The organism is Austwickia chelonae NBRC 105200 (assembly GCF_000298175.1).
Lineage (GTDB): Bacteria > Actinomycetota > Actinomycetes > Actinomycetales > Dermatophilaceae > Austwickia > Austwickia chelonae.
Genome location: NZ_BAGZ01000008.1, coordinates 343,929 through 399,828, shown reverse-complemented (window position 1 = coordinate 399,828; position 55,900 = coordinate 343,929). Strand labels below are relative to the sequence as shown.

The 55,900-nt window shown below is 61.5% G+C and carries 61 protein-coding genes and 4 tRNA genes (2 of these 65 only partly in view); 8 read left to right on the top strand and 57 right to left on the bottom strand.

The window, feature by feature from the left end:
* From rplO to rpsJ, 21 genes are all read right to left on the bottom strand, one after another.
* Window positions 1-318, bottom strand: the 5' portion of a protein-coding gene (gene rplO, locus AUCHE_RS08490; protein ID WP_006502873.1) for a 50S ribosomal protein L15. Its footprint begins 165 nt before the window's first position; the window shows 318 of its 483 coding nt (coding positions 1-318); it begins with the start codon at window positions 316-318; its stop codon lies beyond the left edge, outside the window.
* A gap of 2 nt (window positions 319-320) precedes the next feature.
* Window positions 321-503, bottom strand: coding sequence for a 50S ribosomal protein L30 (gene rpmD / locus AUCHE_RS08485; RefSeq protein WP_040321845.1), 183 nt, complete (start codon window positions 501-503; stop codon window positions 321-323).
* Entirely contained in the window at window positions 503-1,156 is a 654-nt protein-coding gene (rpsE, locus tag AUCHE_RS08480; RefSeq protein WP_006502871.1) for a 30S ribosomal protein S5, read from the bottom strand. The genes rpmD and rpsE overlap by 1 nt, the downstream gene beginning before the upstream one ends.
* Before the next feature lie 40 nt (window positions 1,157-1,196).
* The gene (rplR, locus tag AUCHE_RS08475; protein ID WP_006502870.1) at window positions 1,197-1,571 is read right to left on the bottom strand and encodes a 50S ribosomal protein L18; all 375 of its coding nucleotides are present in this window, start codon (window positions 1,569-1,571) and stop codon (window positions 1,197-1,199) included.
* Between the two features lie 3 nt (window positions 1,572-1,574).
* Window positions 1,575-2,114, bottom strand: a complete 540-nt coding sequence (gene rplF / locus AUCHE_RS08470; RefSeq protein WP_006502869.1) for a 50S ribosomal protein L6 — start codon at window positions 2,112-2,114, stop codon at window positions 1,575-1,577.
* A gap of 22 nt (window positions 2,115-2,136) precedes the next feature.
* Window positions 2,137-2,535 (bottom strand): 30S ribosomal protein S8, encoded by a 399-nt coding sequence (gene rpsH / locus AUCHE_RS08465; protein ID WP_006502868.1) that lies wholly within the window; start codon window positions 2,533-2,535, stop codon window positions 2,137-2,139.
* 85 nt (window positions 2,536-2,620) lie between these two features.
* Complete coding sequence (locus AUCHE_RS08460) at window positions 2,621-2,806, bottom strand: type Z 30S ribosomal protein S14 (protein ID WP_006502867.1); 186 nt, start codon at window positions 2,804-2,806, stop codon at window positions 2,621-2,623.
* A gap of 2 nt (window positions 2,807-2,808) precedes the next feature.
* Window positions 2,809-3,378: a 50S ribosomal protein L5 gene (gene rplE, locus AUCHE_RS08455; protein ID WP_006502866.1), complete on the bottom strand. Its 570-nt coding sequence runs from the start codon at window positions 3,376-3,378 to the stop codon at window positions 2,809-2,811.
* Entirely contained in the window at window positions 3,378-3,743 is a 366-nt protein-coding gene (gene rplX, locus AUCHE_RS08450) for a 50S ribosomal protein L24 (protein WP_006502865.1), read from the bottom strand. The genes rplE and rplX overlap by 1 nt, the downstream gene beginning before the upstream one ends.
* Window positions 3,744-3,747: 4 nt before the next feature.
* On the bottom strand, window positions 3,748-4,116 hold the full coding sequence (rplN, locus tag AUCHE_RS08445) for a 50S ribosomal protein L14 (RefSeq protein WP_006502864.1): 369 nt from the start codon (window positions 4,114-4,116) through the stop codon (window positions 3,748-3,750).
* A gap of 118 nt (window positions 4,117-4,234) precedes the next feature.
* A complete protein-coding gene (gene rpsQ, locus AUCHE_RS08440) occupies window positions 4,235-4,522 on the bottom strand; it encodes a 30S ribosomal protein S17 (protein ID WP_006502863.1) in 288 nt (95 codons plus the stop codon).
* Window positions 4,522-4,749, bottom strand: a complete 228-nt coding sequence (gene rpmC, locus AUCHE_RS08435) for a 50S ribosomal protein L29 (RefSeq protein WP_006502862.1) — start codon at window positions 4,747-4,749, stop codon at window positions 4,522-4,524. Before rpmC ends, rpsQ begins: the two co-directional genes overlap by 1 nt.
* Complete coding sequence (rplP, locus tag AUCHE_RS08430) at window positions 4,749-5,168, bottom strand: 50S ribosomal protein L16 (RefSeq protein ID WP_006502861.1); 420 nt, start codon at window positions 5,166-5,168, stop codon at window positions 4,749-4,751. The genes rpmC and rplP overlap by 1 nt, the downstream gene beginning before the upstream one ends.
* On the bottom strand, window positions 5,168-5,998 hold the full coding sequence (gene rpsC, locus AUCHE_RS08425; RefSeq protein ID WP_006502860.1) for a 30S ribosomal protein S3: 831 nt from the start codon (window positions 5,996-5,998) through the stop codon (window positions 5,168-5,170). Before rpsC ends, rplP begins: the two co-directional genes overlap by 1 nt.
* Window positions 5,998-6,366: a 50S ribosomal protein L22 gene (gene rplV, locus AUCHE_RS08420; protein ID WP_006502859.1), complete on the bottom strand. Its 369-nt coding sequence runs from the start codon at window positions 6,364-6,366 to the stop codon at window positions 5,998-6,000. The genes rpsC and rplV overlap by 1 nt, the downstream gene beginning before the upstream one ends.
* 26 nt (window positions 6,367-6,392) lie before the next feature.
* Window positions 6,393-6,674 (bottom strand): 30S ribosomal protein S19, encoded by a 282-nt coding sequence (gene rpsS / locus AUCHE_RS08415; RefSeq protein WP_006502858.1) that lies wholly within the window; start codon window positions 6,672-6,674, stop codon window positions 6,393-6,395.
* 15 nt (window positions 6,675-6,689) lie between these two features.
* Window positions 6,690-7,526 carry a 50S ribosomal protein L2 gene (gene rplB / locus AUCHE_RS16180; RefSeq protein WP_006502857.1) on the bottom strand — a complete coding sequence of 279 codons (837 nt, stop codon included), beginning with the start codon at window positions 7,524-7,526 and terminating at the stop codon, window positions 6,690-6,692.
* A gap of 24 nt (window positions 7,527-7,550) precedes the next feature.
* Window positions 7,551-7,853 (bottom strand): 50S ribosomal protein L23, encoded by a 303-nt coding sequence (gene rplW / locus AUCHE_RS08410; protein ID WP_006502856.1) that lies wholly within the window; start codon window positions 7,851-7,853, stop codon window positions 7,551-7,553.
* Window positions 7,850-8,506 (bottom strand): 50S ribosomal protein L4, encoded by a 657-nt coding sequence (rplD, locus tag AUCHE_RS08405; protein WP_006502855.1) that lies wholly within the window; start codon window positions 8,504-8,506, stop codon window positions 7,850-7,852. Before rplD ends, rplW begins: the two co-directional genes overlap by 4 nt.
* Before the next feature lie 4 nt (window positions 8,507-8,510).
* Window positions 8,511-9,167: a 50S ribosomal protein L3 gene (gene rplC / locus AUCHE_RS08400; RefSeq protein ID WP_006502854.1), complete on the bottom strand. Its 657-nt coding sequence runs from the start codon at window positions 9,165-9,167 to the stop codon at window positions 8,511-8,513.
* 11 nt (window positions 9,168-9,178) lie between these two features.
* The gene (rpsJ, locus tag AUCHE_RS08395) at window positions 9,179-9,487 is read right to left on the bottom strand and encodes a 30S ribosomal protein S10 (RefSeq protein ID WP_006502853.1); all 309 of its coding nucleotides are present in this window, start codon (window positions 9,485-9,487) and stop codon (window positions 9,179-9,181) included.
* A gap of 379 nt (window positions 9,488-9,866) precedes the next feature.
* Here rpsJ and AUCHE_RS16175 point away from each other — a divergent pair, with 379 nt between their 5' ends.
* A complete protein-coding gene (locus AUCHE_RS16175; protein ID WP_006502852.1) occupies window positions 9,867-11,111 on the top strand; it encodes a glycosyltransferase family 4 protein in 1,245 nt (414 codons plus the stop codon).
* 107 nt (window positions 11,112-11,218) lie between these two features.
* Here AUCHE_RS16175 and tuf read toward each other — a convergent pair whose 3' ends face one another.
* The 22 genes from tuf to AUCHE_RS08285 all read right to left on the bottom strand — a co-directional run bounded on the left by tuf (window position 11,219) and on the right by AUCHE_RS08285 (window position 32,847).
* Window positions 11,219-12,412, bottom strand: a complete 1,194-nt coding sequence (tuf, locus tag AUCHE_RS08390) for an elongation factor Tu (protein WP_006502851.1) — start codon at window positions 12,410-12,412, stop codon at window positions 11,219-11,221.
* Between the two features lie 125 nt (window positions 12,413-12,537).
* Window positions 12,538-14,640: an elongation factor G gene (gene fusA, locus AUCHE_RS08385; RefSeq protein WP_006502850.1), complete on the bottom strand. Its 2,103-nt coding sequence runs from the start codon at window positions 14,638-14,640 to the stop codon at window positions 12,538-12,540.
* A gap of 117 nt (window positions 14,641-14,757) precedes the next feature.
* On the bottom strand, window positions 14,758-15,228 hold the full coding sequence (gene rpsG, locus AUCHE_RS08380; protein WP_006502849.1) for a 30S ribosomal protein S7: 471 nt from the start codon (window positions 15,226-15,228) through the stop codon (window positions 14,758-14,760).
* Entirely contained in the window at window positions 15,228-15,602 is a 375-nt protein-coding gene (gene rpsL, locus AUCHE_RS08375) for a 30S ribosomal protein S12 (RefSeq protein WP_006502848.1), read from the bottom strand. Before rpsL ends, rpsG begins: the two co-directional genes overlap by 1 nt.
* Window positions 15,603-16,003: 401 nt before the next feature.
* Window positions 16,004-19,894 (bottom strand): DNA-directed RNA polymerase subunit beta', encoded by a 3,891-nt coding sequence (locus AUCHE_RS08370; RefSeq protein WP_006502847.1) that lies wholly within the window; start codon window positions 19,892-19,894, stop codon window positions 16,004-16,006.
* A gap of 176 nt (window positions 19,895-20,070) precedes the next feature.
* A complete protein-coding gene (gene rpoB / locus AUCHE_RS08365) occupies window positions 20,071-23,556 on the bottom strand; it encodes a DNA-directed RNA polymerase subunit beta (RefSeq protein ID WP_006502846.1) in 3,486 nt (1,161 codons plus the stop codon).
* Window positions 23,557-24,008: 452 nt separating this feature from the next.
* Complete coding sequence (gene rplL / locus AUCHE_RS08360) at window positions 24,009-24,398, bottom strand: 50S ribosomal protein L7/L12 (RefSeq protein ID WP_006502845.1); 390 nt, start codon at window positions 24,396-24,398, stop codon at window positions 24,009-24,011.
* A gap of 66 nt (window positions 24,399-24,464) precedes the next feature.
* Entirely contained in the window at window positions 24,465-25,079 is a 615-nt protein-coding gene (gene rplJ / locus AUCHE_RS08355) for a 50S ribosomal protein L10 (RefSeq protein ID WP_006502844.1), read from the bottom strand.
* Between the two features lie 330 nt (window positions 25,080-25,409).
* Complete coding sequence (gene rplA / locus AUCHE_RS08350) at window positions 25,410-26,129, bottom strand: 50S ribosomal protein L1 (protein WP_006502843.1); 720 nt, start codon at window positions 26,127-26,129, stop codon at window positions 25,410-25,412.
* A 187-nt stretch (window positions 26,130-26,316) separates the two neighbouring features.
* Window positions 26,317-26,745 carry a 50S ribosomal protein L11 gene (gene rplK / locus AUCHE_RS08345; protein WP_006502842.1) on the bottom strand — a complete coding sequence of 143 codons (429 nt, stop codon included), beginning with the start codon at window positions 26,743-26,745 and terminating at the stop codon, window positions 26,317-26,319.
* A 97-nt stretch (window positions 26,746-26,842) separates the two neighbouring features.
* A complete protein-coding gene (gene nusG / locus AUCHE_RS08340; RefSeq protein WP_006502841.1) occupies window positions 26,843-27,610 on the bottom strand; it encodes a transcription termination/antitermination protein NusG in 768 nt (255 codons plus the stop codon).
* Between the two features lie 68 nt (window positions 27,611-27,678).
* Entirely contained in the window at window positions 27,679-27,957 is a 279-nt protein-coding gene (secE, locus tag AUCHE_RS08335) for a preprotein translocase subunit SecE (RefSeq protein WP_006502840.1), read from the bottom strand.
* Window positions 27,958-28,088: 131 nt separating this feature from the next.
* A tRNA-Trp gene (locus tag AUCHE_RS08330) sits at window positions 28,089-28,161 on the bottom strand.
* A gap of 156 nt (window positions 28,162-28,317) precedes the next feature.
* Window positions 28,318-29,385: a UDP-N-acetylmuramate dehydrogenase gene (locus AUCHE_RS08325; RefSeq protein WP_006502839.1), complete on the bottom strand. Its 1,068-nt coding sequence runs from the start codon at window positions 29,383-29,385 to the stop codon at window positions 28,318-28,320.
* Window positions 29,385-29,822, bottom strand: a complete 438-nt coding sequence (locus AUCHE_RS08320) for a MaoC/PaaZ C-terminal domain-containing protein (RefSeq protein WP_006502838.1) — start codon at window positions 29,820-29,822, stop codon at window positions 29,385-29,387. Before AUCHE_RS08320 ends, AUCHE_RS08325 begins: the two co-directional genes overlap by 1 nt.
* The gene (locus AUCHE_RS08315) at window positions 29,819-30,268 is read right to left on the bottom strand and encodes an FAS1-like dehydratase domain-containing protein (protein WP_006502837.1); all 450 of its coding nucleotides are present in this window, start codon (window positions 30,266-30,268) and stop codon (window positions 29,819-29,821) included. The genes AUCHE_RS08320 and AUCHE_RS08315 overlap by 4 nt, the downstream gene beginning before the upstream one ends.
* Window positions 30,269-30,353: 85 nt before the next feature.
* Window positions 30,354-30,524 carry a 50S ribosomal protein L33 gene (gene rpmG / locus AUCHE_RS08310; protein WP_006502836.1) on the bottom strand — a complete coding sequence of 57 codons (171 nt, stop codon included), beginning with the start codon at window positions 30,522-30,524 and terminating at the stop codon, window positions 30,354-30,356.
* 110 nt (window positions 30,525-30,634) lie between these two features.
* A tRNA-Met gene (locus tag AUCHE_RS08305) sits at window positions 30,635-30,708 on the bottom strand.
* 52 nt (window positions 30,709-30,760) lie between these two features.
* A tRNA-Thr gene (locus AUCHE_RS08300) sits at window positions 30,761-30,833 on the bottom strand.
* Between the two features lie 85 nt (window positions 30,834-30,918).
* Window positions 30,919-31,518, bottom strand: a complete 600-nt coding sequence (locus AUCHE_RS08295) for an energy-coupling factor transporter transmembrane component T family protein (protein WP_006502835.1) — start codon at window positions 31,516-31,518, stop codon at window positions 30,919-30,921.
* On the bottom strand, window positions 31,512-32,198 hold the full coding sequence (locus tag AUCHE_RS08290; protein WP_040322010.1) for an energy-coupling factor ABC transporter ATP-binding protein: 687 nt from the start codon (window positions 32,196-32,198) through the stop codon (window positions 31,512-31,514). Before AUCHE_RS08290 ends, AUCHE_RS08295 begins: the two co-directional genes overlap by 7 nt.
* A 16-nt stretch (window positions 32,199-32,214) precedes the next feature.
* The gene (locus tag AUCHE_RS08285; protein ID WP_006502833.1) at window positions 32,215-32,847 is read right to left on the bottom strand and encodes a biotin transporter BioY; all 633 of its coding nucleotides are present in this window, start codon (window positions 32,845-32,847) and stop codon (window positions 32,215-32,217) included.
* A gap of 313 nt (window positions 32,848-33,160) precedes the next feature.
* Between AUCHE_RS08285 and AUCHE_RS08280 the strand changes: the two genes are divergently transcribed.
* Entirely contained in the window at window positions 33,161-34,702 is a 1,542-nt protein-coding gene (locus tag AUCHE_RS08280; protein WP_006502832.1) for a Re/Si-specific NAD(P)(+) transhydrogenase subunit alpha, read from the top strand.
* Window positions 34,703-34,708: 6 nt separating this feature from the next.
* Window positions 34,709-36,196 carry a Re/Si-specific NAD(P)(+) transhydrogenase subunit beta gene (gene pntB, locus AUCHE_RS08275; protein WP_006502831.1) on the top strand — a complete coding sequence of 496 codons (1,488 nt, stop codon included), beginning with the start codon at window positions 34,709-34,711 and terminating at the stop codon, window positions 36,194-36,196.
* A gap of 85 nt (window positions 36,197-36,281) precedes the next feature.
* On the opposite strand, the gene aroQ is transcribed toward pntB, so the two are convergent.
* The 5 genes from aroQ to AUCHE_RS08250 form a co-directional block, all read right to left on the bottom strand.
* Window positions 36,282-36,740, bottom strand: a complete 459-nt coding sequence (gene aroQ, locus AUCHE_RS08270; protein ID WP_006502830.1) for a type II 3-dehydroquinate dehydratase — start codon at window positions 36,738-36,740, stop codon at window positions 36,282-36,284.
* A complete protein-coding gene (locus AUCHE_RS08265; RefSeq protein ID WP_006502829.1) occupies window positions 36,737-38,536 on the bottom strand; it encodes an NAD-dependent malic enzyme in 1,800 nt (599 codons plus the stop codon). The genes aroQ and AUCHE_RS08265 overlap by 4 nt, the downstream gene beginning before the upstream one ends.
* Before the next feature lie 84 nt (window positions 38,537-38,620).
* Window positions 38,621-39,424 (bottom strand): enoyl-CoA hydratase, encoded by an 804-nt coding sequence (locus tag AUCHE_RS08260; protein WP_006502828.1) that lies wholly within the window; start codon window positions 39,422-39,424, stop codon window positions 38,621-38,623.
* Between the two features lie 50 nt (window positions 39,425-39,474).
* Entirely contained in the window at window positions 39,475-40,269 is a 795-nt protein-coding gene (locus AUCHE_RS08255) for a helical backbone metal receptor (protein WP_006502827.1), read from the bottom strand.
* Window positions 40,270-40,336: 67 nt separating this feature from the next.
* A tRNA-Tyr gene (locus AUCHE_RS08250) sits at window positions 40,337-40,420 on the bottom strand.
* 171 nt (window positions 40,421-40,591) lie between these two features.
* Here AUCHE_RS08250 and AUCHE_RS08245 point away from each other — a divergent pair.
* The 3 genes from AUCHE_RS08245 (at window position 40,592) to AUCHE_RS08235 (ending at window position 43,744) form a co-directional block, all read left to right on the top strand.
* A complete protein-coding gene (locus AUCHE_RS08245; RefSeq protein WP_006502826.1) occupies window positions 40,592-41,089 on the top strand; it encodes a YajQ family cyclic di-GMP-binding protein in 498 nt (165 codons plus the stop codon).
* 79 nt (window positions 41,090-41,168) lie between these two features.
* Window positions 41,169-42,671, top strand: coding sequence for an amino acid permease (locus AUCHE_RS08240; protein ID WP_006502825.1), 1,503 nt, complete (start codon window positions 41,169-41,171; stop codon window positions 42,669-42,671).
* Between the two features lie 53 nt (window positions 42,672-42,724).
* Window positions 42,725-43,744 carry an asparaginase gene (locus AUCHE_RS08235; RefSeq protein ID WP_006502824.1) on the top strand — a complete coding sequence of 340 codons (1,020 nt, stop codon included), beginning with the start codon at window positions 42,725-42,727 and terminating at the stop codon, window positions 43,742-43,744.
* A gap of 49 nt (window positions 43,745-43,793) precedes the next feature.
* Here the strand turns inward: AUCHE_RS08235 and pepN are convergent, their stop codons facing one another.
* The 5 genes from pepN to AUCHE_RS08210 all read right to left on the bottom strand — a co-directional run bounded on the left by pepN (window position 43,794) and on the right by AUCHE_RS08210 (window position 48,640).
* Window positions 43,794-46,292, bottom strand: coding sequence for an aminopeptidase N (pepN, locus tag AUCHE_RS08230; RefSeq protein WP_006502823.1), 2,499 nt, complete (start codon window positions 46,290-46,292; stop codon window positions 43,794-43,796).
* Window positions 46,293-46,386: 94 nt separating this feature from the next.
* Window positions 46,387-47,241, bottom strand: a complete 855-nt coding sequence (htpX, locus tag AUCHE_RS08225; RefSeq protein WP_006502822.1) for a zinc metalloprotease HtpX — start codon at window positions 47,239-47,241, stop codon at window positions 46,387-46,389.
* A 57-nt stretch (window positions 47,242-47,298) separates the two neighbouring features.
* On the bottom strand, window positions 47,299-47,742 hold the full coding sequence (locus tag AUCHE_RS08220) for a 4Fe-4S binding protein (protein WP_006502821.1): 444 nt from the start codon (window positions 47,740-47,742) through the stop codon (window positions 47,299-47,301).
* Complete coding sequence (locus AUCHE_RS08215) at window positions 47,739-48,239, bottom strand: NADH-quinone oxidoreductase subunit C (protein ID WP_006502820.1); 501 nt, start codon at window positions 48,237-48,239, stop codon at window positions 47,739-47,741. Before AUCHE_RS08215 ends, AUCHE_RS08220 begins: the two co-directional genes overlap by 4 nt.
* A complete protein-coding gene (locus tag AUCHE_RS08210; protein WP_052024843.1) occupies window positions 48,236-48,640 on the bottom strand; it encodes an NADH-quinone oxidoreductase subunit B in 405 nt (134 codons plus the stop codon). The genes AUCHE_RS08215 and AUCHE_RS08210 overlap by 4 nt, the downstream gene beginning before the upstream one ends.
* 203 nt (window positions 48,641-48,843) lie before the next feature.
* On the opposite strand from AUCHE_RS08210, the gene AUCHE_RS08205 reads away from it, so the two are divergent.
* Both AUCHE_RS08205 and AUCHE_RS08200 read left to right on the top strand, forming a co-directional pair.
* Window positions 48,844-50,757, top strand: a complete 1,914-nt coding sequence (locus AUCHE_RS08205) for a 2-oxoacid:acceptor oxidoreductase subunit alpha (RefSeq protein WP_040321999.1) — start codon at window positions 48,844-48,846, stop codon at window positions 50,755-50,757.
* Window position 50,758: 1 nt separating this feature from the next.
* Window positions 50,759-51,826 (top strand): 2-oxoacid:ferredoxin oxidoreductase subunit beta, encoded by a 1,068-nt coding sequence (locus tag AUCHE_RS08200; protein ID WP_006502817.1) that lies wholly within the window; start codon window positions 50,759-50,761, stop codon window positions 51,824-51,826.
* Between the two features lie 64 nt (window positions 51,827-51,890).
* Here the strand turns inward: AUCHE_RS08200 and AUCHE_RS08195 are convergent, their stop codons facing one another.
* The 4 genes from AUCHE_RS08195 to AUCHE_RS08180 all read right to left on the bottom strand — a co-directional run.
* Window positions 51,891-52,526, bottom strand: coding sequence for a TetR/AcrR family transcriptional regulator (locus AUCHE_RS08195; RefSeq protein WP_006502816.1), 636 nt, complete (start codon window positions 52,524-52,526; stop codon window positions 51,891-51,893).
* A gap of 411 nt (window positions 52,527-52,937) precedes the next feature.
* A complete protein-coding gene (locus AUCHE_RS08190; protein ID WP_006502815.1) occupies window positions 52,938-53,939 on the bottom strand; it encodes a polyprenyl synthetase family protein in 1,002 nt (333 codons plus the stop codon).
* Window positions 53,936-55,516 carry an NADH-quinone oxidoreductase subunit NuoN gene (gene nuoN, locus AUCHE_RS08185; RefSeq protein WP_006502814.1) on the bottom strand — a complete coding sequence of 527 codons (1,581 nt, stop codon included), beginning with the start codon at window positions 55,514-55,516 and terminating at the stop codon, window positions 53,936-53,938. Before nuoN ends, AUCHE_RS08190 begins: the two co-directional genes overlap by 4 nt.
* Window positions 55,513-55,900 carry the 3' portion of an NADH-quinone oxidoreductase subunit M gene (locus tag AUCHE_RS08180; RefSeq protein ID WP_006502813.1) on the bottom strand. 1,202 nt of this gene lie beyond the right edge of the window, so the window shows 388 of its 1,590 coding nt (coding positions 1,203-1,590); its start codon lies beyond the right edge, outside the window — the gene reads right to left on this strand; its stop codon occupies window positions 55,513-55,515. The genes nuoN and AUCHE_RS08180 overlap by 4 nt, the downstream gene beginning before the upstream one ends.

Here is a 55,900-nt window from a genome sequence, read left to right as displayed (position 1 = left end):
GATCTCTCCGCCTTCGGGGAAGAGCGCAGAGATACGGTCCAGGTTCACTACCTGATACTCGGTACGGAAAGGGTTCTTAAATCCTCGGAGCTTCGGCAAGCGCATATGAAGGGGCATCTGACCACCTTCGAAGCGCTCAGGTACCTGGTAGCGAGCCTTCGTACCCTTGGTTCCTCGGCCAGCAGTCTTACCCTTGCTTCCTTCACCGCGGCCGACGCGAGTCTTAGCGGTCTTGGCTCCAGGGGCAGGGCGGAGATGGTGAACTTTGAGCGCGTGCCCGGTCACCTTCTCCTCGGCAGATTTGTCATGAGCTGCCACGGTCAGTCAACCTCCTCGACGGTCACTAGATGCATGACCGTACGGACCATCCCGCGGATTTCAGGACGGTCCTCTTTGACGACGCAATCTCCGATGCGCTTCAGTCCCAGAGTACGCAAGGTCTCACGCTGGTTCTGTTTGCCACCGATCTCAGAACGGATCTGAGTCACCTTCAAACGAGCCATCACGCACCAGCTCCAGCAGCTCGTGCTCGGAGCAATGCTGCAGGGGCCACGTCCTCAAGCGGCAGGCCTCGGCGAGCAGCGACGCTCTCAGGCCGTTCAAGACCCTTCAGAGCTTCCACAGTCGCGTGGACAATATTGATCGCGTTGTCCGAACCGAGAGACTTAGACAACACATCACTGATCCCTGCACATTCCAGTACCGCTCGCACAGGACCGCCAGCAATCACACCGGTACCCGGCGCTGCGGGGCGCAGCAAGACAACACCAGCGGCAGCTTCACCCTGAACAGGGTGAGGAATGGTGCCTTGGATACGAGGAACCTTGAAGAAAGCCTTTTTTGCTTCCTCGACACCCTTAGCAATTGCTGCAGGTACTTCCTTCGCCTTGCCGTAGCCGACACCAACGGTTCCTTCGCCATCCCCCACTACGACAAGTGCAGTGAAGCTGAAACGACGGCCACCTTTGACGACCTTCGAGACACGGTTGATCGTGACGACTCGCTCAACATACTGATTACGGGCGTCGTCCTGCCCGCCACGGCGGTTGTCACGGTCGCGGCCACGACGGTCGCCTCGCTCGTTGCGGTCGCCGCCGGCACGGTCGGAGCCACCGGCGGCACCGGCGCCAGTGCCTCGGCGCTGGGGTCCAGCCATCAGTCGATCCTCTTCTCGTAGTTCATAGTCATGACAGCCATCACAACGCTAGGCCGCCCTCGCGTGCACCGTCAGCAATAGCTGCGATACGTCCGTGGTACTTGTTACCGCCACGGTCGAAGACCACTGACGAGATCCCAGCGTCCTTCGCACGCTGGGCAAGCAACTCGCCGACCTTCTTAGCCTTAGCGGTTTTGTCGCCCTCCATGCCGCGCAGGTCCGCTTCCATCGTCGAAGCCGATGCAAGTGTCTTACCGACAACGTCATCGACGATCTGAACGAAGACGTGGCGCGATGAACGAGTCACTACCATACGCGGCTGCTGAGCAGTACCGGATATTTTCTTCCGGAGGCGGAAGTGGCGCCGAGTACGTGCCGCAGCCTTGCTCTTTCCGCGTTTGACGATCATGGCCATGACTTACTTACCAGCCTTTCCGACCTTGCGGCGGACAACTTCGCCGGCGTAACGCACGCCCTTGCCCTTGTAGGGGTCAGGCTTACGCAGCTTGCGAATGTTAGCCGCAGTTTCACCCACAAGTTGCTTGTCAATGCCCGCAACGCTGAACTTAGTCGGACCTTCAACAGCAAAGGTGATGCCAGCCGGCGGCTCGACAACGATAGAGTGGCTGTACCCCAGGGCAAACTCGAGGTTTGAGCCTTTAGCCAATACGCGATAACCAGTGCCCTGGATCTCCAGTTTCTTTTCATAACCGCTCGTCACGCCGATAATCATGTTATTAATCAGCGTGCGAGTCAGCCCATGCAAAGAACGTGACATCCGCTCGTCGTTAGGACGTGAGACCTGTACGGACCCATCGTCACACCGCGCCACCGTAATCGGCTCGCGCACATGAATGCTGAGCTCGCCCTTGGGCCCCTTGACGCGTACGTCCTGGCCTTCGATGGTCACTTCGACGCCGGATGGCACGGAGACAGGGAGTCGTCCGATTCGGGACATGTCTTCTCCTCCTTGGTTTCCGTCACCAGACGTAGGCGAGGACTTCCCCGCCAACGCCCTTAGCCGCCGCCTGCTTGTCCGTCAGAAGGCCTGAGGACGTGGAAATGATCGCCACGCCGAGGCCACCGAGAACCTTGGGCAGATTCGTCGACTTCGCGTACACCCGAAGCCCTGGTTTGCTCACGCGGCGGACACCAGCGATTGAGCGTTCCCGGTTCGGGCCGTACTTAAGGTCGATGATGAGCGTCTTGCCCACCGTCGCCTCTTCCACACGCCAACTTGCGATGTATCCCTCTTTCTGAAGGATTTCCGCAATGTTGGACTTCAACTTTGAAAACGGCATCGACACTGTGTCATGGTGTGCCGAATTGGCGTTCCGGACGCGCGTCAGCATGTCCGCAATCGGGTCGGTCATGGTCATTGGGCTTCTCCGCCCTTCCTCACCGGGGTTTCACCTTCCGCGTCAGGCGCGGGGCGACCTACGGTGTAGAAGCTTGTTGTCTCGATTACCAGCTGCTCTTGGTGACGCCGGGCAGCTCACCACGGTGTGCCATCTCCCGAAGGCAGACACGGCACAAGCCGAACTTCCGGTACACCGAGTGGGGTCGTCCACACTTCTGGCATCGGGTGTAGGCGCGTACCTTGAACTTGGGCTTGGCGTTCGCTTTGTTGATCAGCGCAGTCTTAGCCACGATCAGTTCTCCTTGAACGGGAAGCCGAGGTGGCGAAGCAACGCACGGCCCTCGTCGTCATTCGTTGCGGTTGTGACAATGGTGATATCCATACCACGCACGCGGTCGATTCGATCCTGGTCGATCTCATAGAACATTGACTGTTCGTTAAGGCCGAACGTGTAGTTTCCACGACCGTCGAATTGTTTCGGTGACAAGCCGCGGAAATCACGGATCCGCGGCAGGGCCACGGTCACAAGCCGGTCCAGAAATTCCCACATACGGTCGCCACGCAATGTCGCATGGCAGCCAATAGGCATTCCTTCGCGCAGTTTGAACTGTGCAATTGATTTACGGGCCTTAGTAACCACAGGCTTTTGTCCCGTGATCACAGTCAGGTCCCGGACCGCGCCCTCAATAAGCTTGCTGTCACGAGCTGCTTCGCCGACACCCATGTTGACGACGACTTTGGTCACCCCGGGAACCTGCATGACGTTGCCGTAGGCAAATTCCTGCTGAAGCGCAGAACGGATGTCCTCACGGTAGCGCAGCTTAAGACGAGCCTGAGGAACAGAAACCGTACTCTCAGTCATCACAGGTCCTTCCCAGAACGTACTGACACGCGCACGCGCTGCGTCTTAGTACGCCCGTTGCGATCAACCGTCTCGATGCGCGTCTTGATCCGCGTCGGAGATTTTGTCTCCGGGTCTACGATCGCGACGTTGCTGACGTGAATCGGCGCTTCTGCGTGAATGATTCCACCAGTGCGCGAACCGCTCGCGGTGGCGCCTGGTTTCACATGCTTGGTCGCTCGGTTAATTCCCTCGACCAACACTCGGTTGCTCTCAGGGAAAACCTCAATAACCTTGCCTTGCTTTCCGCGGTCTCCGCCTTTGTCCTGCTTGCGACCTGTAATGACCTGGACCAGGTCGCCCTTCTTAATCTTCATCTTGGCCATAGCCTCAGAGCACCTCCGGGGCGAGCGAGATGATCTTCATGAATTTCTTCTCACGCAGCTCACGCCCCACGGGGCCAAAGATGCGAGTACCTCGCGGGTCGCCATCGTTCTTGAGAATAACGGCAGCATTCTCATCGAATTTAATGTAGGAACCATCAGGCCGACGACGTTCTTTCTTCGTCCGAACGATAACGGCCTTCACCACGTCACCTTTTTTGACGTTTCCACCCGGGATGGCATCCTTCACCGTTGCAACGATGACGTCTCCCACGCCGGCATACCGCCGACCAGAGCCTCCGAGAACACGGATGCAGAGAATCTCCTTCGCACCCGTGTTGTCGGCGACACGCAGTCGCGACTCCTGCTGAATCACTTCTCACTCCTGTCGTCGCGCTGGTTCTCTCCGCCTTAATACGGTCGAGCCTTGCGGAACGGATCTTGTGGTTCGTGGTGGGGCCAGAAAAATTCGTTCTAGCCCCACCACGGGAGGCTTACTTAGCGCGCTCGAGAATCTCCACGACCCGCCACCTCTTGGTAGCAGACAGCGGCCGAGTCTCCATCAACAGCACGCGGTCGCCGACGCCACACTCGTTCTGGGCATCGTGCGCCTTCAGCTTGCTGGTCCGACGCATGACCTTGCCGTAGAGAGGATGCTTCACGCGGTCTTCAACTTCGACGACAACAGTCTTGTCCATCTTGTCGCTGACCACATAGCCCTGGGCCGTCTTACGAGCGCTACGCTCCAAGGCCTCCACGGTGCTCTCCTTGTTCTCAGCCATCACTCGGCCCCTCCGATGTTCAGCTCACGCTCACGCATGATCGTGTAGATCCGTGCGATATCGCGCCGCACCGCACGCAGCCGACCGTGGCTTTCCAGCTGCCCTGTCGCCGACTGGAACCGAAGGTTGAAGAGCTCTTCTTTGGCTTTGCGAAGTTCATCGACGAGCTTCTCGTCAGAGAGCTCACGCAGGGTCTCAGGAGCAAGGTCCTTGGAACCAATCGCCATCAGTTGTCACCACCCTCACGCCGAACGAAACGGCACTTCATCGGGAGTTTGTGCATTGCGAGACGCATAGCTTCGCGCGCAACCTCCTCGGACACGCCAGAAAGCTCGAACATGACTCGGCCTGGCTTCACATTCGCCACCCACCACTCAGGAGATCCCTTACCGGAACCCATCCGAGTTTCTGCAGGTTTTTTCGTCAGCGGACGGTCCGGGTAGATATTAATCCACACCTTTCCACCACGCTTGATGTATCGCGTCATAGCGATACGGGCAGACTCGATCTGTCTGTTGGTGACATAAGCAGGTTCCATAGCCTGGATACCAAACTCGCCGAAGGCGATTGTTGTACCGCCCTTAGCCTGTCCGTGTCGATCCGGGTGGTGCTGCTTACGGTGTTTGACGCGACGCGGAATCAGCATCAGGATTCAGCCCCTTCAGAAACAGGCGCAGGCGCTTCCCCAACGGCGGAAGCATTAGCAGCTGCGGAATCGTTGCTTTGACGCTGGCTGCTGCGGTCACCACTCTGGCGCCGCCCCCGGGACGGGCGGTCTCCACGTGCACCACGAGACGGCCGACCAGGAGCAGACGCCTGCTGAGCTGCCAGCTCCTTAGCGGTCATATCGCCCTTATAGATCCACACCTTCACGCCGATACGACCGAAAGTGGTCTTTGCCTCGTAGAAGCCGTAATCAATCTGGGCACGCAATGTATGCAGCGGAACGCGCCCTTCTCGGTAGAACTCCGAGCGGCTCATCTCAGCCCCACCCAAGCGGCCAGAACACTGGACGCGGATACCCTTTGCGCCAGCGCGCAAAGAAGACTGCATTCCTTTACGCATAGCGCGACGGAAAGAGACTCGAGCCGACAGCTGCTCGGCAATACCTTGAGCAACAAGCTGAGCATCCATCTCGGGGTTCTTCACCTCGAGAATGTTCAGCTGAACCTGCTTCCCAGTGAGCTTTTCAAGCTCACTCCGGATACGATCCGCCTCTGCTCCACGGCGGCCAATCACGATGCCCGGGCGCGCAGTGTGAATGTCCACACGCACTCGGTCCCGAGTGCGCTCAATCTCAACTTTGCTGATGCCAGCGCGCTCCATGCCGGTCGACATCAGTCGACGAATAGCTACGTCTTCTTTGACGTAATCACGGTAACGCTGTCCGTTCTTCGTGCTGTCCGCGAACCAACGGCTTTTGTGGTCAGTCGTGATACCAAGCCGGAAGCCGTGCGGGTTAACTTTCTGACCCATCAGCGGGCACCTCCCTTGTTCTCCAGCTGGCTCACGACGAGCGTGATATGACAAGTTCGCTTATTGATTCGGTAGGCCCGCCCTTGAGCTCGAGGCTGGAACCGCTTCATCGTGGGGCCTTCATCAACGTAGGCCGAGCTGATAACGAGCTGGCTCTCGTCAAAAGGCATCGCAGTCTTGTCGGACTGGAAACGTGCATTAGCAATAGCCGATGCAAGCAGTTTACGAACAGGCTCGCTAGCTGACTGCGGCGCAAACTGCAGCACTGCCAGCGCTTCTACGGCTCGCTTTCCTCGGATGAGGTCCACGACACGGCGGGCCTTCATGGGCGTGACGCGCACATTGCGCGCCTGCGCCTTGGCTTCCATCACGTTGTCCTTGCTGTCAGTAGGCATCAGCGACGACGCCCCTTCTTGTCATCCTTCACGTGACCTTTGAACGTCCGGGTCGGGGCAAACTCGCCGAGTTTATGACCGACCATGGACTCAGTCACAAACACAGGAACGTGCTTACGACCGTCGTGAACGGCGAACGTGTGTCCGAGAAAGTCCGGCGCGATTACAGAGCGACGAGACCACGTCTTGATGACGTTCTTGCTCCCGCTCTCATTGGCGACGTCCACCTTTTTCTGCAGGTGGTCATCGATGAAAGGGCCCTTCTTCAGGCTACGCGGCATGTCTCCAGGCTCCTATCAGCGCTTCTTGCCGGTCCGGCGACGACGGACTATTAGTTTGTCGCTTTCTTTCTTCGGGTGACGAGTACGTCCCTCAGGCTGGCCCCACGGGCTCACCGGGTTACGTCCACCAGAAGTACGACCCTCTCCACCGCCGTGCGGGTGGTCAACCGGGTTCATGACCACGCCTCGAACGGTGGGTCGCTTACCCTTCCATCGCATGCGGCCTGCTTTACCCCAATTGATGTTGCTCTGCTCGGCGTTGCCGACCTCACCAACTGTGGCGCGGCAGCGAACATCAACGTTACGGATCTCACCAGAAGGCATACGCAGCTGGGCATAGGGCCCGTCTTTGGCTACAAGCTGCACTCGTGCACCAGCACTTCGCGCGATCTTGGCTCCGCCACCTGGGCGAAGCTCAATCGCGTGGATAACCGTACCGACAGGAATGTTACGCATCGGCATGTTGTTACCGGGCTTGATGTCAGCTCCCGGACCGTTCTCAATCCGGTCACCTTGCTGCAACTTGTTAGGTGCCAAGATGTATCGCTTTTCCCCATCCGCATAATGCAGCAGCGCAATGCGAGCGGTGCGGTTGGGGTCGTACTCAATGTGCGCGACCTTGGCAGGAATGCCGTCCTTGTCATGACGACGGAAATCAATCACACGATAGGCGCGCTTATGCCCACCACCGATGTGACGTGTCGTGATACGACCCTGGTTGTTACGGCCACCGGTTTTCGCCAGTGGACGCACAAGGGATTTCTCCGGCGTAGAGCGTGTGATCTCGACAAAGTCGGCCACGCTCGCGCCGCGACGCCCCGGGGTCGTCGGCTTGTATTTGCGGATACCCATTGTCTAGTCCTTCGTCCTCGTAGCTCAGGCGCTCGCCGTGCCGAAGATGTCGATCGAGCCTTCCCTAAGCGTGACGATTGCGCGCTTTGTGTCCTTGCGACGACCGACTCCGAACCGTGTACGGCGGGCCTTGCCCTGACGGTTCAAGGTGTTCACCGAAGCGACCTTGACATTGAATACACGCTCGACAGCGATCTTGATCTCAGTTTTGTTAGCCCGCGGATCGACGACAAAGGTGTACTTGCCTTCGTCCATCAAGCTGTACGACTTCTCAGAAACGACCGGCGCGATGAGGATGTCGTGCGGGTCCTTGTTCAGGATGCTCACTTGCTCTGCTCCTCGTCCTTAGCGACCTTGACCGGGCCAGTGATGAAGGAACGGAGAGCGGCTTCCGAGAAGACGATGTCGTCCGCACACAGCACGTCATAGGTGTTCAGCTGGTCAGCAGCCAGGCAGTGCACCGCTTCGATGTTCCGAATGCTACGAAGTGATACCTCTTCGTCGCGCCCGAGAACCACAAGCAGGTTGCGCCGCTCGGTCAGCTTATTGAGGAGGCTGGCAGCGACCTTGGTCGACGGAGCATCGCCCTCAACGAAACTGCTCACACAGTGGATCCGGCCGTGACGCGCACGGTCAGAAAGAGCTCCACGAAGAGCAGCAACTTTCATCTTCTTGGGGGTGCGCTGGGCGTAGTCCCTAGGCTGCGGCCCGTGGACCGTGCCACCGCCCGCGAACTGTGGCGCACGCGTCGAACCCTGCCGTGCCCGTCCGGTCCCCTTCTGGCGGTAGGGCTTCTTGCCACCACCGCGCACTTCGCCTCGAGTTTTCGTGGCGTGGGTTCCTTGGCGTGCAGCCGCAAGCTGTGCCACAACAACCTGGTGAATCAACGGAACATTCGTCTGCACATCAAAAAGCTCAGAGGGGAGCTCAATAGAGCCGCTCTTCTGGCCTTCGGCGTTAAGGATATCGATGGTCGTCATGTCGTCAGGCTCCCTTGGCAGCCGTGCGAACGAGGACGACGCCGCCACGGGGGCCAGGAATGGCGCCCTTGATGAGCAGCAGGCCCTTCTCGGCGTCCACGGCGTGGATCGTCAGGTTCTGCGTGGTCTGGCGGACTCCACCCATGCGACCAGCCATCCGGACGCCCTTGAAGACGCGCGCCGGAGTAGCACAGGCGCCGATTGAGCCCGGCTTACGGTGGTTGCGGTGGGCACCATGTGAAGCGCTGACACCGGCAAAACCGTGCCGCTTCATTACACCAGCGAAGCCTTTACCCTTGGTGGTTCCGGAGACATCGACCTTAGCGCCGGCCTCGAAAGCCTCAACGGTCAGTTCTTGACCGGGGGTGTATTCACTTGCATTCGCAGTGCGGATTTCCACCAGGTAGCGACGGGGGGTAACTCCCGCCTTGGTGAAATGACCCGTCTCCGGCTTATTGACCTTGCGAGGGTCAATCGCGCCGAAGCCGAGTTGGACAGCGCCGTAGCCGTCGGTCTCGGGAGTGCGGACCTGGGTCACGACGCACGGGCCGGCCTTGATGACGGTCACGGGCACGAGGCGGTTCTCGGCGTCCCAGACCTGGGTCATCCCGAGCTTCTCGCCCAGCACGCCGGTGACGGTGCGCTCAGCAGCGTTAGTCATGGGTGCGTCCTTCAGAGCTTGATCTCGATGTTCACGTCAGCCGGCAGGTCGAGACGCATCAGCGAGTCGACTGCCTTGGGCGTCGGATCGACGATGTCGATCAGACGCTTGTGCGTGCGCATCTCGAAGTGCTCGCGGCTGTCCTTGTACTTGTGTGGTGACCGGATGACGACGAAGACGTTCTTCTCCGTCGGGAGCGGCACTGGGCCCACCACCGTGGCGCCGGCGCGGGTGACCGTGTCGACAATCTTACGCGCCGAGCTGTCGATGACCTCGTGGTCGTACGACTTCAGCCGGATGCGGATCTTCTGTCCCGCCATCGCTTCGTCTGACTCTCTCTCGTCGTTCCACTGATTCTATGTTCGTTGTGGATATCAAGCGACCCCCGCGGTCGGGCGTGTCGCCCTGCCGACAAAGAGCACAGAGCACCCAATCGGTACTTCTACGTCATCTCGATACCACTGGTCCTGACCAACCCTCGGCGCAGGACCAGCCCACGAACAAGATTCGTGGCAGCTAGTAACCTCTGTTCGAGGGACCGCGGCACCACCCAGTAGGCAGCCCACGTGTCAAGCAACCTGTCTATAGTGCCAGAGCTGAAGCCCTTAGGACAAATCGCGTCCCATTAATCAATATGCAGACCAGCCCAACCTGCCCGGGCACCCCGCCCGATTTTTTTCATCACTCCTGGAGGATCCCTTGAAGATCGGGTTTGTCACCCAGTACTACACCCCCGAACGAGGTGCCGCAGCGCTACCCGGCGTCATAGCGTCCGCACTCTCTCAGCGCGGCCATGAGCTGAAAGTCGTGACCGCCTTCCCCAATTATCCTGACTCTCAAGTGTATGAGGGGTACCAACAGAGGTGGCACCATCAGGAGGAGATTGACGGGGTCATCGTCCATCGAGCCCCACACTACTTGAGCCACGACGACCGTGCGATACGACGTATCGGCACGTACACAACCTTTGCCGCCACTGCCACAGCGCATGCGCTCCGGCATCTCAGAGATGTAGACGCCGTCTGGGTGCATTCAAGCCCGGCCACCGCCGCGATGCCAGCCATGGCCTTACGAGCTCGCTTTGGCATCCCCTACGTATTACACATCCAGGACATATGGCCGGAAACGGTAACTGCCAGCGGATTCGTCTCGGAAGGGACTGCGCGCAAACTCGAAGCCGGCATACATCCATTTACGGACTACGCATACCGATTGGCTTCCTCTATTCAAGTGTCTTCACCTGGAATGATAAACAAAATTAAGAAACGAGGAATTTCAGAGGAGAAAGTAGGTTTCATCCCAAATTGGTGCAATGAAAAAGCATTTCACCCCACCACTTGTAGTGACACACTGAAGAAAGAAATAGGAATCGACCGGCCTTTCACGATCATGTACGCCGGCGCCATGGGAGAAGTCCAGGGACTAGATACCCTTCTAGATGCCGCAGGCATCCTCCGCAATCAAACAGAGATTGGATTCACCCTGGTGGGTACAGGAGTCGCGAGAGAAAGACTTGAGAGAAGAGTTCATGCAGAGGCACTCACAAATGTCCGCTTCAGCCAACCTCAGCCTTTTAATCAGATGGCTGAAGTCATGGCAGCAGCCGATATGCAACTCATCATCCTCAAAGACCTTCCGGTCTACCGTTTAACCCTTCCCAGCAAAACACAAGCCACCATGGCGGCGGGGCGCCCGATGCTAGTCTCGGCTGCTGGCGATGTCGCAAATGTCGTCGACAAATATGAGACTGGCCTCACGTGTACGCCTGGCTCCGGACCCGCACTGGCTGCTGCAATCATGGACGCATACCGGGCGACCCCTGAAACCAGGTCCAGATGGGCGCACAACGCACGTCACGCATATGAGTCTCATTTCTGCGAGGAACGCGGCGTCATAGCCATTGAAAGAGCTCTAGAAAATGCTGTTACCCGGAGCCTCAACTGATCAGGTTCTATTTCTGACACGAGTGAGGGCCGAGATTTAGAATCTCGGCCCTCACTCGGGAATTGTCTACTTATGAATCACATAAATAGACGATAAATCCAATCAGATCACTTGATGATCTTGGTAACTCGACCCGCACCCACAGTTCGCCCACCTTCACGGATAGCGAACTTAAGGCCTTCCTCCATAGCGATGGGCTGGATGAGGTCAACCTTCATCTCAGTGTTGTCGCCAGGCATAACCATCTCAGTGCCTTCAGGAAGATGCACAACGCCGGTCACGTCAGTAGTACGGAAGTAGAACTGAGGACGGTAGTTGTCGTAGAACGGCGTGTGACGGCCGCCCTCATCCTTGGAGAGGATGTAGACGTTACCTTCGAACTCCGTGTGCGGAGTGATGGACGCCGGCTTACACACAACCTGGCCGCGCTCAACCTCTTCACGCTTGATACCGCGGAGCAGCAGCCCCACGTTCTCACCCGCGCGGCCCTCATCCAGCAACTTACGGAACATTTCGATGCCCGTGACAGTGGTCTTGTGGGTCTTGTCGTGAATACCGACGATCTCGACCTCCTCGTTAACCTTGAGGATGCCTCGCTCGATACGCCCGGTGACCACAGTTCCACGACCCGTAATCGTAAAGACGTCCTCAATCGGCATGAGGAACGGCTTCTCGGTCTCGCGCTGCGGCTCCGGAATGTACTCGTCGACAGCAGTCATGAGCTCGACGATGGCTTTGCCCCACTCGGCGTCGCCTTCCAGCGCCTTAAGAGCAGAAACCTTGACGACCGGGAGGTCATCGCCGGGGAACTCGTAGGACGAAAGAAGCTCACGAACCTCCATCTCGACGAGCTCGAGGATTTCCTCGTCGTCGACCATGTCGGTCTTGTTGAGTGCCACGACGATGTAAGGAACTCCAACCTGGCGGGCCAGGAGGACGTGCTCCTTCGTCTGGGGCATCGGGCCATCGGTCGCCGCGACCACAAGGATCGCACCGTCCATCTGAGCCGCGCCGGTGATCATGTTCTTCACGTAGTCAGCGTGACCGGGGCAGTCAACGTGAGCGTAGTGGCGCGTCTCGGTCTGGTACTCGACGTGAGCGATCGAGATCGTGATACCGCGCTGCCGCTCCTCAGGCGCCTTGTCGATCTCATCGAACGGCGTGAAGGGGTTCAGTTCCGGGTACTGGTCATGCAGAACCTTGGTGATGGCCGCCGTCAGCGTCGTCTTGCCGTGGTCGATGTGACCGATGGTGCCGATGTTGACGTGCGGCTTGGTCCGCTCGAACTTCGCCTTCGCCACTGGGGTCCTCCTGTTGGACTTGGTGTTCTAACGCCGTACGCCAGGGTGGACGTGGCGACGTATTGCTTCGGGAAAAAGTTACTGCTGTTTGACGCAAAGGTTGTCAGCGGGACAGTCTACCCGCCTTACTCGCCCCGCATCTTCTTGATGATCTCATCCGCCACGTTCCGAGGAACTTCGGCGTACGAGTCGAACTGCATGGTGTAGTTCGCCCGCCCCTGCGTCTTCGATCGAAGGTCTCCGACGTAACCGAACATCTCCGACAAAGGAACAAGAGCGCGTACCGACTTGGCACCACTGATGTCGTCCATGGACTGAATGTGCCCACGGCGGCTGTTCAAGTCACCGATGACGTCGCCCATGTAATCCTCTGGCGTGCGAACCTCAACAGCCATCATCGGTTCGAGCAGGACAGGCTCTGCCTTGCGGACGGCTTCCTTCAGGACCATGGATCCCGCGATCTTGAAGGCCATCTCCGAAGAGTCGACCTCGTGGTATGCGCCGTCAAGCAGCGTGGCCTTGATACCTACCAGCGGGTAACCCGCGAGCACGCCAACCTGCATGGCGTCTTTGATCCCGTGGTCTACGCTCGGAATGTACTCACGAGGAATACGTCCACCAGTGACTGCATTCTTAAATTCATACATCTCACCCTCGGAGGTCTCGAGAGGCTCAATGGTCACCTGCACCTTTGCATACTGGCCAGACCCACCAGTCTGCTTCTTATGGGTGTACTCAGCTTTCTCCACCTTGCGGCGAATGGTCTCCCGATAAGCAACCTGCGGCTTACCGACATTAGCTTCAACCTTGAATTCACGACGCATGCGATCAACAAGGATATCAAGGTGGAGTTCGCCCATACCCTTGATAATGGTCTGCCCAGTCTCTTGATCCAACTCGACCTGGAACGTCGGGTCTTCTTCGGCAAGCTTCTGGATAGCCGTAGAGAGCTTCTCCTGATCACCCTTGGTCTTGGGCTCAATAGCGACGTTGATGACCGGGTCCGGGAATGTCATCGATTCAAGAACAACATGGTCGTTCAAATCGCACAAGGTATCGCCAGTTGTCGTGTCCTTCAGACCAATCATGGCGTAGATATGTCCAGCAGAAACCGAATCGACCGGATTCTCCTTGTTGGCATGCATCTGGAAAAGCTTTCCGATGCGTTCCTTCTTCTGCTTCGTCGAGTTGTAGACAGGCTGCCCCCCGGCGATATGCCCGGAATAGACCCGAACATAGGTCAAACGACCGAAGAAAGGATGACTGACAACTTTAAATGCCAGTGCCGCAAAGGGTTCCGAAGCATCCGAATGACGGATGACTTCTTTCGTCTCATCCTTAGGATCATGGCCAACCATTGCCGGAACGTCCAAGGGAGCAGGCAAGTAGTCGACAACTGCATCAAGCATGGGCTGGACGCCCTTGTTCTTGAAGGCCGAACCACAGAAAACGGGATATGCCTCTCCCGCAATCGTCAGTTTGCGGATACCAGCTTTCAGCTCTTCGACAGTCAGTTCCTCGCCCTCGAGGTACTTCTCCATGAGGGCGTCATCGGACTCCGCGACCTTTTCGACGAGCTCTTGCCGATACTGTTCCGCCTGCTCTCGGAGATCCTCAGGAATCTCCTCGATGGTGTAATCTTCGCCCTTCTGCACTTCACCGTGCCAGACGAAGGCTTTCATGGACATGAGGTCGACCATGCCAGCAAAAGTGTTCTCAGCTCCGATAGGAAGCTGCATCACCAACGGCGTAGCTCCCAACCGGTCAATGATGGTCTTGACCGTGAAGAAGAAGTCAGCCCCAAGTTTGTCCATCTTGTTGACAAAACAGATCCGCGGAACGTTGTACTTATCCGCCTGCCGCCATACAGTCTCGGACTGAGGCTCAACCCCTTCCTTCCCATCGAAAACCGCTACCGCACCGTCCAGGACGCGCAGTGACCGCTCAACTTCGACAGTGAAGTCAACGTGACCAGGCGTGTCAATAATGTTTACCTGGTGGTCTTTCCAGAAACAGGTCGTTGCAGCCGAGGTAATGGTGATCCCTCGTTCTGCTTCCTGCTCCATCCAGTCCATCGTTGACGCGCCGTCATGCGTCTCACCGATCTTGTAGTTGATACCGGTGTAGAACAGGATGCGCTCGGTGACAGTCGTCTTGCCGGCGTCGATATGCGCCATGATGCCGATATTGCGAACCTTCGAAAGGTTCGTGAGGACATCCAGTGCCACTAGATCTCTCGTCTCGTCTCGTTGCGATAGTGGTCGTCTTCCGGTGCCACTTTTCTAAGCCTGGCACCGAGAGCGCCCTGTGGTTCACTCCAGGTGAACCACAGGGCCTCGAAGTGCTTACCAGCGGTAGTGCGCGAAAGCCTTGTTGGAATCGGCCATCTTGTGCGTGTCCTCACGCTTCTTCACGGAGGCACCCAAGCCGTTGCTGGCATCGAGGATCTCGTTCATAAGTCGCTCGGTCATCGTCTTCTCACGACGCTGGCGGCTGTAACCGACAAGCCAGCGAAGAGCCAGCGTCGTAGAACGGCCCTGTCGGACCTCGACAGGAACCTGATAAGTCGCGCCACCAACACGGCGGCTGCGAACCTCAAGGGTCGGCTTCACGTTGTCGAGGGCACGCTTCAGCGTGACAACCGGATCGGTTCCGGTCTTTTCTCGGCAGCCTTCGAGCGCGCCATAGACAATCCGCTCAGCAATCGACTTTTTACCGTCAAGAAGGATCTTGTTCACGAGCTGAGTGACCAGTGGCGACCCATAAACGGGGTCTACAACCAGAGGGCGCTTAGGAGCGGGGCCCTTGCGAGGCATTACTTCTTCTCCCTCTTCGCACCGTAACGACTACGTGCCTGCTGCCGGTTCTTCACGCCCTGGGTGTCGAGCGATCCCCGAATGATACGGTAACGAACACCGGGGAGGTCTTTCACTCGACCACCACGCACAAGCACAATTGAGTGCTCCTGCAAGTTGTGACCGACTCCGGGAATGTAAGCAGTGACTTCGATGCCAGAGGTCAGCTTTACACGAGCGACCTTCCGCAGCGCCGAGTTCGGCTTCTTAGGCGTGGTGGTGTAGACGCGGGTACAAACACCGCGCCGCTGAGGACTTCCCTTCAACGCAGGAGTCTTGGCCTTGCTGGCCTTGTCCTGCCGTCCTTTGCGGACGAGCTGATTGATGGTAGGCACAAACTCTCCGTGATCGATTCGTCGTGGCCAGCAGCAGCGAAGCCGCCTGGCCTTCCTAGTAATCCCGTATGGACAAAATCGTCTACACGAGTGCTCTCCCCCGCACTTCCGACTCCCTGTGACTGTGCACAAAGGCTGCGTATCTAAGCCTCGGAGTACTGCCGGCTGCCCGGCGAGAGGACAGACCGGATCGCCTTTGGACCCGGTACATGCTTTTCCAGGTTACCGGGTGCCTGTCCGCGCTCCAAATCGCATGCTAGAAATCTAAACACTGTGCTCCTCACCTACACAGACTTAGAGCAGCACAGGCACGCTTCCACCCTTGTCATCCTTGACAAGGCAGCAGGTGGTGCCCGTGACGAGGGACACAAGTCAGCTCGTCACGGGCACCACCTGGCCGGTCAGTCCCTGTCCAGTCCCAGTGAAGCGTCATCCAACCGGACGGCCTCACCAGTTCCCGGACCGAAGACCGGGTAGTCATACTGCTGGTAGTCAGGCATCGCGTACATCTCAGCCTTCGCCTCTTCCGTCGGCTCAACCTTGACGTTGCGATAACGGGGAAGGCCCGTACCAGCGGGGATCAGCTTACCGAGAATCACGTTCTCCTTCAGACCCAACAGCGGATCGCTCTTACCGTGAATAGCGGCATCGGTAAGCACCCGGGTCGTCTCCTGGAAGGAAGCAGCGGACAGCCAGCTGTCAGTCGCCAGCGAAGCCTTGGTGATACCCATCAGTTCAGGACGACCTGAAGCTGGCCGGCCACCTTCTGCCACCACACGCCGGTTCTCTGTTTCGAAGGCCCCACGCTCAGCCATCGAACCCGGCAACAGTTCTGCATCGCCAGCCTCGATGATGGTGACCCTGCGCAGCATCTGCCGAACGATGACTTCGATGTGTTTGTCGTGGATCGACACGCCCTGTTGACGGTAGACGTTCTGGACCTCGTCCACCAGGTGCATTTGAACCGCGCGGGGGCCTTGTATACGCAAGACCTGTTTCGGATCCACAGCTCCTTGCACCAGCTTAGTCCCTACCACGACATGTTCGTCATCGCTCACCAGGAGACGAGCTCGCTTACTTACCGGATAGGCGTGCTGCTCTGAACCGTCATCCGGCGTCAACAGGATCCGACGTGCCTTATCAGTCTCCTCGATCTGAATACGGCCGTTCGCCTCGGCGATGGGGGCCACACCCTTCGGAGTACGTGCTTCAAAGAGCTCGACCACACGAGGAAGGCCCTGCGTGATGTCATCACCGGCGACACCACCGGTGTGGAAGGTACGCATGGTCAGCTGGGTGCCGGGCTCACCGATGGACTGCGCCGCGATGATACCAACCGCTTCGCCGATATCGACCAGCTTGCCGGTTGCCAAGCTCCTGCCATAGCACCGAGCACAGGTTCCGACATGGCTGTCGCAGGTCAGGACCGAACGAACCTTAACCTTCTCCACGCCGGCAGCAATCAGTTCTGCGATCACTACGTCACCGAGGTCAATACCGGCCTCGGCCAGAACCACGCCGTCCGCGTCAACAATGTCCTCGGCGAGAGTCCGCGCATAGACGCTAGTCTCGACGTCGTCATGGATGGACAGCGTGCCATCAGCATTCTTAACAGCGATTGGCATAGCCAGACCACGCTCGGTTCCGCAGTCGTCCTCACGAATGATCACGTCCTGCGACACATCCACCAGACGACGGGTCAGATAACCCGAGTCAGCCGTACGCAAAGCAGTATCGGCCAGGCCCTTACGCGCACCGTGAGTCGAGATAAAGAATTCGAGAACAGAAAGACCCTCGCGGAAATTCGACTTAATCGGACGCGGGATGATGTCGCCCTTCGGGTTAGACACCAAACCTCGCATACCGGCGATCTGCCTCAGCTGCATCCAGTTACCACGAGCACCCGACGACACCATCCGGAAGATCGGGTTGGTCCGGGGAAGGTTGGTTTCCATCTCCTTGGCAACCTCATTGGTGGCCTGAGTCCAGATCTCGATCAGCTCTTGACGACGCTCATCATCAGTGATCAAACCACGTTCGTACTGAACTTGGACCTTCTCGGCCTTGGCCTCGTAGCCAGCAAGGATTTCTCCCTTGCGTGGGGGCGTCACCACGTCCGAAACAGAAACCGTGGTGCCGGAACGGGTCGCCCAGTGGAAACCGGTCTCTTTAAGGGCATCCAGGCTGGCTGCGACCTGCACCTTGCTGTAACGCTCAGCGAGGTCATTCACGATCGTCGACAACCGCTTCTTGTCAACCGGCGCGTCCACGAACGGGTAATCGAGGGGAAGAGTCCGGTTGAAGATCGCACGTCCCAGAGTCGTCTTCAAGGTCAGGTTGGCCACACGACCGTCTTCGTCTACCTCGGTACCCTCGGCAAGTTGAGCATCAGCCGGCGGCACCGTGTCGACCACGCGCAAAGTAATTGGCGAGCCGATCTCCAACTCACCTGCGTCAAAGGCCATCCTGGCCTCGGATTCCGTGCGGAATGCGCGTCCGGCCCCCTTGCCTTCAGGAACCTCACAGGTCAAGTGGAAAAGTCCGATGATCATGTCCTGGGTAGGCATGGTGACCGGACGTCCGTCTGCAGGCTTGAGGATGTTGTTGCTGGACAACATGAGAATGCGCGCTTCGGCTTGTGCCTCGGAAGAGAGAGGCACGTGAACAGCCATCTGGTCGCCGTCGAAGTCCGCGTTGAACGCAGAGCAGACCAAGGGGTGGATCTGGACTGCTTTTCCTTCGACTAGCTGCGGTTCGAACGCCTGAATACCCAGACGGTGCAAGGTGGGCGCCCGGTTGAGGAGCACCGGATGCTCGGTGATGACCTCTTCGAGAACGTCCCACACAACAGGGCGGGCACGCTCGACCATGCGTTTGGCACTCTTGATGTTCTGCGCGTGGTCGAGGTCGACCAGTCGCTTCATCACGAATGGTTTGAACAGTTCCAGGGCCATCTGCTTGGGAAGGCCACACTGATGCAGTTTCAGCTGAGGACCAACCACGATGACGGACCGGCCCGAGTAGTCCACGCGCTTACCGAGCAGGTTCTGACGGAAACGTCCCTGCTTCCCCTTGAGCATGTCAGACAAGGACTTCAACGGCCTGTTACCGGGCCCAGTCACCGGTCGTCCACGACGCCCGTTGTCGAAGAGCGCGTCAACAGCTTCCTGCAACATCCGCTTCTCGTTATTCACGATGATCTCAGGAGCACCGAGATCCAGAAGACGCTTGAGGCGGTTGTTCCGGTTGATGACGCGCCGGTACAGATCGTTCAAGTCCGAGGTGGCGAAACGCCCACCATCAAGCTGAACCATGGGGCGCAGATCCGGAGGAATCACCGGAACGCAGTCGAGCACCATGGACACCGGGGAATTGCCTGTCGTCTGGAAAGCGGTGACCACTCGAAGGCGCTTCAGGGCCCTGGTCTTACGCTGCCCTTTACCAGTGGCGATGATCTCTCGCAGCAGCTGCGCCTCAAGTTCGAGGTCGAAGGTCTCCAGCCGCTTCTGGAGTGCTGCGGCTCCCATCCCACCTTCGAAATACATCCCGTAACGGTCACGCATCTCGCGGTAGAGGATTTCATCCCCTTCCAGGTCCTGAACCTTGAGGTTCTTGAACCTGTCCCACACCTGTTCGAGCCGCTCGACCTGAGCATCCGCACGCTTCCGGAGATTATTCATCTCCCGTTCTGCGCCTTCGCGGACCTTCCTGCGGACATCGCCCTTTGCGCCCTCTGCTTCCAGTTCCGCGAGGTCGCTCTCCAATTTCCGAGCACGGTTCTCGATATCAGCGTCGCGCTGATTCTCGATGACCTTCTTCTCGGACTGCAGCTGTGCCTCAAGGCTAGGAAGGTCCCGGTGCCGCCCTTCCTCGTCGACCGACGTAATCATGTAGGCCGCGAAGTAGATGACCTTTTCCAGGTCCTTCGGCGCCAGGTCGAGCAAGTAGCCCAGACGACTCGGTACACCCTTGAAGTACCAGATGTGAGTTACCGGCGCAGCGAGCTCGATGTGCCCCATCCGCTCACGACGGACACCTGAGCGAGTCACCTCAACTCCGCAACGTTCGCAGATGATGCCCTTGAAGCGAACTCGCTTGTACTTACCGCAATAGCATTCCCAGTCGCGGGTCGGACCGAAGATCTTCTCGCAGAAGAGACCGTCCTTCTCCGGCTTCAGAGTGCGGTAGTTGATGGTTTCCGGCTTCTTGACCTCGCCGTGGCTCCAGGCCCGGATGTCGTCTGCGCTTGCCAGCCCGATGCGCAACTCGTCGAAGAAGTTAACGTCCAGCACTTAGTGCTCCTCGCTTACGTTCCGTAAGTTCGTCTAGATGTCTTAGTGGTGAAGAGCTGCTCAGCATCAGCTGCGCAAGTCCTCCACATTCCGGGGTTCCGGATGGCATTCCGGGTCCCCTGGCTGCGGTCGGCAGCCGAGGCTTCCGACCGCAGCGGGACGCGAGGGCAACAGCCCTATACCTCTTCGACGCTGCTCGGTTCACGCCTAGACAGGTCGATACCGAGCTCTTCAGCAGCCCGGAAAACCTCCTGGTCAGGCTCGCGCAGGTCAATATGCGAGCCGTCGGACGAGAGAACCTCCACGTTAAGGCAGAGGCTCTGCATCTCCTTGATCAGAACCTTGAACGACTCGGGAATACCGGGTTCAGGAATATTCTCACCCTTGACAATGGCCTCGTAGACCTTCACACGGCCGGTCACGTCATCAGACTTGATCGTCAGGAGCTCCTGCAGGGCATAAGCAGCTCCATAAGCCTCCAGCGCCCACACTTCCATCTCACCGAACCGCTGCCCACCGAACTGGGCCTTTCCTCCGAGAGGCTGTTGAGTGATCATCGAGTAGGGGCCAGTGCTGCGTGCGTGGATCTTGTCGTCGACCAAGTGGTGCAGCTTCAAGATGTACATGTAACCGACCGAGATCGGAGCAGGGAAAGGTTCTCCCGAACGCCCGTCGAACAATCGGGCTTTACCAGAGGCTCCGATAAGCCGGACCCCGTCGCGGGTAGGCAGTGTCGAGTCGAGCAGACCGGTGATTTCGTCTTCGCGGGCGCCGTCGAACACAGGGGTGGCGACCCGGGTTCCGGGCGCAACCTCACGGACCTCGTCCGCAATGTTCATCGCCCATTCGGGCTCACCCTCGATCTTCCAGCCTCGGCTGGCAGCCCAACCCAGGTGAAGCTCCATGACCTGACCGATGTTCATTCGGCCGGGAACACCGAGCGGGTTCAGGATCACATCGACCGAAGTCCCGTCTTCCAAGAAGGGCATGTCCTCCACCGGGACGATCTTGGAGATGACACCCTTGTTCCCGTGTCGACCTGCAAGCTTGTCACCGTCGGTGATCTTGCGGCGGTTCGCCACATAGACACGCACCAACTGGTTGACACCCGGGGGGAGTTCGTCTCCATCTTCCCGGTCGAAGACCTTGACGTGGATGACTGTCCCGGTTTCTCCGTGAGGCACCTTCAACGAGGTGTCTCGCACCTCCCGCGCCTTCTCACCGAAGATGGCGCGCAACAGGCGTTCTTCCGGAGTCAGCTCGGTCTCTCCCTTGGGCGTGACCTTACCGACGAGCAAGTCCCCGTCTCGGACCTCGGCGCCGATCCGGATGATGCCGCGTTCGTCGAGGTCCGCCAGAACATCCTCTGAGACATTCGGAATGTCGCGAGTAATTTCCTCCGGTCCCAGTTTCGTGTCACGAGCATCAATCTCGTGTTCTTCGATATGAATTGAGGAGAGGACATCGTCCTGCACCAAGCGCTGAGAAAGAATGATGGCATCTTCATAATTGAGCCCCTCCCACGGCATGAACGCCACAAGGAGGTTTCGGCCCAGGCTCATCTCACCACCGTCGGTCGCCGGCCCGTCGGCGACAACGGCACCCGCTTCGAGCCGCTGCCCTTCGCTCACCACCACACGCTGGTTGTAGCAGGTTCCCTGGTTGGAACGCATGAACTTCGCGATCCGGTAGGTCTGATGTGACCCGTCGTCGTTGGCGACCGTCACCATGTCGGCGGCAACAGACTCGACCACACAGCCCTGCTTCACACGGACGACGTCCCCAGAGTCGAGAGCTGCACGGAATTCCATACCCGTACCGACCAGTGGCGCCTCGCTGCGGACCAATGGCACTGCCTGACGCTGCATGTTCGCACCCATCAGGGCACGGTTTGCATCGTCGTGCTCGAGGAAGGGAATCAGGGCAGTCGCAGCAGAGACCATCTGACGCGCGGAGACATCCATGTAATCGACTTCCCCACCAGGAACGTCGATTGCTTCTCCACCCTTGGTCCGAACAAGGACACGCTCTTCAGCGAAATGCCCGTCCTCGGTGAGAGGCGCATTCGCCTGCGCGATGACAAACTCGTCCTCCTCGTCGGCAGACAAGTAATGCACCTCATCGCTGACCTGACCCTCGACGACCTTGCGATAGGGCGTCTCGATGAACCCGAAGGGGTTGATCCGCCCGTAGGAAGCGAGCGACCCGATCAGACCGATGTTCGGGCCTTCAGGCGTCTCAATCGGGCACATGCGTCCGTAGTGCGAGGAGTGGACGTCACGAACTTCCATACCAGCACGGTCACGTGAAAGACCGCCAGGACCCAATGCTGAGAGTCGGCGTTTATGGGTCAGTCCGGCCAGAGGGTTGTTCTGGTCCATGAACTGCGACAGCTGGCTGGTACCGAAGAATTCCTTGATGGAAGCGACGACCGGCCGGATGTTGATCAGGGTCTGCGGTGTGATCGCCTCAACGTCCTGGGTGGTCATACGCTCACGTACGACCCGCTCCATGCGGGACAAACCGGTGCGGACCTGGTTTTGAATCAGTTCACCGACGTTACGTAGACGACGGTTGCCGAAGTGATCGATGTCGTCGACTTCAACGCGGACGTCAACTTCGGCACCGTGCCGGATTCCCTTGAGAGAGGTTTCCCCAGCATGCAACGCCACGAGGTAGCGGATAGTGGCCACAACGTCGTCCACGGTCAGGGTGGATGAAGAAAGGTCTGCATCAATCCCGAGTTTTTTGCTGAGCTTGTACCGGCCGACCTTGGCCAAGTCGTAGCGTTTTGGATTGAAGTAGAGATTGTCCAAGAGCGCTTGAGCAGCCTCACGCGTCGGAGGCTCTCCCGGCCGCAGCTTTCGGTAGATGTCGAGCAGCGCTTCGTCCTGACCCGCTGTGTGATCTTTCTCCAGGGTGAGTCGCATCGACTCGTACTCCCCGAAGGTCTCCAAGATCTGAGCGTCCGTCCAGCCAAGCGCCTTCAGGAGGACCGTAACCGACTGCTTCCGCTTCCGGTCCACGCGCACGCCGACCATGTCGCGCTTATCGATCTCGAACTCCAGCCAAGCGCCTCTGCTAGGAATGACCTTCGCAGAGAAGATGTCTTTGTCAGACGTCTTGTCGACGGACTGTTCGAAATAGACGCCGGGGCTACGCACCAGCTGGCTGACCACGACACGCTCGGTGCCGTTGATCACAAAGGTCCCCCGATCTGTCATGAGAGGGAAGTCGCCCATGAACACCGTCTGGCTCTTGATCTCGCCGGTGTTGTTGTTCATGAACTCAGCGGTGACGAACAAGGGCGCACTGTAGGTCATGTCGCGCTCTTTGCACTCCTCGATGGAGTACTTCTGCTCCTCGAACCGGTGATCCCGGAAGGACAGGGACATCGATCCGGCAAAGTCTTCGATCGGGGAGATCTCCTCGAAGATCTCCTCCAGTCCAGAACGCTCAGGCACGTCGTTACGGCCAGCTTCGATCGCGTCCTCGACACGTGCCTGCCAGCGCTCGTTCCCGAGTAGCCAGTCAAAGCTCTCGGTCTGCAGGGCCAAGAGGTCAGGGACCTCGAGCGGCTCACGGATCTTGGCGAACGACACCCGGCCGGAAGCGGTGAGTGCGGTGGACATCTTCTGGTTCGCAATGCGCGAGGCAGCCAAGGAGGGTCCTTCCACGGGCCTTTGTCACGATAGGCGGTTTCCACGCTCACCCCGACACACCATGTGAACCTGCCCCGACCTGGCATAAGCCACTGCTCGAGGTTCTTACCTAAACCGGTCGCAGGATCACATGCGCATCGTCAACCATATAGAAATGGGCAGCGCAAATCAACAGCATACCGATACAGAAGCTGCAAGTCTAATCCATTCACAGGCATCCGATCCCGACGGCCGCCATAGGACGCCAAGCCTTCTACACCATGAACCCTGACCCGGCAGACGAGTGCAAGCTCACCGTGCTCACGAGAATGCACTGCAGTTGGTCAGACGTCAAGGTCCAAACCAAAGGCGGGCCAGCTCTCGCAAGAGAGCTGGCCCGCCTTTGATATCACAATCCAGTGTTCACAGATAAAGCGAACACCGCACACTGCCCCGCTTCTACGGGGCTGCGATCACTTGAGCTCGACGGAAGCGCCAGCGCCCTCGAGTGCAGCCTTAGCCTTTTCCGCAGCGTCCTTGTCGACCTTCTCCAGGACCGGCTTCGGCGCACCGTCAACGAGGTCCTTGGCCTCCTTCAGGCCGAGGCTCGTCAGGGCGCGCACCTCCTTGATCACCTGGATCTTCTTGTCGCCAGCGGCGGTCAGGATAACGTCGAACTCATCCTTCTCCTCCTCCGCAGCGGCGCCGGCGTCGCCCCCCGCAGCGGGAGCCATTGCCATCGCCATCGGAGCGGCGGCGGTAACCTCGAAGGTCTCCTCGAAGGCCTTAACGAACTCAGAGAGCTCGATCAGGGTCATCTCCTTGAACGCGTCGAGGAGCTCTTCAGTGCTGAGCTTGGCCATGATGGCTTCCTTCCTTGCTTCTGCCGTGAGTGGCTATGTGTGGAATGAACTGCTACCCGATTGGGTTCAGCTCGCGTCGCCACCCTCGGCGACGTCGGCGGTGGTCTCAGCGTCTGCCGAGACCGGGGTGTCCTGCTCCCCTGCCGCGGCCGAGGAAACAGGTCCCTCAGCCTCGACCTTGGCCCGCAATGCGTCGACAGTGCGGGCTGCCTGCGACAACGGTGCGGCAAAGAGGTAAACGGCCTGGCTAAGCGACGCCTTCATGGCGCCTGCCAGCTTGGCCAGCAGCACCTCGCGGGACTCGAGGTCCGCGAGCTTGTTGATCTCCTCGGCCGAGAGCGACTTACCGTCGAGGTAACCGCCCTTGATAACGAGGAGAGGATTCGCCTTGGCGAAGTCACGCAGACTCTTGGCGGCTTCCACCGGGTCGCCCGTGATGAAGGCGATCGCGGAGGGCCCGGTCATCTTGCCCTCGAACGCCGTGACGCCGGCTTCCTTGGCAGCGATGTCGGTGAGCGTGTTCTTCACCACGGAGTACGTTCCGTTTTCACGCAGCGAGTTCCGCAGCTCCTTGAGCTGGGCCACGGTCAGACCGCGGTACTCCGTGAGAACGGCCGCATCGGACTCACGGAACTTGTCCCTGAGCTCGGCGATGGCTGCCTGCTTCTGCGGCGTTGCCATGGGGCCTCCTTCTCCTGGTGTGCCGGCACCCATCAGCCCCACGAAAAAAGGCTCCCGGCGCAGGTCACGGGAGCCTGAAAGAGCGTTCTAGAACGCTTACTCTCATAAATCGTGGCCTGCGCCGGACGCCCTAAATCGATGTTTAGGGGCCTTCGGCTACCCAGGGAACGAATCCACAGAGGCAGCAACCGGCGGTCATGGGTCAACGAGAAGTTTACTGGCAACCCGGCCATTGCCAAAATCGAACAGACAAAACCTGGACCTATGCAGTCGAGAGGCCTGCCCGTCAGCAGCTGACAGGCAGGCCTCTCGACAATCAGGAAAAAGCTTTCAGCCGTTCGCCTGGTCCTCATCCATCAAGCTGCGGGTCTTTGACGAGTCCAGGGGGATGCCCGGGCCCATCGTCGTCGACATCGTCGCTTTGATGATGTAGCGGCCTTTGCTCGCAGAAGGCTTCAGCCGCAGGATCTCCTCCATCGCAGCAGCGTAGTTCTCGACCAAAGACTGCTCAGAGAAAGACGTCTTCCCAATGATGAAATGGAGGTTGCTGTGCTTGTCGACGCGGAATTCGATCTTTCCGCCCTTGATATCAGTCACAGCTTTGGCGACGTCCATCGTTACCGTGCCGGTCTTCGGGTTCGGCATCAGACCGCGCGGGCCCAGCACCTTGCCGAGGCGACCGACCTTACCCATGAGATCCGGGGTCGCAACCACCGCGTCGAAATCCAACCAACCGCCCTGGATCTTGGTGAGCAGCTCGTCAGAACCGACGTAATCTGCTCCAGCTTCCTTAGCAGCCTCTGCGTTCGCTCCGGTGGCGAACACCAGCACCCGGGCCGTCTTACCCGTACCGTGAGGCAAGTTGACCGTGCCTCGAACCATCTGGTCAGCCTTGCGGGGGTCGACACCCAAACGGAGCGCAACCTCGACCGTAGCGTCGTACTTCGTCGTGCTGGTCTCCTGGGCGAGACGCACAGCCGCGAGCGGGGCATACAGCCGATCAGCTGAGATCTTCTCTGCCGCTGCACGGTAGGACTTGCTGCGCTTCATGACTTCTCCTTGAGATCACTGCGAAAGGAAATCGTGGTGCGGGCTAGCGCTGCCCTCCCACTATGGCGAGCGATCCCAGATGGCCAGCATTTATCGGAACCGATGATCATTGCCGAACGGCCCGGTAAAGGCTGCCATCAGGGTCACCCTGGATGTGGTCCTCGTAGACCCGAGGACCACCGAAAGATCATTCGACCGTGACGCCCATAGAACGCGCAGTACCGGCGATGATCTTCATGGCCTGCTCGATGTCGTTGGCGTTCAAGTCAACCATCTTCTGCTGGGCAATCTCACGAACCTGGTCCTGGGTCAGGTTCGCAACCTTGTTCTTGTGGGGCTCTCCCGACCCCTTCGCGATACCGGCTGCCTTCTTGATCATCTCAGCAGCGGGGGGAGTCTTGGTGACAAAGGTGAAGGAGCGGTCTTCGTAGACAGTGATCTCAACCGGGATCACACTTCCACGCTGAGCTTCTGTCGCAGCGTTGTAGGCCTTGACGAACTCCATGATGTTGACACCGTGCTGGCCCAGTGCGGGACCCACCGGCGGCGCCGGAGTAGCCTGACCAGCCTGGATCTGCAGCTTGATGTAACCGGATACCTTCTTCTTGGGAGGCATATCGATCTGTCCTTCTCAGTGTCGTAGGCCGACGCCGTGGGCGATGACCTGGTTGCATGACCGCGCGGCGAACCGCACTTTTACTCTTCGTCCCAAATTAGATCTTCGCGACCTGATTGAACGAAAGCTCCACGGGGGTCTCACGCCCAAAGATGGAAACCAAGACCTTCAGCTTCTGCGTCTCCGGGATCACCTCGGAGATCGTCGCAGGCATCGTCTCGAAAGGACCTTCCATCACAGTGACAGATTCCCCGACCTCGAAGTCCACGGCAGTCGCATCCGAGATCACCTTGGGCGCAGGCTTGGCCGCGCCGACCTTGGGCTCTTCCTCGATCGAAGGCGCCAACATCGAGAAGACCTCATCCAGGCTCAGCGGAACCGGAGAGTAGGCATTTCCAACGAAGCCGGTGACTCCAGGGGTGTGTCGAACCGTCCCCCAGCTCTCGTCGGTGAGGTCCATCCGAACGAGCACGTAACCAGGCATACGTACCCGGCGTACCAGTTTCTTCTGACCGTTCTTGATCTCGGTGACCTGTTCCATCGGTACCTCGACCTGGAAGATGTAATCCTCCATGTTAAGAGACTGGGCGCGCTGTTCAAGGTTGGCCTTGACCCTGTTCTCGTAACCGGCATAGCTGTGGACCACGTACCAGTCACCGGCTTGACCACGCAGCATGGCGCGCAGTTCTTCCATGGCCTGCCCCTCTTCGGGCTCGCCAGAAGGATTCGCAGAATCAGTCTCCGCCTCGGCCGCAGCCTCGGTCGCAGCAGCTGACTGGGCGAGAACGGGCTCCTCGACGTCGGAGGTGACCCCGTTGGGGTCGGCCCGGTCTTCCGAAACGTCGGAAGTCCACTGATCAGACACGTCGATGACCTTTCCTGTGCTGGCGGCCGGCAGCAGCTGCCGGGGTCGTAACAGAGCTGGAGAAACAGCTAAGAATCATTACCCGCAAACACCCAGAAGACAAGCTTGGTGAAGAGCGTGTCCATCCCGAAGACGAAAAGCATAATCACCACGACAAAGATGATGACCACAGTTGTGTAGGTGGCCCACTCCGAACGAGTAGGTCGAACAACTTTGCCCAGTTCGTCCAGAATCTGCCGGATGAAGAGGCCAATAGCCGCGAACACACCTCTGCGCTGACCCGTTTTCCGCTTATCAGAACGCGAAGAAGCCGAGCGCGAGGCGCCTGTCAGGCTGTCGTCGGCCACCGTTCTCATCTCCTGCGCTGATCGGCGCCACAGCGCATGCAGTGCTGTGGCGCCGGTGGCGGGTACTTATGTGAAGTGTTGTCCTGAGTCGGTGGCAAATCGACCAAATACAGTCGACCGCCACCTCACCGCAGGGCAGGAGGGACTCGAACCCCCAACCGCCGGTTTTGGAGACCGGTGCTCTGCCAATTGAGCCACTGCCCTAGGTACTTCCTCACTCCACCCTCCAAAAGCTCCATCAAGATGTCAAACACCTTGGAGGAACACTCGGAATAGCTTTGTAAGTGCGTCCGAGGGTAGAGCATACGTGAACACATGCCGAGCTGGCCAACCAGGCACCCCCGAGACTGATTCAAGAGGTCACAGTTCCACGCCCACCATGACCGGTTCGTTCACGAGCGTGACTCCGAAAGCCTCACGGACCCCGTCCCGGACCTGCCTCGCGAGGGCCAGGACGTCATCGGCTCGAGCATGCCCACGGTTTGTCACCGCCAACACATGCTTAGTCGACAACGAGGCAGGGCCCGGAAGCCCATGGCCCTTACCGAATCCCGCCCGATCAATGAGCCAAGCTGCACTCGTCTTGATCTGTCCCTCACCTGCAGGGAAAGACGGTGGGGGCGTAGCGCCAACCTCGATGGCGGTCACCTTCTCGCACAAGCCGTCAAACTCGACCTGAGACAAGACGGGGTTCGTGAAGAACGAGCCACAACTCCACGTGTCATGGTCGGCTGGATCTAGCAACATGCCGCGCATCCTGCGCTGCACCAGAACGGCATCCCTGACCTCTGCAAGAGGAAGCCTGGCTCCCCGCTCCGCTCCCAGCCCTTTGGCCAGATCGGCGTAACCCAGCGGCCCGGAGAGCCGACTCCGGGACAACTTGAAGAGCACATCGAGAACGGCGTACCGATCCGAGTGCTTGAAACGGCTGTGGCGATAGCTGAAAGCACACTCCTGAGCGGAAAGATCCTCGACCTTCCCGGTTTCCCGGTCCCAGACCCGGACCTGAACGATGGTCTGTGACACGTCCTGGCCGTACGCCCCGACGTTCTGCACCGGCGTCGCCCCCACCGCACCCGGTATGCCTGCCAGGCACTCCACACCGGACCAGCCCTCGACGACCGCTAGATCCACGAAGGCCCCCCAGTGCTCCCCTGCAGACACCCGGACCAACACCGTGTCGGCCGAGCTCTCCTCGACAGAGATGCCCTTCGAAAGAATCTGAACGACGGTCCCGTCGAACCCATCGTCACCGATCAGTAGATTGGATCCCCCCGAGAGCAACAAGACACGCTCGGAGCCGCAATCGGCCTCCTGCAGAGCAGCCACCAGCTCCTCCGTAGTCCGAGCAGAGACGAACCGGCGAGCCGGCCCTCCCACACGCATCGTCGTATGATGCGCCAGCTCGACATTGGCCTGTTCATCCATCAATTCGCAGCCTTCTCCTGGTCGGAAGCCAATACCACTCTCGTCCGTGAGAGCACTTTTTCCTGCGCGCACCGCACTTCGAGCTCGATCATCACGTCGCAGGCGGTGACCTTCTTCACCTCCCCGACCACCGTGATCTCCACGGCGCCGGAGGACGGAACCACCACCGGTGATACAAACTTCGTGCTGTAATGCCTGATCGAACCCGGATCCGCCGCCAGGGGACCCAATACCTCGATCGCCGATCCCATCGTCCACATGCCGTGAGCGATCACATCAGGTAGCCCTACCGATCGGGCGACCTGGGAGTCCCAATGGATGCGGTTATGATCGCCGCTTGCCGCCGCATAGGCGAGCAGGCGTTCGCGGTCGACAGGAACCGTCAGGGGGCCCAGGACGTCTCCTTCTGCTACATCCGAGATCTTCATTGACGTCATAGTGCTTCCTCGGCCCGGACGAGCAGGGTAGAGACAACCTCACCCACAGGTTCTCCGCCGACGAACAGCTCGCAACGGGTAGTGATCATGCCGTTTCCTCTCATCGCACGAGCTCGCTCGACCTGGAGCACAGCTATCACCTCGTCTCCGGCCACCAACGGGCTGCCCATCTCGAAACGCTCCTCCACATGGACCACCCTGGAGAAGTCGATACCTGCCTCCGGATCCCCGATGTACTGAGATTCACAGCGTTGCGCGATCACCACGGCATAGGTCGGCGGTGCTACGACATCGCGGTAACCTGCGGCTCGAGCAGCTACGACATCGTGATGCAGCGGGGATCGTGCGCCCACAGCGCGAGCGAAATCCCGCACGGACTCCCGCCCCACAAGAAAAGGCGGACTCGGATCGTACTTCCGTCCCTCGAAGTCGGAGTTCACAGCCATATCGGTCAGCCTAGAACACGCCAAGAACGTCGTAGGCGGTCACACCTCAGAGGTGTGACCGCCTACGACGTTCGGCTGAAATGGCTCAGCGGGTCTCTCGATGTGCCGTGTGCTTGTGGCACTTCGGGCAGTACTTGTTCATCTCAAGACGGTCGGGGTCATTCCGACGGTTCTTCTTGGTGATGTAATTCCGGTCCTTGCAGTCCACACAAGCAAGCGTGATCTTCGGACGGACGTCAGTGGACTTGCTGGCCACGGGGCTACCTGACTTTCAGCTCGAGATATTCGCAGATACGACGTCTCCGGGGCGAGACGCATCGAGACAAAAGAATACGCGATTCCGGGCAGCACCCGAAATCGCGTCAGTAGCGAGGGCGGGACTCGAACCCGCGACACCACGATTATGAGTCGTGTGCTCTAACCACCTGAGCTACCCCGCTAAGGGACTAAAGCAGGCCGCCACCAATGATGACGACCTTGCCTCAGAACCAGAGCCCCGATAGGGAATCGAACCCTAGACCTTCTCCTTACCATGGAGACGCTCTGCCGACTGAGCTATCGGGGCTTGCTGCCGCAGTTCGTTTGCGGCTGCTCGGTAACTGTACAAGGTCAACCCAGGAAGCGCGAAATCGACGCCTCGCGGGCCGCGCTCAATCGTCGACACCCCTCGCGGCCAACGCATCACCGACATGCCCCGCATGATGAATAGTGCGGATCACCGTTGGGGTGGCCAAAGCTCGCAGACTACGCTCCAGTCCCCTTGCGCGACGTGCATCCCTGGTCTCCTCCAGTAACCGGCCGACCACCGGGATCGACCGCACCGTCAGCGCACAGAGCAATCCCCACCGCTCGGCATCAACCAGTCGGCGAGGAAGCCGTTCCGCCAGAACCACCGTCGTCTCCAACATGTCCTGAACCCTGGTCGTCAACGTGACCAGGCTCGCCCCAGCAACGGCCACCACCAGATTGGCGCACATCACGGCGGCGAACAGCCAGTCCTTCGACCACCACTGGTAGGCAAAGAGCATCAGGACGAACCATCTAAGCGGCCATATCTGGGCCACCGCCACCTGCGTCGGGACCCCGGCCGTCACATAGAGCACGACGACAACCACAGCCACTGCAGACACCGTACGAAGATCCGAGAACACGAAGAGCAGGATCGTGACCGCCATGAGGAAGAGCATCTTGACTGAAGGCCACGCCCGATGGACCAGCGAGTCGCCCGGAAGATACAGGCCGGTCAACATGACATGAGTTCCCGGTAGAAAGCCACCGAGTCCCGACCCGGACCATCGTGAACGATCCTGCCCCCGTCCACCACCACCACACGCGCCCAGTCCACGAGCAGGTCCAACTGGTGAGTGACCATGATCACCTGCTGGGAGAGCCCCTCCAGGAGATCCGCCACCTGACGCGAATGCCTCAGGTCAAGCAAGGTCGTCGGCTCGTCACAGACCAGGACCGAAGGCTCGGTCACCATGATCGCCGCGATGGCCAGCAGCTGCTTCTGCCCGCTCGACAGGAGATGCGCAGGATGATCCCGGTGCCCGTCCAGGCCGAACCTGATCAGAACCTCCCCCACCAGATGATCCACCTGGTCCCGAGGCAGTTTCCTCCGACGCAGCGAGAAAGCGACATCCTCGGCGACGGTCGGCATCACGATCTGCGCATCCGGATTGGGAAAGACGAAACCGACGCGCCGCCGCACCGCCGCACCCTGCTTAACCACGTCGAGCCCGTCGACAGTAACCCGGCCCGAGGTCGGCGTCACCAACCCGTTGATCATCCTCGCCAAGGACGACTTACCCGACCCGTTCGCACCGATGATCCCCACGCGTGGCTCGGAAAGGACCAGGTCGATCCCGTCCAGGACCTGACGTTCGCCATAGGCGTGACGAATACCGGAAAAGACGATTCCACTGTTCACCGAGGGCGCCACTTGTTCACCGACCTCGACGCAGCGCAGGAGTCAGGCCGGGAACCCCGCGATGCACCGCGGTGGCCACTGCGGTAGCCACCGCCGCCTTCAACAGGTCACCCGGGAAGAAAGGAATGTGGAGCACGAACTGGGCCCACAGGCTCGTCCTGGTCCGCACGGCGGCGTACGGGATCCCAAGAGCATGCATCACGACGATCCCACCGACGACGCAGGACAAGGCGATCCACCACGGCTCCACCTTGGGGAGACGGGACTGAACCATCGCCCCGATAACGGCTGCGCCGATGATGAACCCCACGAGATAGCCGACGGTCGGACCAGCCAACGCCGCCACCGTGGAGCGTCCCCCAGCCAGCACGGGAACTCCCAACAAACCCACTGCCAACATCAGAGCGATCGCCGCCGAGCCGCGCTTCCACCCGAGAATCGCACCGCACAACGAGACGCCGAGATGTTGAAAAGTAAAGGGGACCGGGGTTCCTGGAATGCTCACCGGAGGCGCAAGTCCCAGTACGACGGTCAAGGCTGCGAAAGCTGCGATGAGCGCGAGATCCTGCGCGGAAAAGAAGCGGCCCCGAGGCCGCCCCGAAGAATCAGAATTAGCCACCTCAGCGGTGACCTGGGTTTGTTCAGACATCCCTGCTCTCCTGTGAGCTACCAGCCATGAAGAGGGGAGTCCTCCCTCTCGGCGGCTGAGCCTAGCATCCACTTGAACACTGTTCAGTCAGTGCAAATCACGGAGAAGAAGGCCTCAGGGAGAAGACACCCGTCCGACCCCGGGAAACACCCGGCAACAAAAACCCCCGGAACCTCCACATTGCCCCTGCGCTCCCCTTACTATTCCCAAGGTCGATATCAGGACCTTCGGCCTTGACCATCTTTCCCCCCACCACGAACGTGGGTCCTGCCTGCGCCTGCCAGGGCGCGCCTCGCTGCGAAGGAGTCCTGCCGTGCGCATCGGCATACCCAAGGAGACGAACGCGGGCGAGACCCGCGTCGCCGCCACACCGCAGACCGTCGCACAGCTACTGAAACTCGGATACGAAGTCACCGTCGAGGCCGGCGCAGGGCAGCACTCAGCCCTGGCAGACGCCGCCTTCGCCGACTCCGGCGCCGAGATCAGCATCGCCGAAGACGTCTGGTCAGCCGACATCGTCATCAAGGTCAACGAACCCCACGACGACGAACTCGCCCTCCTCCGCGACGGCGCCACCCTCATCGCGCTCCTGTCGCCCAGACTCAACCAGGACCTCGTCGACAAACTCGCCACCCGCAAGATCACCGCCCTGTCCATGGACGCGGTTCCTCGCATCTCCCGCGCCCAAGCCCTCGACGTCCTCAGCTCCATGGCCAATATCGCCGGCTACCGCGCCGTCGTCGAAGCAGCCCACGAATTCGGACGCTTCTTCACCGGCCAAGTCACCGCAGCCGGAAAAGTTCCCCCGGCCAAGGTCTTCGTCGCCGGAGCCGGCGTGGCAGGGCTCGCCGCCATCGGAGCAGCCAATGCCCTCGGCGCGATCGTCCGAGCCAACGACGTCCGCCCCGAGGTCGCCGAACAGGTCGAATCAATGGGCGCCGAATTCGTTCATGTCGACGACCCCGGCGCACAAGTGAGCTCGGACGGGTACGCCAAGGAGATGGGAGAGGAGTACCAACGCCGACAAGCGGCGATGTACGCCGAGCAGTGCAAGGACGTCGACATCATCGTCACCACCGCACTGATCCCCGGGCGCCCGGCCCCACGGCTCATCACCGCCGAGATGATCGCCACCATGAAATCCGGCAGCGTCATCGTCGACATGGCCGCAGCCACCGGCGGCAACGTCGAAGGAACCGTCGCCGGAGAGAAAATCGTCACCGACAACGGTGTCACCCTCATCGGATACACCGACCTCGCCGGACGACTCCCCACCCAGGCCAGCCAGCTCTACGGCCAGAACATGGTGAACTTCCTCAAACTGGCCACGCCCGACAAGGACGGCCAGCTCCGCCTCGACATGGACGACATCGTCATGCGAGGCATGACCGTGGTCAAAGACGGCGAACTCATGTGGCCCCCACCGCCCGTCCAGGTATCCGCCGCACCGCCGCCAACACAGCCGACCCCCGAGGTACCAGCCCCCCAGCCCCCGAAGAAGACCTCGCCCGCAACCAAAGCGGCTGTTCTCACCGGAATCGGAGCTCTGTCGCTCCTGCTCTTCGCTTTCTCCCCCGAGCCCTTCCTCGGACACTTCATGGTCTTCATGCTCTCGGTGGTCATCGGCTACTACGTGATCGGCAACGTCCACCACGCACTCCACACGCCCCTGATGAGCGTCACCAACGCCATCTCCGGGATCATCATCGTCGGCGTACTCCTCCAGATCGGACGAGACAACTCCCCCGTCTTCGTCGACGTCCTCGCCTTCATCGGCGTCCTGCTGGCCAGCATCAACATCTTCGGTGGTTTCACCGTCACCCAACGCATGCTCGGCATGTTCCGGAAGGACTGAGCAGCCATGACCCTCACCCTGGTGCAAGGCTCGTACATCATCGCCGGGCTGCTCTTCATCCTCAGCCTCGCCGGGCTGTCCAAACACGAAACCGCCGAAGGCGGAAACCGCAACGGCATCCTCGGGATGGGCGTAGCCCTGCTGATCACCATCCTCGCAGCCGTCATCGGGATCGACGCCGCAGGAGAAACCAACGACCGCGACGGCAGCGGAAGCACCGGCCTGGGCCTGATGCTCCTCGCCATGGCCATCGGAGCAGCCATCGGCATCTGGAAGGCACGCAAGGTCGAGATGACCGGCATGCCCGAACTCATCGCGCTGCTCCACAGCTTCGTCGGACTGGCAGCCGTCCTCGTCGGATACAACAGCTTCTTCGAAGCCGAACACCGCATCCACGAAGCCGGCGGAATCGCCGACCGGATCCCCGACCTCGCCGGGACCCTCGGCCCCATCCACAGCGCAGAAGTCTTCATCGGCGTCTTCATCGGCGCCGTCACCTTCACCGGCTCAGTGGTGGCCTACCTCAAACTCAGCGCCAAGATGAAGTCGGCGCCGCTCATGCTGCCCGCACACAACTGGATCAACCTGAGCATCCTCGCCATTTCCACAGCGCTCACCGTCTTCTTCGTGAAGACACCGAGCCTCGCCCTCCTCGGCGGGATGACCGTGCTCGCCCTGGCGCTAGGGTTCCACCTCGTCGCCTCCATCGGTGGCGGTGACATGCCCGTCGTCGTCTCCATGCTGAACAGCTACTCCGGGTGGGCCGCCGCCGCCGCCGGTTTCATGCTCAACAACGACCTCCTGATCATCACCGGAGCCCTCGTCGGATCATCAGGTGCCTTCCTCTCCTACGTGATGTGCAAAGGCATGGGACGCTCCTTCATCAACGTCATCGCCGGTGGATTCGGCTCCGACGGCGGAGTCGTCGGCGAGGCCAAAGACTACGGCGAACATCGTGAGGTCGATGCCGAAGCTGTCGCCGACCTCCTCCTGGAAGCCAAGAGCGTCGTCATCACACCGGGATACGGCATGGCGGTCGCCCAAGCCCAGTACCCGGTCGCCGAGATCACCGAAACACTCCGCAAACGCGGAATCACTGTCCGCTTCGGTATCCACCCGGTCGCCGGCCGCCTCCCCGGACACATGAACGTCCTGCTCGCCGAAGCCAAAGTGCCCTACGACATCGTGCTGGAGATGGACGAGATCAACGACGACCTCGCCCACACCGACGTCGTCCTGGTGATCGGAGCCAATGACACCGTCAACCCGGCGGCCCTCGACGACCCCCACTCCCCCATCGCCGGAATGCCAGTGCTCACCGTCTGGGAAGCCGGGCAGGTCATCGTCTTCAAAAGGTCCATGGCCACCGGATACGCCGGCGTGCAGAACCCCCTGTTCTTCAAGGAGAACACCGCCATGCTCTTCGGCGACGCCAAGGAACGGGTGGACGACATCCTGCGCGTCCTGCACACCCGTGCAGCCGCCGGAATCTGAACCGCGCACCAGCTCCGGCAATCAACCCGGCACCACGTCGGCCCGGTCCCAGTGTGGGGCCGGGCCGACGTTCATTCAACGCAGATCAAGAATGGGCGCTGTCCTTATCCAGATGACGAAGCAACGCCGAGAGAGCCAACTCGTACCCCAAGGTTCCGCAACCGACCACCAAACCCACCGCTACGTCGGACAAATAGGAGCGGGAACGAAATCCTTCCCGCGCATGAACATTGGTGATGTGTACCTCCATGAAGGGAAGACCTGATCCCACCAGGGCGTCCCTCAGCGCCACCGAGGTGTGGGTGAATGCGCCCGCATTGACCACCACGCCGACGACCCCCTCGTCCGTCCACGCCTCGATCCGATCCACCAAAGCGCCCTCGTGATTGGATTGGAAATCCACCAGCTCGACACCACGGTCAGCCGCGAGCGCCCTGCAACGGGTGATCACTTCCGGCAGGGTGTCCGTGCCATAGCGTTCCGGTTCCCGCACGCCCAACCGGCCCAGGTTGGGGCCGTTCAGTACCGCGATCTTCCCCGTCATGAAGGTTTCTTCGTGTTCTCGTCGTCGGTGGGTTCCGAATCCACGGCGGTGTCCTCGACGGTGGACGGAGAAGTCCCCTGTCCCGGCAGGACGATCTTCGGGTAGACCGGTTGCCACATCGACTCGTACACCTGCTGGACCGGGTCCTTCATCTCGATCTTCGACAGTCCCTCCGCGTGGGCGGTCTGAGCGACCCGGATGGCCACAGTGCCCGAGACCCTCCGCAGGTGGGAGATCGACGGAAGCAGAGCTTTACCCGGGGGAACGACGTCCACGATCTCTGCGACGGCCTCGGCTGCGGCCGAGATCATACGGTCGGAGACCCGTTCGGCTTTGCTCACCACGACGCCCAACCCGATCCCGGGGAACACCAAGGCGTTGTTGGCCTGGGCGATCTGATAGGTCTTGCCTGCGTGGACGACCGGCGCGAAGGGAGAACCTGTGGCGACCAGTGCGCGACCGTCCGTCCACGCGACGATGTCCGCAGGGACCGCCTCGGCCCGGGACGTCGGATTCGACAGCGGCATGATGATCGGCCGGTCGACGTGGGCGGCCATCTCCCGGACGATTTTCTCGGTGAAGGCGCCGGCCCGGGCCGATGTCCCGATCAGCATGGTGGGGTGCACATTGCGGACCACGTCGGCCAAGGAGATGTGCCGGGAGTCGTCCAGGTCCCATGAGGAGATCTCTTCCTCGGGTCGGGCATAGGGCCGTTGAAAAGGTCGGACGGCATCGCCCAACCCCGTGGTGATCAGGCCCTTGGAGCCCAGGCACCAGAACTGGCGGTTGGCTTCCTGCGGGGTCAGTCCTTCCCGGACCATCCGGTCCCGCATCAGGTCTGCGATGCCCACTCCGGCCGTGCCTGCGCCGAAGATGACGACGCGCTGTTCGCTCATTCTGCTGCCGGTGGTCTTCACCCCGGCGATCGCGGCAGCCGTCACCACAGCTGCCGTCCCTTGGATGTCGTCGTTGAAGGTGCAGCACCGGTCGCGATACTTCTCCAGGATCCGGTGGGCGTTGCCGGCGCCGAAGTCTTCCCAATGGATCATGGCGTGGGGGAAGAGCCTGGTGGCCGTCTCCACGAAATGTTCGATGAACAGGTCGTACTTGCGTCCGCGGGTCCGGCTGTGTCTGGTGCCCAGGTAGAAGTCGTCGTTGAGCAGTTCCATGTTGTCGGTGCCGACGTCCACGACGACCGGGATCACCCGGCGGGGGTCGATCCCGGCGGCTGCTGTGTAGACCGACAGCTTGCCCACGCAGATCTGGACCCCGCCGACGCCCTGGTCGCCGATGCCGAGGATCCCCTCGGAGTCGGTCACCACGATCAGATCGCACTGTTCGGGGTCGAGTCCGTAGTTGAGTAGTGACTCCTCGACCTCTCCGGGGTAGTCGACCGACGTGAACACGCCCCTCATGCGGTGGTATCCGTGGCTGAACCGTTCGATCACGTCCCCGATGGTGGGCGTGTACACGATCGGGAGCATCTCCTCGAGGTGTTCGGCGAGCACCCGGTAGAAGAGCACCTCGTTGCGGTCACGTACCGCTGCGAGATACGCATATTTGGTGATCTCCGTGGGCTGTTCCGAATACTGCTCGTAGCATCGTCGTACCTGCTCGGCCAGGGTGTTCACCCCTGGCGGGAGCAGCCCGGCCAACCCCAGTGCGTGGCGTTCGGGCCAGGTGAAGGCTGTACCACGGTTGATCGTCGGGTTCGCCAGGATCGTGTTTCCCCGCACGTTGATCTTCAACCGTGGCGCACCTCGGTCAGGGACGAACTCGTAATTGGGGATCGGCATGCCTCCCAGCCTAATCCGCGTCTTCTTCCGGGCCCTACCGGATGCTGTCGATCGGGCCCCGGGCCGAGGCGCCGCACGGACCGTTCAGGGCAGACTCCGGAAGTCCGGGCGTTCCTTCGCCAGGAAGGCCCGGACGCCTTCACGAAAGGCCTCGCTGCCATAAGCCGCCTCCAGCAGGGTCTCGTCAAGGACCGGGTCCTCCTGGGACGCGCTGATCCGCCGTAGCTGTTCCTTCGTGGTCCGCACGGTGATCGGTGCAGCATGCAGGATTCCCTCCACCAGATCGTCCAGCTCCCGGTCCAGTTCTGTCCTGCTCTCGCAGACGGTCAGCAGCACACCCAGTTCGTAGGCGCGGCGGGCATCGCACAGTCTGCTCGCGAGGAGCATCTGCCGGGTCGTGGACTCCCCGAAGATGTGCACGCACCGTTCCAGCAGTGGACGGGAGAGCGCGTTACCCAGGGTGCGGGCGATCGGATACCCGAAGCGTGACGAGGAGGTGGCCACCCGGAGGTCGCAGTAGGTGGCGACGGCCAGGCCACCGCCCACGCACAATCCGTCGATCGCGGCGATCGTGACCTGGGGCAGGTCCGCCAATGTGGTCAGCATCGACCGGACCCGTCGCTCGTAGGCCACCGCCTGGGCGCCTTCGGTCATATCGGCGAACTCGGCGATGTCGTTCCCGGCGGCGAAAGCCAAGGCCCCTGCCCCACGGAGCAGCACGACTCGCGCGGCCCTGTCGGCTGCGAGCTCTTCGAAGACCGACGTCAGCTGTTCGTACATCACGGCGGTGAAGGCGTTGTGCCGGTGGGGACGGTTGAAGACGATCTCGGTCAGTTCCCCGCCGTGGCTGCGCGTCACGATCAGGTCCTCGCCACGGTGTGTGCTCATCGTGTGCATCCCTCCTGTGGGGTGGCCCGTGCTCTCATCCTGGCCCGGGATCAGTGCAGAGCCGCCCGTAAGGAGCCGACGATTTCTGTCGGCGCCTCGACCATCGACGGCCCGTACCAGGTCAGCATGCGGCCGGCCAGGTAAGCCACCGGACAGGAGAAGACTTCCGGACCGTCCGATGCGGAGAAGGGGTACGGCTCGTCGGGCAGGAGCACCAGGTCGATCTCATGAGCTGCGACGATGTCCTGCGGGGAAAAGCGAGGATAGCGGTCCGTCCCTGGGGGAGCCACGGGCTGGACCCCCAGTCGTCGCAGGACGTCCGCGGCATAGGTGCTCGGCCCGACGCACATCCATGGACGACGCCATATCGGCACCATCACCTGCAGCGGCCGTCCAGCGCGGACCTGCGGCGGATCGGACCAGGCCTGTTCCGCCTCGACCAGCCAACGACACGCCCGGGAAGGCCGCAACAACTCCAGTATTCGGCCCAGCGACCGGAGAGCTCCAGGAACGTCCATGACATCGGTCACCCACACCGGGACACCGGAGTTCTGCAATGCTTCCACGTCGACGCGCCGGTTCTCCTCCTTGCCGGCGATCACCAGGTGAGTGTCCAGTTCGAGGATTCGGCTGATGTCCGGGTTCTTCGTGCCACCCACCCTCGCTACCGAGAGTCCGGTCGGATGAGTACACCAGTCGGTCGCCCCGACCAGGAGTGCAGGATCAGTGCAGGCTACGGCCTCCGTCAACGACGGGACCAGACTCACCACCCGTTCGACCGGGCGAACGAGCGTCAACGCACGGCCTAGGTCGTCACGGACAACGCCGGGTCGGGAAAGAGCCATACGATCATTCTCGACCGCACCACGAACAATGGGGCCTGACTCATCGAGTCAGGCCCCATTGTTGCGCTGGTGGCAGGTGAAGGATTCGAACCTTCGTAGCTTTCGCGACGGATTTACAGTCCGCTCCCATTGGCCGCTCGGGCAACCTGCCGTGGTGCGCCCGCACAGCATAGCAACGATCCCCCAGGGTGAGTCCAATCCGCTGCCCACAAGGGGCAGAATGGTGCGTCGAGACAGCGATGAGAAGGCTCCGCGCCGCCTCACCGCCGCGAGATCCCCTTGTCCCGCGCCGTCCGACATCACATCCCGACCCAGGAGAGACATGGCCGACAGCTCATTCGACATCGTCAGCAAGGTCGACCGTCAAGAGGTTGCCAACGCCCTCAACCAGAGCCAGAAGGAGATCTCCCAGCGCTACGACTTCAAAGGGGTCGGTGCCAGCATCGACTTCAGCGGCGAGGACATCATCGTCATGAAAGCCAACAGCGAAGAGCGCTGCCTCGCCGTCCTGGACGTCTTCCAGACCAAGCTGGTCAAACGCGGCGTCTCCTTGAAGTCCTTGGACACCGGTGAGAACCAGCCCAAGGCCTCCGGCAAGGAATACCGGCTGGAAGGCCAGCTGAAGAACGGCATCAGCCAGGAGAACGCCAAGAAGATCTCCAAACTGATCCGAGAAGAATTCCCCAAGTCCGTCAAGCCTCAGATCCAAGGCGACGAGCTGCGGGTCACCAGCAAGAGCCGCGACGAACTCCAAGCCGTCATGCAGATGCTCCGCGAGTCGGATCTGGACGTCGCCCTCCAGTTCACCAACTACCGCTGACCGCCTGCCGCCGGGAGGAGACCCCCTCCCGGCGGCGCGATTCCCCCGTCGGCGCCCCACTCATGAGCCGAGGACCATCATGAAACCTGTATCGTCCGACCCCGGCGCGCTCCCGCAGCACGCCCATCGACCCGGCGAAGGCGAGCGCACGCGCGACAGAGCGACGACGCAGGTCGAAATAACCGACGGGAACACCCACCCGCCTCAGAACGACGGACTGCACCGAACGCTGAAGAACCGGCACATCCAGATGATCGCCCTAGGCGGAGCCATCGGGACCGGGCTGTTCTACGGGTCGAGCGCCAGCATCAAGATGGCCGGGCCCGCCATCATCCTGGCCTACCTCGTCGGGGGGTTGATGATCTTCCTGATCATGCGCGCTCTGGGCGAGATGTCGGTCCAGAACCCCGTGTCGGGTGCCTTCGCCCACTATGCGCACGAGAACGTGGGACCCTTCGCCGGTTTCTTCTCCGGTTGGAACTACTGGTTCAACTACGTCACGGTGAGCATGGCCGAACTCGCCGTGGTCGGCATCTACGTCAACTTCTGGTTCCCAGATATCCCCAAATGGGTCAGCAGCGCGGTCTTCCTGGTCCTGATCACCGCGGTCAACCTCGTGAGTGTCAGCGCCTACGGAGAATTTGAGTTCTGGTTCGCACTGATCAAGGTCGTCGCCATCATCGCGATGATCATCTTCGGGCTGGCGATGGTTCTCTTCGGCCTGGGCAACGACGGGACCCCGGTCGGGTTGAGCAATCTGACCGATCACGGAGGCTTCTTCCCCCACGGCTGGTGGGGTGCCACCACAGCTCTCGTGATCGTCATGTTCTCCTTCGGCGGGGTGGAACTCATCGGCATCACCGCCGGGGAGGCCGCAGACCCTGCCCGGAGCATCCCCAAAGCCATCAACGAGGTCGTCCTGCGGATCTTCGTGTTCTACGTCGGCGCGATCTTCGTGATCCTGTGCATCTTTCCCTGGGACAAGGTCGGCGACGAGGGCAGCCCGTTCGTCACCGTCTTCGCCAAGATCGGCATCCCTGCCGCCGCCAGCCTGCTCAACGCCGTGGTACTGACCGCGGCGATCTCCGCCTACAACAGTGGTCTCTACAGCAACGGCAGGATGCTGCTCTCCCTGGCCAGGCAGGGAAATGCGCCACGATTCCTCCAGCGGGTCAGCGCTCAGGGATCGCCCTACGCGGGGATCCTGGTCTCCTCGGCGGTCACCGGCGTAGCGGTCCTGCTCACCTATCTGCTCCCGGAGAAGGTCTTCCTGTACCTGATCTCGGTGGCGCTGACCGCCGCGAATCTCAACTGGATCCTGATCGTCTTCACCCAGTTGAAGTTCCGGCGGCGCATCGGCGCGGAAGAAGCACGGGCGCTCAAATTCCCCATGCCTTTCCACCCCTTCTCGAATTACCTCGTCCTGGCTTTCTTGGGACTCATCACCGTGCTGATGTGGTTCCTCCCCGACTTCCGCTACGCCCTGTACGTCGCCCCGGCCTGGATCGGCACCCTCAGTCTCGGGTACTTCCTCAAATGCCGCGCGGAAGCCAGGCACGGAACGGGATCCCCGATGCCGTGACGAAATCCGGCCGGGCCCCCAGAACTCACCCGGGCACAGGCCAGAATGGAGTCATGACCGCGGCCGATGCCCTTCCTCCACGCCCACGCATCCTGATCCTGGCTACCGGCGGCACCATCGCCGGTGCCAGCGACAGCACCGAGACGGTCGACTACACCGCAGGCGTGATCGGAGTGGCCGAGCTCGTCCAGGCTGTCCCCGACCTGACCAGGATCGCCGAGATCTCCCACCAGCAACTCTGGCAGCTGGACTCGGTGGACATGGACCCGGCCCGCCAACTGGAGTTGGTGCGTCAGGTGCGCGCGCAGGTCGCCCGGCCCGATGTCGACGGGGTCGTCGTCACCCACGGAACGGACACCTTGGAGGAGAGTGCCTACCTGTTGGATCTCCTGGTCGGGTCCCCGAAACCCGTCGTGGTGGTGGGTGCGATGCGCCCGGCCGATGCGCTCGGGGCCGATGGGCCGGTGAATCTGCGCCATGCCGTGATCGTGGCGGCCTCGCCCTCGTCCTGCGGGCTGGGCGTGCTGGTGGTCGTAGGGGAGGAGATCCATGCTGCGCGATCGGTCGGCAAGGTCCACACCACGCGGACGAATGCTTTCGCCTCCCCTCACGGCCCGCTGGGAGAGGTCGTGGCCGAGCGAGCTTGTTACTTCCGCACCCCCCACCGGTCGTCCGCTGTGGACGGGACAGCTGCCGCAGTCATCTCGGCGGTCGGGCAGGAGCTGCCTGCGGTCGAGGTCGTCCAGGGGCGGGCCGGGTTGCCTCAGCAGATGCTGCAGGCGGTCCTCGAGTCAGGTGCTGCCGGTGTGGTCTACGTCGGACACGGCGCAGGAAATGTCCCGTCCGACGTCCTGCCCCGGTTAGGTGCCCTGGTCGATGCCGGCGTGGTCGTCATGCGGGCGTCCAGGGTCTGTTCCGGGCCGGTGACCCGCGGTGGTGCGGTTGACGACGACCGGTACGGGTTCGTGGCCGCCGGTGACCTGACGCCGCAGCAGGGCCGGATATCGCTGGCTGTCGCCTTGGCTCAGTCCCGGGACCCGCGGCAGGTCCAGAAGTTCGTCGACACCCATTGAGCTCGACGAACGACTTCCTGCCGCGGGAGACGGGGGGCACTCGTCGTTGTCACTCAGGCCGGGGGAAACGTTCCTGCGAGGAGACTGCCTGTCGGACCAGTGCCGCGCCGTCGATCATCGCCCGTCGGACCGGTTCGCTCATCGGTGTCCGGGCCAGTGCCTGTTCTGCCAGAGCGAGGATTTCGGGTTCAGCCAGAACGTAGGGGAAAGCCACAGAGGCGAGGGCGCCCAGCGCATAGTCGCCCAGTTTCCCTGACAATGAAGGCATCTCGGTGAAATACCGTTCTGCGTAGGGCCTGAGCGTCCGGCTGTCCTCAGCGCGCCAGAAACCGGTCGCCAGGGAAGAGAGTTCGTAATAGGAACGTTCGCCTCGTACGATCTCCGACCACGCCCAGGACTTGTTCTCCTCCCCCGGCAGGGCTGCGCATGCCCTCAGATGTGCCATACGACCGATGAGAGTCTGATCCTGCGCGGCAAGTCGATCCAGATCAGCACGATCCACTGAGCCGTGCTCCGCGAGTGTCGTGGCCGCCACCCACCGCAGATCCGAATGGTGGGCCAGTGGCTCACGGGAGGTGTCTCCTTCCGCCAACGCCCGCAAGTAGCCTTCGTCGGTGCTCCATCGGGCACGCCCACGCACGGCGGCAGGATAGGTGGGGCCGTCCGGATCAGAACGCGTGGCGACCGCGCCGAAGGTGTCGGCCAGAGCTCGACGAGCCGCGGCCTGCTCGTCCGCGGGCAGAAAATGCGTCGCCAACAGTTCCAGGATCCCGTCGAGAGCCCCTCGCAGGATGGCCGGTTCCTGTTCTTCAGGAAGCGCCCGGACCGCGATGCCGAGCACCTGGCGTGGATCGACGAGAGCATCGACCATCCCCGCGAAGAGCGCCGACCAGATCACTGCCCGAACGACCGGGTCCTCAATGAGAGGCAGTTCACCCGCGACGGCGTCCAAGGTGGGTCGGCTGAGTCGGGGAGTGGCCCAGGTGTGCGACCCCGCGTCAGGGATGACGACGGCAGGGAGATGTTTCCCGATCAGTTCTTCGACCACGGTCTGCGGCCGGTCGAGGGTCACCGGAACCCGCCAGATCTCCCGACCCCCGGTGAATCCCGCGATCTCGACGGCGTGCGGTCGATCTGCCGGGGATTCGGCAGGAGACTCGCGATGCACCGTCGCCCCGGTGATCCGGTCTCCGTCCGTCTCGATGTCCACGGCGAGCGCGTCCATCCGTGAGGTCCGCAGCCATTCCTGGGACCAGCTCGACAGTGAACGACCCGATTCGGTTTCCATCGCCTCGAGGAAGTCCGCGAGATCGGCGTTGCCGAAGAGGTGTTCGTTCAGATAGCGGCGCACTCCGGCGTCGAATTCGTCCTGGCCGAGATATCGGACCAGCTGGGCCAGGACGGCTGCCCCTTTGGCGTAGGAGATGCCGTCGAAGTTCTGCAGGGCGCTCGGTGCGTCGCGCGGGGTCTGCCCGGCCACCGGATGTGTGGAGGGGCTACGCTCGGCAGCTGCTCCCCATACCTTGCGAAAGATGGTGAAATCGGTCCAGGCCGAGGTGAAGTCGGTGGCTTCGAGGCAGGCCCTGTGCGCCATGTACTCCGCGAAGGACTCGTTCAGCCACAGGTCTGCCCACCACCTCATGGTGACGAGGTCGCCGAACCACATGTGCGCCATCTCGTGCAGGATCGTATTCGCGCGCGAGGCGCGTTCGGCTCCGTCCGGCGCGGACCGGAAGATCATCTGGTCCCGGAGGGTCACACAGCCGGGATTTTCCATCGCACCGGCATTGAACTCCGGGACGAAGACCTGGTGGTAGGCGCCGAAGGGGTATCTGATGCCGAACAGCCGGTGATAGTGGTCGAACCCGGCTTTGGTCAGTGCCAGCAGCTCGCCGCTCTGTTCCTTCAGCAGTTCTGCCAGCGAGGCCCTGGCATGGATCCCCAGGGGGATCCCGTCGTGGGTGTCGGTGATGCTGGCATAGGGGCCGGCGCAGACGGTGACGAAATAGGTCGACAGCGGTTTGGTTTCGGCGAGCCGCCAAGTGCCATCGGCGTCCTGGCTGGCTTCGCCGTTGCCCAGCACGATCCAGCTTTCGGGTGCTCGTACGGAGATCTCGTAGACGGCTTTCATGTCGGGTTGGTCGAAGCAGGCGTACACCTGGGGCGCGGCGTCGAGGAAGAGCTGACCGTAGACGTAGTGGCAGCCGTCGGCCGGATCCACCGCCCGGTGCAATCCTTGGCCGTCCTTCCCGTAGGACATGGTGGCTTCGACGACCAGTTCGTTCTCTGCGGCCAGCCCGCCGAGGGGGAGACGCCCCTGATCGGCCTGAGCCGGATCCAGGTCGTCCCCGTTCAAGGTGAGCCGATGCACCTCGTGGGCCTTCAGGTCGATGAAAGTCTGTGACCCGGGCTCGGCGCAGGAGAAATGCACGGTGGTCCGCGATCCGAAGAACTGTTCACCACGGTCCAGGTCCAGGTCGACGGTGTAACGGGACACCCCGATCAGGCGGGAGCGTTGCTCGGCTTCGGTGTATAGCAAACCTGTCATTCGCCCACTGTGTCATGCGTCCTGGTTCGAACGGCTGCTTTTGCGCTGGAGCGCGACACGGCGGACGGCATTGGTCTGCGGGCGCCGGGCATGGTCAGAGCTGACGGGACATGGCCTCCAGACGTGCGATCCGCTGGTCCATCGGCGGGTGGGTGCTGAACAGTGCCGACACATCCTGCGGGCGGAAGGGGTTCGCGATCATGAGATGACTGGCGTTCACCAGGTCCTGTTCGGGTTCCAGGGGCGCTCGCGCCGTTCCTGACTCCAGTTTGCGCAGCGCGCTCGCCAGGGCCAGGGGATCACCGGTCAGAATGGCTCCGTCCTGGTCTGCGTCGTACTCCCGGGTCCGGGAGATCGCGAACTGGATGACGGTGGCCGCGAGCGGTGCCAGCAGAGCCAGCGCGATCATCGCGATGGGATTCGGCCGGTCTTCGTCTCGACTTCCGCTGGTGAACATCAACATCTGGGCCACGCTCGTGATGACACCGGCCAGGGCGGCTGCGACCGACGAGGTGAGGATGTCCCTGTTGTAGACGTGCATCAGTTCGTGACCCAGCACACCTCGTAGCTCGCGTTCGTCCAACAGGTGAAGAATGCCTTCGGTGCAGCACACTGCCGCATTCTTGGGGTTGCGTCCCGTCGCGAAGGCGTTAGGCGCCTCGGTGGGCGAGACATACAAGGTCGGCATCGGTTTCCCGGCCTTGGCGCTCAGTTCCGAGACGATCCGGTACATCACCGGCTGTTGCTCGGGCGTGACCGGGTAGGCCCGCATCGAACGGATAGCGATCTTGTGGCTGTTCCAGTAACCGTAGAAGGTGACCGCGACCCCGACGAGAGCGAACAGCCAGATGAATCGGCCGCGCCCCACCAGGGCACCGATACCGAGCAGCAGCGCCCAGATCACGCCGAAGAGGATGGCGGTCTTGAGCCCGTTGTGATGCCGATGCATATCTCGAGCAACGATCTCTCCGCAGGACCTTGTTCCCGTACCAGTGCGGCCTTGTGTTCAACGGTTCCGTCTGCCGCCCCCGTGGCCTCGGCCCGAGTCCTTCGGACGTGGGGCCACCGCGCCAGACTCGAGAGCTCCTGCCGGGGGGATCTGCGCGCGCCATGCGTCGAGGCGGGTACTCTCCGCGAGCAGGTCGTGAACCTCGCCCGCGCGTGCGTTGGCCGGCGCCCAGAACAGGGCATCGAAGGGGCAGACCTCCACGCAGATGCCACAGAAAAGACACAGTCCGAAGTCGATGGCGAAACGGTCCAGACGGTGGACGGTCCTGGTTCGGCGGGCCGGCACACCGTCCTCGGGGGGAAGTTCCTCCGCGTGAGCGGAGATATGGATGCACCAGTCGGGGCATTCTCGAGCACACAGCATGCAGCTGGTGCAGGCCTGCGGGTCGAGGGCGATCACGCCTCGGCTACGGACCGGAACTTCAGCCGGGGCGCGGTTCACGACGGCCACTCCGTGGGGACGCCGGGCGGGCTGAGCCTGCGCCGCGTATTTCGTCGCCCGGCCGCCGTGCCCTCCCCCGGTTCGACAGATCCCGGCCAGGGGGTGCTTCCCCGTGCGGTGAGGGGTGTCGTCCTGGCCAGCGGAGGTGGCCCTTCGTAGCTGGCCGGCAGCAACAGCCGGTCGGTGTGGCCTTCGATGTCAACCCCGGTCATCTCCACGGCGACCCTTTCGAGCCAGCTGGCGCCGGGCCAGATGCTGCTCAGACCGGCCAGTCGAGTGCCCGTGCGGACCCTGGTCCAGAGCTCACGGCGGCGCGGCGCCGTCGTCAGGTTCAGGTCGAGCAGGTGGACCATCACGTCGATGCCCGGATCACTGGGGTCCTGGTTCTCGTCGACGGCGGTGAGGAGCTCGAGGACGGTGTATCCCTCCTGGTAAGCGTTCCGGGCCGTGTCGAGCCAGTGGGAGGCCTGCACCTTCAGCACCTCGACCCGGGTCATGTCAGTTCTCCCATCGCGTCCAGAAGCGCCTCCGGGCGTGGCGGGCAGCCGGGGACATAGGCGTCCACGGGGACAATCTGGTCCACCCCCTTGGTGACTGCATAGGAATCCCAATAAGGACCCCCGGTATTCGCACACGATCCGAAGGAGATGACCCGCAGCCCCGAGCCCGCTTCAGCGGAGAGCTCCTCGTACTGAGCCTTGATCAGCGGAGCCATCGCATCGGTGACCGTCCCCGCCACGACCAGGACGTCCGTCGGTCCGCAGTCCGACGACCCCGGATCGTCCGGACCCGCCCCTGCGCACCCGGCTCCGGCCGAGGTGACCTCGACCGCGCAACACGCCAACCCGGCATCGAGACCGTGGACGCGTAAACCCGGCCGGAGGGGAAAAAGACACATAGGTTCAGGGTAACGAGAACATCCGAACCTGATTTTCCACAGGTCCTGCCGGACTCTCAGCGAAGTCGAAACCACTCCCACCAGAGTCAACCTTGACGTCGTCCCACCCACGACTCTTCCCTATGATGGCCGAGTCCACGAGCGCCATCAGCCTCGGAACCACACCACCCTCCCCCCAGCAAAGAGGTTCGGTGAAACTGCTCATGAACACGAGCGACACCACGCAGGTCCGATCCGTCGACCGGGTCGTCATCCGCTTCGCCGGCGACTCCGGCGACGGGATGCAACTCACCGGTGACCGGTTCACCTCGGACACGGCCGGCCTGGGCAACGACCTGGCCACCCTGCCCAATTTCCCCGCCGAGATCAGGGCACCCCAGGGAACCGTCCTCGGCGTCAGCAGCTTCCAATTGCATTTCGCCAGCTTCGACGTCCTCACCCCCGGCGACGCACCCGACGTACTGGTCGCGATGAACCCGGCGGCACTGAAGTCCAACCTGCGGGATCTGCCCCGCGGAGGCATGATCCTCGCGAACAGCGACGACTTCACCAAACGGAACCTCGCGAAGGTCGGATACGCCCAAAGCCCCCTCGACGACGGCTCCCTGGAGGCCTACCGGGTGCACGCCGTCCCGTTGACCTCCATCACCGTGGAAGCGCTCGCCGACTCCCCGCTGACCCGCAAGGAGAAGGAACGGGCGAAGAACATGTTCGCGCTGGGCCTGCTCTCCTGGATGTACAGCCGCAACATCGAAGGCACCCGGTCTTTCCTCAAGACGAAGTTCGCGAAGAAACCCGACATCCTGGCCGCCAACCTGACCGCACTGGAAGCCGGGTGGAGCTACGGGGAGACCACCGAAGCCTTCGACGTGCGCTACACCGTCGACCCTGCGCCGATGGCCCCCGGAAGGTACCGCAACATCACCGGAAATGTCGCCACCGCCTACGGGCTAGTGGCCGCCGCCCACCGTTCCGGGCTCCCCCTCCTCCTGGGCTCCTACCCGATCACCCCGGCCTCGGACATCCTGCACACTCTGTCCGGGCTGAAGAAGTACGGAGTCACCACGGTCCAGGCCGAGGACGAGATCGCCGGCGCCGGGATCGCCCTGGGCGCCAGCTTCGGCGGGGCGCTCGGCGTCACCACCACCAGCGGCCCCGGACTCTGCCTGAAAAGCGAGACCATCGGCCTCGCCGTCGCCACCGAGCTCCCGCTGGTCATCGTCGATGTCCAACGAGGCGGGCCCTCGACCGGCTTGCCGACCAAGACCGAACAGGCCGACCTGCTGCAGGCGCTCTACGGACGTAACGGAGAATCACCGGTCGCCGTGATCGCCGCGAAATCACCCATCGACTGCTTCGACGCCGCCTACGAAGCCTGCCGGCTGGCCGTCACCTACCGGCATCCGGTCATGCTGCTCACCGACGGCTACCTCGCCAACGGGTCAGAGCCGTGGCGGCTGCCCGCCATGAGCGAGCTCCCCGCCATCGAAGCGGACTTCGCCAGTGAGCCGAATGCCGAGGACAGCACGGGCAAACCGGTATTCCACCCGTACGCCCGCGACGAGGACACCCTGGCCCGCCCCTGGGCCGTGCCCGGGACGCCAGGTCTGGAACACCGCATCGGCGGCATCGAGAAGGCCGACGGACACGGGGCCATCTCCTACGACCCGGCGAACCACGAACTCATGACGAGGCTCCGGGCGGAGAAGATCGAACGGATGGCTCGCACCGTCCCACCGTTGGACGTCGACGACCCCACCGGGGATGCTGAGATGCTGGTTCTGGGGTGGGGATCTACCTACGGTCCCATCACGGCCGCAGTACGGAATCTGCGACGCAACGGCATCAAGGTCGCTCAGGCCCACCTCCGCCATCTGAACCCCTTCCCGGAGAACACCGGCGAGGTCCTGCGTTCCTACCGACGGGTACTGCTCCCGGAGATGAACAGCGGCCAGCTCGCCCTGGTCCTGCGCGGACGCTATCTCGTCGACATCCGCTCGGTCACGCAGGTGCGTGGTCTGCCTTTCCTCCCCGGGCAGATGCGCCAGATCATCAAGGACGAACTCGCCGACCTGCTCGGGTCCACGGCCGTCCACACCGGACGTCAGGAGGCATGAGATGAGCCCGATCGACCTGGGAATGCCCGTCCACGGACTCAGCCGGGTCCCCCGGATCCCCGAGGACGCACCGCCGTTGAAACGGAAGGACTTCGTCTCCGACCAGGAGGTCCGCTGGTGCCCTGGGTGTGGTGACTACTCGATCCTGGCCACCTTCCAGTCGGTACTGCCCGAGCTGGGCATCCCGCGGGAGAATGTCGTCGTCGTCTCCGGTATCGGATGCAGTTCACGATTCCCCTATTACGTCGACACCTACGGGATGCACTCCATCCACGGGCGGGCACCGGCCATTGCGACCGGACTGGCTACCGCCCGTGAGGACCTGTCCGTCTGGGTGGTCACCGGCGACGGTGACGCCCTGTCCATCGGCGGCAACCATCTGATCCACACGCTCCGCCGCAATGTGAATCTGAAGATCCTGATGTTCAACAACCGCATCTACGGGTTGACCAAAGGCCAGTACTCACCGACCTCGCCCGAAGGACTGGTCACCAAGTCCTCCCCTGCGGGCGCTCTGGACGCACCCTTCAACCCGGTCGCCTTGGCCTTGGGGGCGGGCGGCACCTTCGTGGCACGCACGATGGCCAGCGACCGCGAGCACCTCTCGGGTGTACTGCGTGAGGCTGCGGAACACCGCGGGACGGCTTTCGTGGAGATCTACCAGAACTGCCCCATCTTCAACGACGGTGCTTTCGACACTCTCCGGGACGCCAACCAGTCCGAAGCACGACTGTTGCGGATGGTCGAGGGAGAGCCTCTCCGAGTCGGCGACCGAGGAGTCCAACCGGACGGGCGAGGCGGTCTGTATCTCACCGAGGTCGTCGACGACGGAGCGGTCCTCCCGCACGACCCGTCCATGGCGGACAGTTCTCGGGCCTTCGCGCTGGCCGGTCTCGACGACGCTGACATGTCCTGCGTCCCGGTCGGGGTCTTCCGCAAGGTTTCCAGGACGGCCTACGACGATCAGGTACGCGCTCAGGTCGCCCAGGCCATGGGCGACAGCCTTTCTCGGACCGACGAAGAGATGGAACAGATGTTCGCCGGGAACGACCCGTGGATCGTGGAATGACTGACCGGTGACGGAAGCTCCGGGAGCGCCGATCCTGCGGGGGTCCGGCGCCGCCCGGGGCCGGTCAGGCGGACGCGGACTGGTCGGCGACAGTGACCAGACCGGCTCCCCGAGCCTGCTCGACAACCGCCAGCAGTACGCCGATGAAGCCTTGCAGGACGTCGAAGGTCGCTTCGTCGTCCCGGTCGACCAGCCAGTTGAGCATGACCCCATCGGTCACTGCGAGTACCATCCGGGCCAAGGTCCGGGTAGGCAACCCGTCGCTCCCGGTGACTCCCATGGAGCTGGTGATCATGCGCTCGATGGCGTCCTGGTAGGTCTTGTACAGCAGTCGGGCAGACTCCCCGTCGCCACGGATCGACCAAGCCGCCAGCTCATAGGAGAGCAGCTGCCGCCCTGGTTGGTTCTGGGTGTGCTCCCAGAACGCTTTGAACGCGGCGTAAGCCTTCTCCTCGAAGGTCCCGGTGTGCCCGTCGAGAGCCAGCGATACCGCGGCGATGATCGGCTTGATGAATGATTCAGCGACGGCGTTCAGCAGCGCTTCTTTACTGCTGAAGCAGTAATGGACCACGCCTAGCGAGACGTTGGCCTCATCTGCGATACGACGCACCGACGCTGCTGCCAGACCCTCGCGGATGGCCAGCTCGATCGTTGCCTCGATGAGCTGCTCACGACGCTGATCCGCAGGCACCCGTGACATATGACCACCTCACGACCAAAGTCCTTGCGACAAACGGATGTCACCGTGTCGCCCCCAACAGTAGCCAGAATGTCACGTTATGAAAGGCGGTGCACGGAATGCCATCGATAAAGCATTCCAATGATTCCGCTTCGTGACATACCGGTGAATTCCTCACGACCGTCCCCACTCCTCGGCCCAGAACATCCTTGACCGGAGAAGAGCAGACCGACGCGTGTCATCGTACTCGGTTGAGGTTCAGGACATTTGGCCTGACTCGCCGCAATATTCAGTGGCCGATGTATGAGAGAGCGCCCCACGCGACGAACGGGCTCCGACAGAGAGATACCTGTCGGAGCCCGTCCTGAGCACATCAGATCCGTCCCGCAGAGGCCTGCAGCCTGCGGAAACAGTCACCCACCGCAGCCCGGATCACACCTCACGATCCACCACCCCGGCAGCTACCTCCCGCAATGCCCGTACCGCTGGGCCGTCGCCGAGCGGTCCCACCACTTCCTGAGCCTCCCGGGCCACCGTCCACGTATGCTCCCGAGCGCGCTCCACAGCCGGATGCACCCGGAGCAGCTCCAGAGCGCGAGCCACGCCGGCATCGTCCGCCCGAAGGTCACGATCCAACAGTTCCAGGAGCTCACCGTCCTCAGAGCGGTTCTCCGCCCGGGCGTAGATCACCGGCAAGGTCGCCACCCCCTCCCGAAGGTCGGTACCCGGCGTCTTCCCCGAAGACTCACCCTCGGAAGAGATGTCGAGCAGATCGTCGGCGAGTTGGAAAGCGATCCCCAACTTCTCCCCGTACTGACGCAGGATCTCCACCTGATCATCAGCACAACCGGAGAACATCGCGCCGAACCGCGCTGCCGTGGCGATGAGGACACCGGTCTTGTCAGCCAGCACCCCCAGGTAGTAATCCACCGGGTCCTGACCCGGAGGGCACGGACGCGTGTCGCGGATCTGACCTGAACACAGGCGGACAAAAGTCTCCGCCTGGATCTTGACCGCCTCCGCGCCCAAGTCCGCCACGATCGAGCTCGCCGTACCGAAGAGGAGGTCGCCCACCAGGATCGCAGTCGAATTACCGTACGCGGCATTAGCACTCACCACATGGCGACGCACATCGGCCTCATCCATGACGTCATCGTGATACAGAGACGCCAGATGAGTCAGCTCTACCGCCGCCGCAGCACCCACAACCTCATCGTTGACACCTGAACCGACGTGAGCCGCCAACAAGGTCAACAGCGGACGGAAACGTTTACCTCCGGCGGCCAACAGGTGCCCATTCGCCTCCGCGACGAAAGGGTCCTCATGATCCACCTTCTCCCGCAAGAAAGCATCCACCCGGCCTAGACCGGCCTGCAGAGCATCGGCCAGAACCGGATCGACATCAGGGAACACGGGCAACGGCTGTGCGCTCATGGCAGGAACTGCGTGGTCGACTCGAACACCTGCAACAGCGGCGAGGGGAAGACCCCCAGAGCCAGCGTCACCATCACACCCACCGCGATCGCGAAGGTGCTGGTACTGGACGCCACCACGACCTCGGTGCCCTCACCCTGCACCATCTCCTCCTTGTCCGGCGCACGGAACATCAACCCCGCCAGGCGGAAGTATGCGAACGCAGTCACCAAGCTACACAACACGCCGATCACCACAAGGACCGCCCCAGGGACACCGCCATGCGCGACCGCAGGCATGAAAGCCGCCACCTTCGCAGTGAATCCGCTGGTCAGCGGAATACCCGCGAAAGCCAGCAGCAGGAAGAAGAAGATCGCTGCGAACACCGGATGCTGACGCCCCAGACCGCTCCACTGCGACAAAGTCGTCGCCTCGGACCCGCCCGCACGCACCAGGAAGACCATCCCGAAAGCCGCCACCGTCGTGAACCCGTAGGCCACCAGGTAAAAGAGGACGCCGCCGATAGCACTGCGGTCGAAAGCGAGGAAACCCACCAGAATGAACCCAGCGTGGGCCACAGAACTGTAGGCCAACATCCGCTTGACATCCGTCTGGGTGACGGTCAACACCGAACCGACCACCATCGTCATCCCCGCGACCACCCACAACGCGATCGACCAGTCCCACCGGGTGGATCCCACGCCGACATACACCAGGCGGAGAAGCGCACCGAAAGCCGCGACCTTCGTGCACGCACCCATGAAACCCGTGACCGGAGTGGGCGCACCTTGGTAGACGTCCGGAACCCAGTTGTGGAAAGGCCACGCACCGATCTTGAAGAGCACACCCAGGAGCAGCAGCAACACCCCCGGGACCAGAAGCCCCGGGTTCACCGTCGTCGGGATCACCCGGGCGATACCGCTCAAGGAGAGAGTGCCGGCGAAGCCGTACAACAAGGCTGCGCCGAAGAGGAAGAACGCCGAGCTGAACGACCCCAGCAAGAAGTACTTCAACGCAGCTTCCTGGCTGAGCAGCCTGCGACGGCGAGCCAGCGCCGTCATCACGTACAACGGCAGGGAGAGCGCCTCCAAGGCGACGAACATCGCCAACAGGTCCCCCGCTGCCACGAACATCATCATCCCGCCGGTGGCGAACAGCGCCAACGGGAAGACCTCAGTGGTCGCCGCACCGATCCGCTGAGCGATCTCCTCCTGCTTACTCCCCGGAATCGAAGAGCCCGACGGGGTGAAAGCATCAGCCGACTGACCCGACATCCGATCGCCCATGATCAAGATCGACGCCAGAGCCAACAGGATCAACAGACCCTGGAGCACAAGCGCGACCCCGTCCACCACCACGGCGCCGGCCAAGGTCGAGACCATGTTCTTCCGCGCGAGCAGAAGAAGAGCCGCGAAAGAGCCCAACAGCGCCACCACCGCGACACCGAGCTGGGTCTCGTGTCGGCTGTGTCGAGCGGCAAAGGCCTCGACGAGCACCCCGATCAGGGCTCCCCCGAAGACCACCAGCATGGGAGCGATGCTCCCGTAATTGATATCGATCTTGCTCAGCGGTTCGGCCGCTGTCAGCACCGGAATCACTTGGCACTTCCCTTCGCAGCATCAGCAGCCGGCTCCGGGTCCTTCACGCCGACGATGGTCAATGTCTTGTCGACGGACGGATTGATCGCCTGCAAGGCAAGGTTCGGATAGAAACCCAACACCACGAAGATCACGATCAGCGGAGCCATCACCAACTTTTCACGGACCACCAGGTCAGCCACCTTGACCGGAGCGGACTCGGGGTCCTTCTCCAGAGTCGCGTGACCGTGATCGGACACCCTCTCCCCGGGCGGAGGCCCGGTGAACACACGCTGGTAGAGCAAGAGGATGTACAACGCGGCCAAGATGATCCCGACCGAGGAGATCGCACCGACCCACGGGTAACGCTGGAAGGTCCCCATCATCACCAGGAACTCGGAGACG

Excerpts from the sequence above, each read along its gene's own strand:
- rpmD (WP_040321845.1), bottom strand. The coding sequence starts at position 503 with ATGGCTCGTTTGAAGGTGACTCAGATCCGTTCTGAGATCGGTGGCAAA.
- rpsE (WP_006502871.1), bottom strand. The coding sequence starts at position 1,156 with ATGGCTGGACCCCAGCGCCGAGGCACTGGCGCCGGTGCCGCCGGTGGC.
- rplR (WP_006502870.1), bottom strand. The coding sequence starts at position 1,571 with ATGGCCATGATCGTCAAACGCGGAAAGAGCAAGGCTGCGGCACGTACT.
- rplF (WP_006502869.1), bottom strand. The coding sequence starts at position 2,114 with ATGTCCCGAATCGGACGACTCCCTGTCTCCGTGCCATCCGGCGTCGAA.
- rpsH (WP_006502868.1), bottom strand. The coding sequence starts at position 2,535 with ATGACCATGACCGACCCGATTGCGGACATGCTGACGCGCGTCCGGAAC.
- rplE (WP_006502866.1), bottom strand. The coding sequence starts at position 3,378 with ATGACTGAGAGTACGGTTTCTGTTCCTCAGGCTCGTCTTAAGCTGCGC.
- rplX (WP_006502865.1), bottom strand. The coding sequence starts at position 3,743 with ATGGCCAAGATGAAGATTAAGAAGGGCGACCTGGTCCAGGTCATTACA.
- rpsQ (WP_006502863.1), bottom strand. The coding sequence starts at position 4,522 with ATGGCTGAGAACAAGGAGAGCACCGTGGAGGCCTTGGAGCGTAGCGCT.
- rpmC (WP_006502862.1), bottom strand. The coding sequence starts at position 4,749 with ATGGCGATTGGTTCCAAGGACCTTGCTCCTGAGACCCTGCGTGAGCTC.
- rplP (WP_006502861.1), bottom strand. The coding sequence starts at position 5,168 with ATGCTGATTCCGCGTCGCGTCAAACACCGTAAGCAGCACCACCCGGAT.
- rpsC (WP_006502860.1), bottom strand. The coding sequence starts at position 5,998 with ATGGGTCAGAAAGTTAACCCGCACGGCTTCCGGCTTGGTATCACGACT.
- rplV (WP_006502859.1), bottom strand. The coding sequence starts at position 6,366 with ATGGAAGCCAAGGCGCAGGCGCGCAATGTGCGCGTCACGCCCATGAAG.
- rpsS (WP_006502858.1), bottom strand. The coding sequence starts at position 6,674 with ATGCCGCGTAGCCTGAAGAAGGGCCCTTTCATCGATGACCACCTGCAG.
- rplB (WP_006502857.1), bottom strand. The coding sequence starts at position 7,526 with ATGGGTATCCGCAAATACAAGCCGACGACCCCGGGGCGTCGCGGCGCG.
- rplD (WP_006502855.1), bottom strand. The coding sequence starts at position 8,506 with ATGACGACCATCGATATCCTTAACGCCGAAGGCCAGAAGAGCGGCTCT.
- rplC (WP_006502854.1), bottom strand. The coding sequence starts at position 9,167 with ATGACTAACGCTGCTGAGCGCACCGTCACCGGCGTGCTGGGCGAGAAG.
- rpsJ (WP_006502853.1), bottom strand. The coding sequence starts at position 9,487 with ATGGCGGGACAGAAGATCCGCATCCGGCTGAAGTCGTACGACCACGAG.
- rpsG (WP_006502849.1), bottom strand. The coding sequence starts at position 15,228 with ATGCCTCGCAAGGGCCCCGCTCCTAAGCGCCCTCTGGTTGTAGACCCC.
- rplL (WP_006502845.1), bottom strand. The coding sequence starts at position 24,398 with ATGGCCAAGCTCAGCACTGAAGAGCTCCTCGACGCGTTCAAGGAGATG.
- rplJ (WP_006502844.1), bottom strand. The coding sequence starts at position 25,079 with ATGGCAACGCCGCAGAAGCAGGCAGCCATCGCCGAGCTCAGGGACAAG.
- rplA (WP_006502843.1), bottom strand. The coding sequence starts at position 26,129 with ATGAAGCGCAGCAAGTCCTACCGTGCAGCGGCAGAGAAGATCTCAGCT.
- rplK (WP_006502842.1), bottom strand. The coding sequence starts at position 26,745 with ATGCCTCCCAAGAAGAAGGTATCCGGTTACATCAAGCTGCAGATCCAG.
- AUCHE_RS08325 (WP_006502839.1), bottom strand. The coding sequence starts at position 29,385 with ATGGATGAACAGGCCAATGTCGAGCTGGCGCATCATACGACGATGCGT.
- AUCHE_RS08320 (WP_006502838.1), bottom strand. The coding sequence starts at position 29,822 with ATGACGTCAATGAAGATCTCGGATGTAGCAGAAGGAGACGTCCTGGGC.
- AUCHE_RS08315 (WP_006502837.1), bottom strand. The coding sequence starts at position 30,268 with ATGGCTGTGAACTCCGACTTCGAGGGACGGAAGTACGATCCGAGTCCG.
- AUCHE_RS08295 (WP_006502835.1), bottom strand. The coding sequence starts at position 31,518 with ATGTTGACCGGCCTGTATCTTCCGGGCGACTCGCTGGTCCATCGGGCG.
- AUCHE_RS08285 (WP_006502833.1), bottom strand. The coding sequence starts at position 32,847 with ATGTCTGAACAAACCCAGGTCACCGCTGAGGTGGCTAATTCTGATTCT.
- pntB (WP_006502831.1), top strand. The coding sequence starts at position 34,709 with ATGACCCTCACCCTGGTGCAAGGCTCGTACATCATCGCCGGGCTGCTC.
- aroQ (WP_006502830.1), bottom strand. The coding sequence starts at position 36,740 with ATGACGGGGAAGATCGCGGTACTGAACGGCCCCAACCTGGGCCGGTTG.
- AUCHE_RS08265 (WP_006502829.1), bottom strand. The coding sequence starts at position 38,536 with ATGCCGATCCCCAATTACGAGTTCGTCCCTGACCGAGGTGCGCCACGG.
- AUCHE_RS08260 (WP_006502828.1), bottom strand. The coding sequence starts at position 39,424 with ATGAGCACACACCGTGGCGAGGACCTGATCGTGACGCGCAGCCACGGC.
- AUCHE_RS08255 (WP_006502827.1), bottom strand. The coding sequence starts at position 40,269 with ATGGCTCTTTCCCGACCCGGCGTTGTCCGTGACGACCTAGGCCGTGCG.
- AUCHE_RS08245 (WP_006502826.1), top strand. The coding sequence starts at position 40,592 with ATGGCCGACAGCTCATTCGACATCGTCAGCAAGGTCGACCGTCAAGAG.
- AUCHE_RS08240 (WP_006502825.1), top strand. The coding sequence starts at position 41,169 with ATGAAACCTGTATCGTCCGACCCCGGCGCGCTCCCGCAGCACGCCCAT.
- AUCHE_RS08235 (WP_006502824.1), top strand. The coding sequence starts at position 42,725 with ATGACCGCGGCCGATGCCCTTCCTCCACGCCCACGCATCCTGATCCTG.
- pepN (WP_006502823.1), bottom strand. The coding sequence starts at position 46,292 with ATGACAGGTTTGCTATACACCGAAGCCGAGCAACGCTCCCGCCTGATC.
- htpX (WP_006502822.1), bottom strand. The coding sequence starts at position 47,241 with ATGCATCGGCATCACAACGGGCTCAAGACCGCCATCCTCTTCGGCGTG.
- AUCHE_RS08215 (WP_006502820.1), bottom strand. The coding sequence starts at position 48,239 with ATGACCCGGGTCGAGGTGCTGAAGGTGCAGGCCTCCCACTGGCTCGAC.
- AUCHE_RS08210 (WP_052024843.1), bottom strand. The coding sequence starts at position 48,640 with ATGTGTCTTTTTCCCCTCCGGCCGGGTTTACGCGTCCACGGTCTCGAT.
- AUCHE_RS08205 (WP_040321999.1), top strand. The coding sequence starts at position 48,844 with ATGAACACGAGCGACACCACGCAGGTCCGATCCGTCGACCGGGTCGTC.
- AUCHE_RS08200 (WP_006502817.1), top strand. The coding sequence starts at position 50,759 with ATGAGCCCGATCGACCTGGGAATGCCCGTCCACGGACTCAGCCGGGTC.
- AUCHE_RS08195 (WP_006502816.1), bottom strand. The coding sequence starts at position 52,526 with ATGTCACGGGTGCCTGCGGATCAGCGTCGTGAGCAGCTCATCGAGGCA.
- AUCHE_RS08190 (WP_006502815.1), bottom strand. The coding sequence starts at position 53,939 with ATGAGCGCACAGCCGTTGCCCGTGTTCCCTGATGTCGATCCGGTTCTG.